Source organism: Streptomyces sp. NPDC045026 (assembly GCF_056432625.1).
The window spans coordinates 1-57,413 of record NZ_JBWKIS010000040.1 but is presented as its reverse complement, the minus strand read 5'-3'; the positions used below and the strand labels follow the sequence as shown (position 1 = coordinate 57,413).

The 57,413-nt window shown below is 69.7% G+C and carries 49 protein-coding genes and 1 pseudogene; 25 read left to right on the top strand and 25 right to left on the bottom strand.

The annotated features are described in order from the left end of the window. The first annotated feature begins 106 nt into the window (after positions 1-106). Both AC07EJ_RS42730 and AC07EJ_RS42725 read left to right on the top strand, forming a co-directional pair. Positions 107-1,711, top strand: coding sequence for a PucR family transcriptional regulator (locus tag AC07EJ_RS42730; RefSeq protein WP_478886259.1), 1,605 nt, complete (start codon positions 107-109; stop codon positions 1,709-1,711). 208 nt (positions 1,712-1,919) lie between these two features. After that, entirely contained in the window at positions 1,920-2,912 is a 993-nt protein-coding gene (locus tag AC07EJ_RS42725) for a phosphotriesterase family protein (protein WP_478886258.1), read from the top strand. Between the two features lie 581 nt (positions 2,913-3,493). Here the strand turns inward: AC07EJ_RS42725 and AC07EJ_RS42720 are convergent. The 4 genes from AC07EJ_RS42720 to AC07EJ_RS42705 all read right to left on the bottom strand — a co-directional run bounded on the left by AC07EJ_RS42720 (position 3,494) and on the right by AC07EJ_RS42705 (position 8,912). Further along, a complete protein-coding gene (locus tag AC07EJ_RS42720) occupies positions 3,494-3,790 on the bottom strand; it encodes a hypothetical protein (RefSeq protein ID WP_478886257.1) in 297 nt (98 codons plus the stop codon). 18 nt (positions 3,791-3,808) lie between these two features. Then, the gene (locus AC07EJ_RS42715; protein ID WP_478886256.1) at positions 3,809-4,321 is read right to left on the bottom strand and encodes a DinB family protein; all 513 of its coding nucleotides are present in this window, start codon (positions 4,319-4,321) and stop codon (positions 3,809-3,811) included. Positions 4,322-4,790: 469 nt separating this feature from the next. Further along, the gene (locus AC07EJ_RS42710; RefSeq protein ID WP_389486584.1) at positions 4,791-5,348 is read right to left on the bottom strand and encodes a DinB family protein; all 558 of its coding nucleotides are present in this window, start codon (positions 5,346-5,348) and stop codon (positions 4,791-4,793) included. Positions 5,349-5,537: 189 nt separating this feature from the next. After that, positions 5,538-8,912 (bottom strand): pyruvate carboxylase, encoded by a 3,375-nt coding sequence (locus AC07EJ_RS42705; RefSeq protein ID WP_389486582.1) that lies wholly within the window; start codon positions 8,910-8,912, stop codon positions 5,538-5,540. Positions 8,913-9,440: 528 nt separating this feature from the next. Here AC07EJ_RS42705 and AC07EJ_RS42700 point away from each other — a divergent pair. Together AC07EJ_RS42700 and AC07EJ_RS42695 are read left to right on the top strand one after the other, a co-directional pair. Continuing rightward, positions 9,441-9,806: a hypothetical protein gene (locus AC07EJ_RS42700; RefSeq protein WP_478886255.1), complete on the top strand. Its 366-nt coding sequence runs from the start codon at positions 9,441-9,443 to the stop codon at positions 9,804-9,806. Between the two features lie 50 nt (positions 9,807-9,856). Further along, entirely contained in the window at positions 9,857-10,066 is a 210-nt protein-coding gene (locus tag AC07EJ_RS42695; RefSeq protein WP_389486578.1) for a hypothetical protein, read from the top strand. Between the two features lie 38 nt (positions 10,067-10,104). Here AC07EJ_RS42695 and AC07EJ_RS42690 read toward each other — a convergent pair whose 3' ends face one another. Continuing rightward, entirely contained in the window at positions 10,105-10,833 is a 729-nt protein-coding gene (locus AC07EJ_RS42690) for a hypothetical protein (RefSeq protein ID WP_478886254.1), read from the bottom strand. A gap of 83 nt (positions 10,834-10,916) precedes the next feature. Beyond that, positions 10,917-12,128, bottom strand: coding sequence for an MFS transporter (locus tag AC07EJ_RS42685; protein ID WP_389486574.1), 1,212 nt, complete (start codon positions 12,126-12,128; stop codon positions 10,917-10,919). A 250-nt stretch (positions 12,129-12,378) separates the two neighbouring features. Here AC07EJ_RS42685 and AC07EJ_RS42680 point away from each other — a divergent pair, with 250 nt between their 5' ends. The 6 genes from AC07EJ_RS42680 to AC07EJ_RS42655 all read left to right on the top strand — a co-directional run bounded on the left by AC07EJ_RS42680 (position 12,379) and on the right by AC07EJ_RS42655 (position 18,618). Then, on the top strand, positions 12,379-12,987 hold the full coding sequence (locus AC07EJ_RS42680) for a TetR/AcrR family transcriptional regulator (RefSeq protein ID WP_478886253.1): 609 nt from the start codon (positions 12,379-12,381) through the stop codon (positions 12,985-12,987). 28 nt (positions 12,988-13,015) lie between these two features. Continuing rightward, positions 13,016-14,656 (top strand): acyl-CoA dehydrogenase family protein, encoded by a 1,641-nt coding sequence (locus AC07EJ_RS42675; protein WP_478886252.1) that lies wholly within the window; start codon positions 13,016-13,018, stop codon positions 14,654-14,656. Positions 14,657-14,836: 180 nt separating this feature from the next. Next, positions 14,837-15,235: an SHOCT domain-containing protein gene (locus AC07EJ_RS42670; protein ID WP_389486618.1), complete on the top strand. Its 399-nt coding sequence runs from the start codon at positions 14,837-14,839 to the stop codon at positions 15,233-15,235. 210 nt (positions 15,236-15,445) lie between these two features. Further along, positions 15,446-16,492: an iron-siderophore ABC transporter substrate-binding protein gene (locus AC07EJ_RS42665; protein WP_478886251.1), complete on the top strand. Its 1,047-nt coding sequence runs from the start codon at positions 15,446-15,448 to the stop codon at positions 16,490-16,492. Between the two features lie 9 nt (positions 16,493-16,501). Then, positions 16,502-17,515, top strand: coding sequence for a FecCD family ABC transporter permease (locus tag AC07EJ_RS42660; RefSeq protein ID WP_393585245.1), 1,014 nt, complete (start codon positions 16,502-16,504; stop codon positions 17,513-17,515). 2 nt (positions 17,516-17,517) lie between these two features. Beyond that, entirely contained in the window at positions 17,518-18,618 is a 1,101-nt protein-coding gene (locus AC07EJ_RS42655) for a FecCD family ABC transporter permease (protein WP_478886250.1), read from the top strand. A gap of 55 nt (positions 18,619-18,673) precedes the next feature. On the opposite strand, the gene AC07EJ_RS42650 is transcribed toward AC07EJ_RS42655, so the two are convergent. Next, positions 18,674-19,558 carry a LysR family transcriptional regulator gene (locus tag AC07EJ_RS42650; protein WP_478886249.1) on the bottom strand — a complete coding sequence of 295 codons (885 nt, stop codon included), beginning with the start codon at positions 19,556-19,558 and terminating at the stop codon, positions 18,674-18,676. A 68-nt stretch (positions 19,559-19,626) separates the two neighbouring features. Between AC07EJ_RS42650 and AC07EJ_RS42645 the strand changes: the two genes are divergently transcribed. Both AC07EJ_RS42645 and AC07EJ_RS42640 read left to right on the top strand, forming a co-directional pair. Beyond that, positions 19,627-20,547 carry an EamA family transporter gene (locus AC07EJ_RS42645; protein WP_389486560.1) on the top strand — a complete coding sequence of 307 codons (921 nt, stop codon included), beginning with the start codon at positions 19,627-19,629 and terminating at the stop codon, positions 20,545-20,547. Between the two features lie 13 nt (positions 20,548-20,560). Then, a complete protein-coding gene (locus AC07EJ_RS42640) occupies positions 20,561-21,511 on the top strand; it encodes a LysR family transcriptional regulator (RefSeq protein ID WP_389486558.1) in 951 nt (316 codons plus the stop codon). Positions 21,512-21,535: 24 nt separating this feature from the next. On the opposite strand, the gene purU is transcribed toward AC07EJ_RS42640, so the two are convergent. The 7 genes from purU to glyA are packed head-to-tail and all read right to left on the bottom strand — an operon-like array spanning position 21,536 to position 29,075. Then, a complete protein-coding gene (gene purU, locus AC07EJ_RS42635; RefSeq protein WP_389486556.1) occupies positions 21,536-22,465 on the bottom strand; it encodes a formyltetrahydrofolate deformylase in 930 nt (309 codons plus the stop codon). Next, entirely contained in the window at positions 22,462-22,677 is a 216-nt protein-coding gene (locus tag AC07EJ_RS42630; protein ID WP_389486554.1) for a hypothetical protein, read from the bottom strand. Before AC07EJ_RS42630 ends, purU begins: the two co-directional genes overlap by 4 nt. 19 nt (positions 22,678-22,696) lie before the next feature. Continuing rightward, positions 22,697-23,326: a sarcosine oxidase subunit gamma gene (locus tag AC07EJ_RS42625; protein WP_389486552.1), complete on the bottom strand. Its 630-nt coding sequence runs from the start codon at positions 23,324-23,326 to the stop codon at positions 22,697-22,699. After that, the gene (locus tag AC07EJ_RS42620) at positions 23,319-26,189 is read right to left on the bottom strand and encodes a sarcosine oxidase subunit alpha family protein (protein WP_478886248.1); all 2,871 of its coding nucleotides are present in this window, start codon (positions 26,187-26,189) and stop codon (positions 23,319-23,321) included. The genes AC07EJ_RS42625 and AC07EJ_RS42620 overlap by 8 nt, the downstream gene beginning before the upstream one ends. Next, complete coding sequence (locus AC07EJ_RS42615) at positions 26,186-26,491, bottom strand: sarcosine oxidase subunit delta (RefSeq protein ID WP_389486548.1); 306 nt, start codon at positions 26,489-26,491, stop codon at positions 26,186-26,188. The genes AC07EJ_RS42620 and AC07EJ_RS42615 overlap by 4 nt, the downstream gene beginning before the upstream one ends. A gap of 14 nt (positions 26,492-26,505) precedes the next feature. Next, a complete protein-coding gene (locus AC07EJ_RS42610; protein ID WP_389486546.1) occupies positions 26,506-27,726 on the bottom strand; it encodes a sarcosine oxidase subunit beta family protein in 1,221 nt (406 codons plus the stop codon). Next, complete coding sequence (glyA, locus tag AC07EJ_RS42605) at positions 27,723-29,075, bottom strand: serine hydroxymethyltransferase (protein ID WP_389486544.1); 1,353 nt, start codon at positions 29,073-29,075, stop codon at positions 27,723-27,725. The genes AC07EJ_RS42610 and glyA overlap by 4 nt, the downstream gene beginning before the upstream one ends. Positions 29,076-29,169: 94 nt before the next feature. Here glyA and AC07EJ_RS42600 point away from each other — a divergent pair, with 94 nt between their 5' ends. Beyond that, positions 29,170-29,841 (top strand): GntR family transcriptional regulator, encoded by a 672-nt coding sequence (locus AC07EJ_RS42600; RefSeq protein ID WP_389486542.1) that lies wholly within the window; start codon positions 29,170-29,172, stop codon positions 29,839-29,841. A gap of 77 nt (positions 29,842-29,918) precedes the next feature. Here the strand turns inward: AC07EJ_RS42600 and AC07EJ_RS42595 are convergent, their stop codons facing one another. Further along, positions 29,919-30,302, bottom strand: a complete 384-nt coding sequence (locus AC07EJ_RS42595) for a PaaI family thioesterase (protein ID WP_478886267.1) — start codon at positions 30,300-30,302, stop codon at positions 29,919-29,921. Positions 30,303-30,448: 146 nt separating this feature from the next. Beyond that, complete coding sequence (locus tag AC07EJ_RS42590) at positions 30,449-32,002, bottom strand: acetolactate synthase large subunit (RefSeq protein WP_389486541.1); 1,554 nt, start codon at positions 32,000-32,002, stop codon at positions 30,449-30,451. 249 nt (positions 32,003-32,251) lie between these two features. Between AC07EJ_RS42590 and AC07EJ_RS42585 the strand changes: the two genes are divergently transcribed. Then, entirely contained in the window at positions 32,252-33,052 is an 801-nt protein-coding gene (locus AC07EJ_RS42585) for an IclR family transcriptional regulator (protein ID WP_478886247.1), read from the top strand. A 92-nt stretch (positions 33,053-33,144) separates the two neighbouring features. Here AC07EJ_RS42585 and hutH read toward each other — a convergent pair whose 3' ends face one another. After that, on the bottom strand, positions 33,145-34,683 hold the full coding sequence (gene hutH / locus AC07EJ_RS42580; protein WP_389486537.1) for a histidine ammonia-lyase: 1,539 nt from the start codon (positions 34,681-34,683) through the stop codon (positions 33,145-33,147). Between the two features lie 303 nt (positions 34,684-34,986). On the opposite strand from hutH, the gene AC07EJ_RS42575 reads away from it, so the two are divergent. Next, on the top strand, positions 34,987-35,868 hold the full coding sequence (locus tag AC07EJ_RS42575) for an alpha/beta fold hydrolase (protein ID WP_478886246.1): 882 nt from the start codon (positions 34,987-34,989) through the stop codon (positions 35,866-35,868). Between the two features lie 113 nt (positions 35,869-35,981). Beyond that, complete coding sequence (locus tag AC07EJ_RS42570; RefSeq protein WP_393585266.1) at positions 35,982-36,347, top strand: iron chaperone; 366 nt, start codon at positions 35,982-35,984, stop codon at positions 36,345-36,347. 135 nt (positions 36,348-36,482) lie between these two features. Here the strand turns inward: AC07EJ_RS42570 and AC07EJ_RS42565 are convergent, their stop codons facing one another. Further along, positions 36,483-37,061: a TetR/AcrR family transcriptional regulator gene (locus AC07EJ_RS42565; protein ID WP_393585267.1), complete on the bottom strand. Its 579-nt coding sequence runs from the start codon at positions 37,059-37,061 to the stop codon at positions 36,483-36,485. Positions 37,062-37,119: 58 nt separating this feature from the next. On the opposite strand from AC07EJ_RS42565, the gene AC07EJ_RS42560 reads away from it, so the two are divergent. Then, positions 37,120-37,611: a GNAT family N-acetyltransferase gene (locus tag AC07EJ_RS42560; RefSeq protein WP_389486529.1), complete on the top strand. Its 492-nt coding sequence runs from the start codon at positions 37,120-37,122 to the stop codon at positions 37,609-37,611. A 72-nt stretch (positions 37,612-37,683) separates the two neighbouring features. On the opposite strand, the gene AC07EJ_RS42555 is transcribed toward AC07EJ_RS42560, so the two are convergent. Both AC07EJ_RS42555 and gdhA read right to left on the bottom strand, forming a co-directional pair. Next, positions 37,684-38,127 (bottom strand): alpha/beta fold hydrolase, encoded by a 444-nt coding sequence (locus AC07EJ_RS42555; RefSeq protein ID WP_389486527.1) that lies wholly within the window; start codon positions 38,125-38,127, stop codon positions 37,684-37,686. Positions 38,128-38,284: 157 nt separating this feature from the next. Beyond that, the gene (gene gdhA, locus AC07EJ_RS42550) at positions 38,285-39,649 is read right to left on the bottom strand and encodes an NADP-specific glutamate dehydrogenase (RefSeq protein WP_389486525.1); all 1,365 of its coding nucleotides are present in this window, start codon (positions 39,647-39,649) and stop codon (positions 38,285-38,287) included. Positions 39,650-40,192: 543 nt separating this feature from the next. Here gdhA and AC07EJ_RS42545 point away from each other — a divergent pair. Further along, positions 40,193-41,064, top strand: a pseudogene (locus tag AC07EJ_RS42545) (GNAT family N-acetyltransferase). A 2-nt stretch (positions 41,065-41,066) separates the two neighbouring features. Here the strand turns inward: AC07EJ_RS42545 and AC07EJ_RS42540 are convergent. From AC07EJ_RS42540 to AC07EJ_RS42530, 3 genes are all read right to left on the bottom strand, one after another. Continuing rightward, on the bottom strand, positions 41,067-42,155 hold the full coding sequence (locus AC07EJ_RS42540) for an acyltransferase family protein (protein WP_389486615.1): 1,089 nt from the start codon (positions 42,153-42,155) through the stop codon (positions 41,067-41,069). A 92-nt stretch (positions 42,156-42,247) separates the two neighbouring features. Beyond that, positions 42,248-44,605 (bottom strand): bifunctional polysaccharide deacetylase/glycosyltransferase family 2 protein, encoded by a 2,358-nt coding sequence (locus AC07EJ_RS42535; protein ID WP_478886245.1) that lies wholly within the window; start codon positions 44,603-44,605, stop codon positions 42,248-42,250. Positions 44,606-44,624: 19 nt separating this feature from the next. Continuing rightward, positions 44,625-45,044, bottom strand: a complete 420-nt coding sequence (locus tag AC07EJ_RS42530) for a hypothetical protein (RefSeq protein ID WP_478886244.1) — start codon at positions 45,042-45,044, stop codon at positions 44,625-44,627. A 160-nt stretch (positions 45,045-45,204) separates the two neighbouring features. Between AC07EJ_RS42530 and AC07EJ_RS42525 the strand changes: the two genes are divergently transcribed. From AC07EJ_RS42525 to AC07EJ_RS42505, 5 genes are all read left to right on the top strand, one after another. Then, positions 45,205-46,236, top strand: coding sequence for a chitinase (locus tag AC07EJ_RS42525; protein ID WP_389486520.1), 1,032 nt, complete (start codon positions 45,205-45,207; stop codon positions 46,234-46,236). 156 nt (positions 46,237-46,392) lie between these two features. Then, positions 46,393-47,676: a low temperature requirement protein A gene (locus AC07EJ_RS42520; RefSeq protein WP_478886243.1), complete on the top strand. Its 1,284-nt coding sequence runs from the start codon at positions 46,393-46,395 to the stop codon at positions 47,674-47,676. A 117-nt stretch (positions 47,677-47,793) separates the two neighbouring features. Then, the gene (locus tag AC07EJ_RS42515) at positions 47,794-48,291 is read left to right on the top strand and encodes a GNAT family N-acetyltransferase (protein WP_389486516.1); all 498 of its coding nucleotides are present in this window, start codon (positions 47,794-47,796) and stop codon (positions 48,289-48,291) included. 93 nt (positions 48,292-48,384) lie between these two features. Beyond that, positions 48,385-49,497 carry an ABC transporter substrate-binding protein gene (locus AC07EJ_RS42510; RefSeq protein ID WP_478886242.1) on the top strand — a complete coding sequence of 371 codons (1,113 nt, stop codon included), beginning with the start codon at positions 48,385-48,387 and terminating at the stop codon, positions 49,495-49,497. 118 nt (positions 49,498-49,615) lie between these two features. Then, the gene (locus AC07EJ_RS42505; RefSeq protein ID WP_478886241.1) at positions 49,616-50,296 is read left to right on the top strand and encodes a class I SAM-dependent methyltransferase; all 681 of its coding nucleotides are present in this window, start codon (positions 49,616-49,618) and stop codon (positions 50,294-50,296) included. 112 nt (positions 50,297-50,408) lie between these two features. On the opposite strand, the gene AC07EJ_RS42500 is transcribed toward AC07EJ_RS42505, so the two are convergent. Both AC07EJ_RS42500 and AC07EJ_RS42495 read right to left on the bottom strand, forming a co-directional pair. Next, complete coding sequence (locus AC07EJ_RS42500; RefSeq protein ID WP_389486510.1) at positions 50,409-51,626, bottom strand: metallophosphoesterase; 1,218 nt, start codon at positions 51,624-51,626, stop codon at positions 50,409-50,411. A 167-nt stretch (positions 51,627-51,793) separates the two neighbouring features. After that, positions 51,794-52,858 carry an ROK family protein gene (locus AC07EJ_RS42495; protein ID WP_389486508.1) on the bottom strand — a complete coding sequence of 355 codons (1,065 nt, stop codon included), beginning with the start codon at positions 52,856-52,858 and terminating at the stop codon, positions 51,794-51,796. 562 nt (positions 52,859-53,420) lie between these two features. Here AC07EJ_RS42495 and AC07EJ_RS42490 point away from each other — a divergent pair. Then, positions 53,421-54,746, top strand: coding sequence for a Gfo/Idh/MocA family protein (locus tag AC07EJ_RS42490; RefSeq protein ID WP_389486506.1), 1,326 nt, complete (start codon positions 53,421-53,423; stop codon positions 54,744-54,746). 68 nt (positions 54,747-54,814) lie between these two features. After that, on the top strand, positions 54,815-57,202 hold the full coding sequence (locus tag AC07EJ_RS42485) for an Ig domain-containing protein (protein WP_389486504.1): 2,388 nt from the start codon (positions 54,815-54,817) through the stop codon (positions 57,200-57,202). The last annotated feature ends 211 nt before the right edge of the window (positions 57,203-57,413 follow it).

The following is a 57,413-nucleotide window of genomic DNA, read 5'->3' as shown; positions in this document are numbered from 1 at the left end:
GCCCAGGAGCTATGGAACTGATTCCAAGCTTCACGCCGTCCAGTAGTGCCCAGCTCCAAACAGCGTCATAGAGTGCCGTGCCATGAGAAGTGCTTCGTCCACGAAGGTGGACCCACGCGGACCGGCGCTGTCTGAACTCATCGAGCGCGCCGGTGACGACGCGTGGCTGGTGCACCGCGCCCAGGATGAGCGTGTGCAATCGATTGTGTTGCGTGAGCCGGGTCAGCTTGAAGAGCGGATCCCGCCGCAGGCCGTGCTCCTCGCCGTGGGATACCGCAAGGGCGATCCGTCCTTCGGCGAACTCGTCGCGCGAGCAGGCAAGGCGCGTGCGGCGGGGGTCATCGCCAAGCCTGCGGGCATCGGCGCCGGTGAGTTCAGTGCGCTGGGTCGCCTGCACGACGTCACCACGGTGCTTGCGCGCGATTCCTGCGACTGGCTGCAGCTGGCGTCACTCCTCAAGAGCGCAGCCGCGCTCTCGGCCACGGATTCCATCGCCGGAGCAAGGCTGGGGGATCTCTTCACCTTCGCGAACGCCGTTGCCTCCATGACCGGCGGTGCAACCAGCATCGTGGACCCCACCGGCCGCGTCCTCGGCTTCTCCAACCTGCCCGGGCAGCCCATCGACCAGCAACGCCGCGACGCCACCCTGCTGATGAGTGAGATCGACTCGCCGGCGGCCGATCCCGACTACCGGACGGTCTACGCACGCGCCGGGTGCCTGTACGTGCCGGGCGGGGCCGGTGTGTTCGGGCGAGTGGCAGCTGCCGTGCGCAGCGATGGGGAAATCCTGGGCACGATCTGGGTCATCGCCGACACCAAGGACGCTCGGGCCAAGGCAACCGCCATCCTGCCGGGACTGCTGGACACGGCCGCGCTGCATCTCCACCACGCGCGCGCCGAGCAGGACCTGCGGCGCACGAGGCAGGCGAATCTGCTCGCCGCCCTGGTCCGGGCGCCCAACGAGTCCCTCGCGGCCGCGCTTCCGTTCGACGTCTCACAACGGCGCTGGTTCGTCCTGGCCATGCTGGCACCCACGTCTCACGACTCTGCGAGTGCGCCCTCGGACCGGCTCGTCCGGCGTCTTTCGGCGTGGCTCCACATCATTCATCCAAGTGCGCTCCTCGCCGAAGTCGACGCCCGGCTCGTCATGCTCTTCAGCGGCAGCGTCGAGCACGACTGGGTCCAGACGGAGCGAAGCCTCGAAGACTTCCTCCAAGGCACGCACCCGAATGTGGCATCCATGACGGTCATCGCCGGATCCCGACTCGGCGACGTGGGCGATATCCACGCCGAGTTCAAGCAGATGCAGACACTGGCCGGGCTGTTGCGGGCACAGGTGGTCACGCCCCGACCCGGTGCGTACGTCGTCCATCTGGCACACCATCACCATCACGTCGACCTCGCGGAAATGGCCGGCCTCAAACGCAGTGCGGACCCCCAACAGCCAGTAGTCCTACGTCAGATGGAAGAGCTGGACAAGCAGTCGGGAACGGACTACTTCCGAACGCTCCACGTCTACGTGGACAACAACCGCAACATCGCAGCGACTGCCGCGGCACTGGGCGTCCACCCCAACACCGCCCGATACCGGGTGGAAAGGATCCAGGCGACGTTCGGCCTCGACCTGGCCGACCTCGACACGTTCACCTGGCTTGTCCTCCACTGTCGCTACCGTTCGCGCTCGACCGTAGGGGCGAAGCAGGTGAACTGACGGCCACGGGGCGGGCGTTGGCCGCCGTGACCGGCGGCGGCCAGGGCCAGGAGCGTACGGTCGCTGCCGGGCCGCCCTTCCGCGCCCGTGCGCAATCCCTTGACCCCCTACCGACCGGACGGTATGTCTAGGGCCACTGTTACGGCCCCAGGAGCTGATGGGAACGGATGGGGCCCACCGGGATGATCCTCAAGAAGGAGCTGCGCTGATGGCCATGGTGGAGACCGTGCGGGGGCCGGTGGATTCGGCCGCGTTGGAGCGCACCTACATGCACGAGCACATATTCGTGCTGAGCCCGGACGTGCAGCAGAACTACCCCGGGGAGTGGGGCGACGAGGACACCCGGGTCGCCGACGCGGTGGACAAGCTCGGCGCGCTCAGCGCCCAGGGCGTCCGCACCGTCGTCGACCCCACGGTGATCGGCCTGGGCCGCTACATTCCACGGATCCAGCGCGTCGCCGAGCAGCTGCCCGACCTCAACATCGTTGTTGCGACGGGCTGTTACACGTACGAAGACGTGCCGTTCTTCTTCCATCACCGCGGTCCGGCGTTGAACGAAGCCGCGGGAATGGACGTGCCCGACCCGATGGTGGACATGTTCGTCGGCGACATCGAGGACGGCATCGCCGGCACCGGCGTCAAGGCCGGCCTGCTCAAGTGCGCCATCGACCGGCCGGGTCTCACACCGGGTGTGGAGCGGGTGATGCGTGCGGTGGCCAAGGCGCATCTGCGCACCGGCACCCCGATCACCGTGCACACCCATCCAGGAACGCGCACGGGGCTGGAGGTCAAGCGTGTGCTGTGCGACGAGGAGGGTGTGGACCCGAGCCGCATCGTGCTTGGGCACAGCGGTGACACGACCGACGTGGACCACCTGAGCGAACTGGCCGAAGCCGGGTTCGTGCTCGGGATGGACCGGTTCGGGATCAATCTCGAGACCACCTTCGAGGCCCGGGGCGAGACGGTGGTGGAGATGTGCCGACGGGGGTACGCCGAACGGATGGTGCTCTCGCAGGACGCCTCCTGCTACATCGACTGGATCGACCCCGCCGTCATGCCGCTGCTGCCCCAGTGGAATTACCTGCACATCCAGGACGAGGTGCTGCCCTACCTCGCGCGGCGCGGGGTCACCGAGGAGCAGATCGACACCATGCTCGTCGACGTACCCCGCCGCTACTTCGAGGCCGACGCGAAGGGGTAGTAGGGGCTGAGTGTTCCTTCCGCTGAAGAACCACTGCTGGCTTCGGCGCTCGCGAAGCTCCCGCTACTGGTCAGCAGCACGAGCTCAACGGCAGGGCCGTCCTCATGGACGTCCCCGCCGTTGGCACTCGGCACAGGTCAGTTGGACTACCCGTGGTCGTGGCGCTCACAGCGCTCGTCGTGCTTGTGGCGCTTGATCTTGGTGAGGTCGGTGGCGGTGCGGGTAGTGGTGTCACCGCCACCGATGGCGGTGTTCGTCACCCGGGCGTGGGCCCGGCAGGAGACGTCGACCCTCAGGGTGATGGGAGGGTAGCTGCTCCCGGCAGGGGGGGGCGTCGCTAGAGCCCGCTCCGGTGCCGCCGGAGGCACCGCCGCCCCCGGCGACCATCAGCAAGGAACCGCCTGTGCTGATGCTGGAGGCCCCGCCCCCACCCGGACCTTCAAAATAAAATCCGATGAGCGGAAAACTCCCACCTGGGGCGCCGCCGTTGAACCCGCCGGCACCCGGCGTCCCGGTGCCGTTGCAGCCTGACGAACCAGGTGTGGGCGTGGGGAATTGAGGCGGCAGACTGTTACCTGGTCTCACCCGGTGGAGCCGGGGGGCATCCCGCCGACGGACGGAATGTCGTACAGCACGAAGTGGACCGGTCCGGCGGAGGAGTCGGGGCGGACCTCTCGGGAGCGGATCAGATGGATGACCGCGGTGCGGACGGCGTCGTACACGGTGGTGTCGATGGCCGAACGGTCCGCCCCGACCGACGTCTCCCGGCGGAAGACGTCGGCCTGCTGCCGGGAGACGTCGGTCTGGGCCCGGTTGACCGCGCGCCGGGCGGTGTCGTCGGACGACTGACGCCTACGCGCCGTCGTCGACAGGGTCAACGCTGCTTAAATCGGGCGCTATACGCCGGTGGTGCCGTCGATGCGTTCCCGGAGCAGGTCCGCGTGGCCGTTGTGGCGGGCGTACTCCTCGATCATGTGGACGTAGATCCAGCGGAGGTTGACGTCCTGCTCCATGAAGCGGCCCGTATCGGTCAGAGCACGGTCGGCGCAGTGCTCGCGGGCGCGGGCGATCTCCGAGTGCCAGGTGGCGAGTGCGTCGCGCAGGGTGGTGCCCTCGGCCAGTTCGAAGCCGCCGTCGGGGGCATCCGGGTCGGCCTGCGGGGCGTAGATGGGCGGGGCCTGTTCTCCGGCGAACACGCGACGGAACCAGTTCCGCTCCACCTCCGCCATGTGCTGGACCAGGCCGGTCAACGTGAAGCCGGACGGTGGCACGGACGCGACGGCGGCCTGCTCAGTGTCCAAGCCCTCGCACTTCATGGCGAGTGTGGTGCGGTGAAAGTCAAGCCAGCATTCGAGCGTGGTGCGCTCGTCGGCGTTCAGGGGCGGCATAGGGCGTTCGATGGCGCTCATCGGTCGATTATCGTCAACAGTCGAAGCCGTCGACAGGCAGGGCCTCGCAACAGGGCGAACGTTGCCTGATACGGCACTAGTTCGACGCCGAAGCGCTTATCCGGGCGCTTGGACGAACGCTTCCTTCCGCGCCGCCCAGGCCCTCCGCCGGCACCGCGGCGAGCAGTACGCCGCGTTGCTGCGGTGGTCCATCCCGGCCACCCAGACGGACCCGCACAGGGGCACACCCGCCGACCCTCGTCCCGCTCGAGCGCGGCCGTCCGCAGCCTGACCCGCCGCAGACGACGCCGTTGCCTGGAACGACACACCCCCGAGCAGAACTCCGCCCGGGGCCCGGCATCCGGCCAGTCACCGCAGCTCGGACAACACCGGTCGCGTACAGGCCCGTTGATCCCGGCCACCCAACCGGATCAGACTCGCCCAAAGATCCAGAAGAGCGGTTCAGGAACGGGCGCTGAAGGTGCAGCCGTCAGCCCATCGTCCTGGCCCCGTCGAGGGACTCGCGGATGATGTCGGCGTGGCCGCAGTGCTGAGCGGTCTCGGCGGCGATGTGCATCAGTACCCGTCGGGCAGACCACCGCCCGCCCGGCTCGGACCACGGGGCCTCCGGCAGCGGCCACGTGACGTCCAGGTCGGGCACAGTGGCGACCACATCGTCGGTCCGGCGGGCCTCCTCGGCGTAGGCCGTCAGTACACCGTCCAGGGTCTCACCGGGCAGCATCCGGAACCCCTCGGCCCGACGGGCCCAGTCGGCCTCGGTCATGGCCATGAAGTCGACCGTGTGGGAAGGGCCGTTGAGGATGAAATCCACCCAGGTCCGCTCGACCTCGGTGACGTGCTTGATGAGACCGCCCACGCACAGCTCGCTCGCGGTGGTCCGCATCCCGGCCTGCTCGTCGGTGAGGTCACGGGCCGTGAAGCGCAGGAAGTTCCGCTGTTTGTCCAGGGTGTCCAGCCACTCGGCGCGCTCGCCGGTGACGGCCGGGGCCTGTGCCTGGTCCTGGGTGTCCAGCTTGTTGACAGCCATGGTCTACGCCTCCACGTGGTTCTGTTCCGTCGTGCAAAAGCCACGCTATGCGGCATCGAGGTCAGAACCCGTCCTAGATGCGCCCATGGTGGGTAGAAACCACGCCGAAACCCCTCGACCCAGTGACGCGTAAGCCCCGGGCGGCCGCAGTGCGACCGGCCCGGGGCATAAGGCTTCAGACGTCAGGCTTCAGGCGAGCTCCACCAGCAGGTCGCCGCCCTCCACCTGCTGGATCGCGTTGATGGCGAGCCGGGACACGGTGCCACCCTTCGGAGCAGTGATGGACGCCTCCATCTTCATCGCCTCGATCGTGGCCACCGTCGCACCGGCTTCCACGGTGTCGCCCTCGGCCACCGCCAGCGTGACCACACCGGCGAACGGCGCCGCGACATGGTTCGAGTTGGCCTTGTCCGCCTTCTCGGTCACCGGGATATCGGACGCCACGGAGTGGTCCCGCACCTGGATCGGCCGCAGTTGACCGTTCAGGGTGGCCATCACGGTGCGTACACCGCGCTCGTCCGCCTCGCCGATGGCCTCCAGCTCGATGAGCAGCCGGACACCGGGTTCCAGGTCCACGGCGTACTCACGCCCGGGGCTGATGCCGTAGAAGAAGTCCTTGCTCGCCAGCACGCTGGTGTCGCCGTACGCCTGCCGGTGGCTCTCGAAGTCCTTGGTCGGGCCGGGGAACAGCAACTGGTTCAGCGTCGCCCGCCGGTCCTTCGCAAGCCCGGAGCGCTCCTCGGCGGACAGCTCACGCATCGGCTCGGGGCCGGCGCGTCCCTGCAGCGCCTTGGTGCGGAACGGCTCCGGCCACCCGCCGGGCGGCAGACCGAGCTCGCCGTGCAGGAATCCGATGACCGAGGCCGGGAGGTCGAAGGTGTTCGGCTCGGCCTCGAAGTCCTCCGGCGACACCCCGGCCCCCACCAGATGCAGGGCCAGGTCACCGACCACCTTGGAGGAGGGCGTGACCTTCACGAGGTGGCCGAGGATCCGGTCGGCGGCCGCGTACATCGCCTCGATGTCCTCGAAGCGGTCGCCGAGTCCGAGCGCGATGGCCTGCGTCCGGAGATTGGAGAGCTGGCCGCCCGGGATCTCGTGGTGGTACACGCGACCGGTCGGTGAGGACAGGCCCGCCTCGAACGGCGCGTAGATCTTGCGCACGCTCTCCCAGTACGGCTCCAGATCGCAGACGGCCTGAAGATCGAGGCCGGTCGGCCGTTCCGAGTGGTTGGTGGCGGCGACGATCGCCGAAAGGGACGGCTGCGAGGTGGTGCCCGCCATCGAGGCCACCGCCCCGTCCACCGCGTCCGCGCCGGCCTGGATCGCAGCGAGATAAGTGGCCAGCTGACCGCCCGCGGTGTCGTGCGTGTGGATGTGTACGGGGAGATCGAACTCCCTGCGCAGCGCGGAGACCAGCTTCGCCGCCGCGGGAGCGCGCAGCAGCCCCGCCATGTCCTTGACCGCGAGCACATGGGCGCCCGCGTCCACGATCTGCTCGGCGAGACGCAGGTAGTAGTCGAGGGTGTAGAGCTTCTCCGCCGGGTCGGACAGATCGGAGGTGTAGCAGAGGGCGACCTCCGCGACCGCCGAGCCGGTCTCGCGTACGGCGTCGATCGCGGGCCGCATCTGGTTGACGTCGTTGAGCGCGTCGAAGATCCGGAAGATGTCGATACCGGTCGCGGCGGCCTCTTCCACGAAGGCGTGGGTCACCTCCGTGGGGTACGGCGTGTAGCCGACCGTGTTACGGCCGCGCAGCAGCATCTGCAGACAGATGTTGGGTACGGCCGCGCGGAGTTCGGCGAGCCGGTCCCACGGGTCCTCGGCGAGGAAGCGCAGTGCGACGTCGTAGGTCGCGCCGCCCCAGCACTCCAGCGAAAGGAGTTCCGGCACCGTCTGCGCGACGGCCGGTGCCGCCGCGAGGAGGTCCTTGGTACGGACCCGGGTGGCGAGCAGCGACTGATGCGCGTCGCGGAACGTGGTGTCGGTGACGCCGATGGTGGGCGAGGCGCGCAGCCACCGGGCGAAGCCCTCGGGGCCGAGCTCGGTCAGCTTCTGCTTGGAGCCGGCCGGCGGTTCGCCTTCGGGCAGTCGCGGCAGCTTGGTGGCGGCATCGATCAGAGGAGGCCGCTCACCGTGGGGCTTGTTGACCGTGACGTCGGCGAGGTAGGTGAGCAACTTCGAGCCGCGGTCGGCCGAGTGGCGTGCCGTCAGCAGATGCGGTCGCTTCTCGATGAACGAGGTGGTGACGCGTCCGGCGGCGAAGTCGGGATCGTCCAGAACTGCCTGGAGGAAGGGGATGTTCGTCGACACACCGCGGATCCGGAACTCAGCCACGGCGCGCCGGGCCCGGCCGACCGCGGTCTCGAAGTCCCGTCCCCGGCAGGTCAGTTTGACCAGCATCGAGTCGAAGTGGGCGCTGATCTCCGTACCGGCATGGGTGGTGCCGCCGTCCAGCCGGATGCCGGAGCCGCCCGGTGAACGGTAGGCGCTGATCTTTCCGGTGTCGGGGCGGAAGCCGTTGGCCGGGTCCTCCGTGGTGATCCGGCACTGCAGTGCGGCACCGTGGAGACGGACGGTGTCCTGGGACAGACCGAGGTCTTCCAGCGTCTCGCCCGCGGCGATCCGCAGCTGGGCCTGGACGAGGTCCACATCGGTGACCTCCTCGGTCACCGTGTGCTCGACCTGGATCCGCGGGTTCATCTCGATGAACACATGCTGTCCGGCGGGGTCGAGGAGGAACTCCACGGTGCCCGCGTTGCGGTAGCCGATCTGCCGGGCGAACTTCACGGCGTCGGCGCAGATCCGCTCACGCACCTCGGGGTCGAGATTCGGCGCGGGGGCCAGCTCGATCACCTTCTGGTGGCGGCGCTGCAAGGAGCAGTCGCGCTCGAAGAGATGGATGACCCGGCCCTCGCCGTCGGCGAGGATCTGCACCTCGATGTGCCGGGGCTCGACGACGGCCTTCTCCAGGAACACGGTCGGGTCGCCGAACGCCGACTCGGCCTCGCGCGCTGCTGCCTCGATCGACTCCCGCAGCGTCGCCGCGTCCTCGACGCGCCGCATGCCGCGCCCGCCGCCCCCGGCGACGGCCTTGACGAAGACCGGGAAACCGAGGTCATCGGCCGCACGCACCAGCTCGTCGACGTCGGTGGAGGGCTGCGAGGAACCAAGGACGGGGACGCCGGCCGCGCGGGCCGCGGCCACGGCGCGCGCCTTGTTCCCCGTCAGTTCGAGCGTTTCGGCGCTCGGCCCGATGAACGTGATGCCGGAACGCTCGCACGCGAGCGCCAGCTCGGGGTTCTCGGAGAGGAAGCCGTACCCGGGATAGATGGCATCAGCGCCCGCCTTGCGCGCCGCACGGATGATTTCCTCGACGGAGAGATAGGCCCGCACGGGGTGCCCGGCCTCGCCGATCTCGTAGGCTTCGTCGGCCTTCATCCGGTGCAGCGAGTTGCGGTCCTCGTGTGGGAACACCGCGACGGTCCGAGCCCCTAGCTCAAAGCCGGCGCGGAACGCCCGGATCGCGATCTCTCCGCGGTTGGCGACGAGCACCTTACGGAACATGCGCATGTCCTTCCGTCGCCCGGAATGGGCGAACTGTCGGGTTGCGGGGCGTCACGTTCCCGGATCATGCCATCTCTGCACTCCCGGCATCCAGGTGCACTACGTCACACGCCGTAGTGCCGGGTGACGACAACGTCAGGACCGGTCGATGCGGAAACGGTCGGTTCTGCCCACGAGTTGGCCCTGGAGGGGATCATCGATATTTTCCGTCCGCCGAGATATGAACGGTAGGTGAGCTGTTCACATGAAGACATCACGAAGGGCGCACGAAATGGGCACACGGGTGTGAGGTGTTCGACAGTGAAATGGATCCCACGCTCGAGCATTTAGGCACGTTGCCGATTACCTGGCCATATTTGGGATATTGCGAGGGCCGTGTAACGCGACGGCTGTTGTTTGGCGCAGAGTTGTACGGGCCCGCGCGACGCCTTGTGCGCGTGGTGCGGCAGGCGATTGCCCTGAGAGAGATTCAGGGGCATTGTTCGCCCCTGCCCCGGCCTGCAGAGCGACGCGTCAGATTGGATTCCCGTGAGCAATACCGACCCGATGGCCGGACCCCACCCCTACGACCAGTACCAGCAGCCCCCGCAGCCTCCGCGGCGCCCTGAGCGGCGCGAGGGCGGTGCTCGACGGGTGGGTCTGGTAGTCCACACCATCGCGGACATAGCCGCCGCATTCCTTGGTCTGTGGATTCTGCTCTACCTACTCGAAGCCAACCAGGGCAACGTCTTCGTCGAGTTCGTGCACGGAACGGCCGACTGGCTGGCCTGGTGGTCACAGGATGTTTTCACCATGGACACAGAAGGCCTTCGCGTTCTCCTCAATTACGGTCTGCCGGCAGTGATTTACCTGCTGATCGGGCATGGGATCGCCGCTCGTCTCAACCGCGTGTGACCGCGATCGGGCTCCGTGAAGTACGACAGATACCGAGAAGGACCAGTCCTGTGAATCTCAACTCAACCGGAAACGACCATCTGCCGGTCTACGAGAGCCTGGTACGCGAACGCGGTGACGTCGTGGCGGAGGCGCGCTCGGTGGCGGAAAAGGCGCTGTACCAGGCGGCCTACGCACTCAACGGTCACGGTGGGGCCCGGCCGGCGGCCGGGCCGGCCGAACGCCCTGCCGGGGCGGAGGGGCGCGCCGGTGGTGCCTGAGCCGTGAAAATATCGGCGCGCCCCTGACTCGGCTCAGGTCAACTCACGAACTCCCTGTCTCCATAGCGCACTTGGGCCGTGTCCCAGTCGACACCGAGCTTCGCTGCGAACTCCCGGGCCAGTGGCAGGTCGGCGAGCGGGGCGATGAGGATGAGCCGGCCGTCGACGGTGACCGAGCCGCCGCCGAGTTTGTCGCGGGCCACCGGGTCCGCGACCAGCTCGTCATGGAGTCGGCTCGCGCTGACGCCGGGCGCCTCGATTTCGAGCGCGTCGGTTTCCGGCGATGTCCGCGGCAGGCAGCGGAAGGTGAGCACGGACTCCTGGTGGTACGTCTTGGCGATGACGCCGGCCATGTGGTTCAGCCCGTCACGACTGACCCTGTTGATGTCGAACTCGCGTGAGCGCTCGTACGTGGCCTGCCTGAGATCGCCGGACCAGAAGACGCCCTGCAAGAGCTTCGAGGCGACGGGCGTGGACCCGTGGGCACGGATGATTCCGCGTACTTCGTGGTCGAAGCGTGTCAGGTGGGTGCGGAGCCCGGGGTCGGCCGGGTCGGTGATGACCGCGGTGTTGTTGGTGGCGAAGAGCTCCGCCGTCGGACAATCGGCCACGGCGGAGGCCACGGCGGAGGCCACGGCGGAGGCCGCGGCGGAGATCGTGTCGGAGGCCGCGGCCGGCGAGCTTGCGGCGCCGGTAAGCCCCAGTGCCAGGGCGGCGACGGTTGCAGCCACGAGGCGCAGCTGCCGCCGCGCGATGGTGATCTTCATGGGTTGATCAACGACGTGCGCCGGGCTTCGTTGCGGCGGCTGCCCGATCACGCCGGCTGCCCGATCACGCCGGGTCGCAGACTCTACGGCGCGGGACGTGCCTGTTCAGCTGCCGTACGACGTAGCCGCCGGACCAGGTAGACACCCGCGGTCGAGACCAGGACCGCCATGACCGCGATGAACACCTGCCCGGCACCTTCCAGGCCGATCGGGCCCGTCAGGACTCCGACACCGATGACCGGTACGGAGATGCCCGCGTACGCCACCACGAACAGCGTCGAGATCACTGACGCGCGACGGTCCGGGGGAGACGCCTCGGCCACCGCGGCAAGCGCGGCACGGAACGCCAGCCCTTGCCCCGTGCCGCCGACGAGCGCGCTCAGCACCACCAGGAGCAGCAGGTCCCAGCGCAGCGCGCCCGCGAGCAACGCCAGACCGGCGAGGAGCATGGCGCAGCCCAGCGGCAGGGATCGCGCCATCCCGACCCGGGTGACCGCCAGTTGGCCCGCGGTCGAGGCGAAGAAGGCGAGTGCCACGACCAGACCGCTCACGGCGTGGTTGTCCACGCCCAGGGACTCGGCGAGGAACGCCGGACTGACCGCGGTGAACACCCCGAACAGCGCGAAACCCACGAATGACGCGATGGCGGCGGGCCCGAACACCGGCCTCACCTGAGGGGGAAGGCTGGGCCGCTGAGGCCGTACGGCGCTCAGCGGCCGCCGCTCGCCCACGGTCTCCGGCAGCCACAGCAGGATGCCGGCCGACCCGGCCACCAGCACGAGGTGTACGGCGAAGGGCAGGTACAGCGGCCAGTCGGCGTACTGGGCGAGCAATCCGGCGAGCAGCGGACCGCACCCCAGCCCGCCCATGTTGGCGGCGGTCGCTACGAAGGTGGCCCGGGAGGCACCGCCGTGCGGTGCCAACTCGATCACGTACACGGTGGCGGCCCCCGTGAACAGCCCGGCGGCAAACCCCGAGAGCAGCCGACCGGCATACAGCCAGCCCAGCCCTGTGGCACTCAGGAAGCAGGCGGCGCTGGCCGCCGCGAACCCCAGGCCCCACAGCAGGACGGGCCGTCGGCCCACGGCGTCCGATGCGTTGCCGGCCAGCAGCAGCACACCGATGACCCCGAAGGCGTACACGGCATACACGACGGTCACCGTCAGTTCGGAGAACCCGAACTTGTTCTGATAGAGCCCGTAAAGGGGTGTCGGCAGGGTGGTGCCGGCCATGCACACGGCAAACACCGCGCCGGCGAGAGAACACTTACGCCATGCTCGGCGATCACCGTCCATGGCGTCGACAGTAGTTCCGCCTGCCCGCCCGGCATCGGTACGGCGTGGCCGACGCGCCGCTGGCAGGTCCGGCATGCCGGCTTGGTGAAAGGGACTCTCTTCGGCCCGGTCAGCCGTACATCACCACGTGGTACGGCGTCGCCTGCGCGTCGTCGATGGGATGGGGCTGCGGCCGCGGTGAACATGCAGAGGTTGGAGGTCGGTGCAACCGACCATGGCGGGAAACTCTGAATAGTGGTTCACTTCTTTCATGGCCTACCGCAAGACCCCAGCCGAAATCAGCCGGCTCGAAGCCGCAAGAGAGCGCCTCATTTCCTGCGCCACCTCGGTCGTGGCGGAAGTGGGCTGGTCACAGGCGTCCGTGACCGCCGTCGCCGACTCGGCGGGCATCGCGGCTGGCTCCGTGTATCAGCACTTCCCGTCCAAGGCGGCCCTCGCCGTGGAGGTGTTCCGGCGCGCCGCGGGACGCGAGGTCGACGTCCTGGACGAGGTGCTGCACGGTCCGGGCGACCCCGTCGAACGGCTCCGCCGCGGCGTCGAGGTCTTTGCCCGCCGCGCACTGGAGAACCGCGGCCTCGCCTATGCCCTGCTCGCGGCGCCCGCCGAACCCGCGGTCGGCGCCGAGCGGCTCGACTTCCGCCGCCGCTACCGCGCGCTGTGGTCCGAGGTGGTGCGCGAGGGTGCGGCGAAGGGCCAACTGCCGCCGCAGAACGCCGAGATCACCGCGGCCGCCCTGACCGGAGCCATCGGTGAAGTGCTCGTCGACCCGCTCGGCACCCCCGACGAGAACGCCACCGAGGAACTCCTCGCCGACCTCACCGTCGCGGCGCTGCGCTGCGCGGGCGCCCCGACCGCCTGATTCGACCCGCACTCCACAGGAGGCAGCAATGCCCAGCAACCCGACCGCCGTGACGCACGAAGTGACCAACCAGGCACCGCCGTTGACCGGCCATGACGTCGCCGACGACGCGGTCCTCATCGAGGGCGTGCGCCGCGAGGGCGCCGCCTGGTCCCTCGACGACCTCCACCGGATCGGCCGCCGTGCGGGCAGCGAAGAGGTGCAGCGCTGGGCCGACGAGGCCAACCGCCACGAGCCGGTGCTGCGCACCCACGACCGCTACGGCAACCGCATCGACGAGGTCGACTTCCACCCCTCGTACCACGCCCTCATGGACGTGGCGGTCGGCGAGGGCCTGGCGGGCAGCGCCTGGGCGGACGAACGGCCAGGCGCCCATGTGGCGCGTGCCGCCGCCTTCATGGTGTGGAGCAGCACCGAGGCGGGGCACGGCTGCCCCGTCTCCATGACGTACGCCGTGGTCCCCGCCCTGCGCCACGCCCCCGACCTGGCCAAGATCTACGAACCCCTGCTCACCAGCCGTGTCTACGAACCCGGTCTGCACACCCCGGGCGAGAAGCGGGGTCTGCTCGCCGGCATGGGGATGACGGAGAAGCAGGGCGGCACCGACGTGCGCGCCAACACCACCTCCGCCACCGAACAGGCCGACGGGACCTGGCGGTTGCGCGGGCACAAGTGGTTCACCAGTGCTCCGATGAACGACCTTTTCCTGGTGCTTGCGCAGGCGCCCGGCGGGCTGTCCTGCTTCCTGGTCCCTCGCGTCCTGCCCGACGGCAGCCGCAACACCTTCCGCATTCAGCGGCTCAAGGACAAGCTCGGCAACCGCTCCAACGCGTCCAGCGAGCCTGAGTTCGACGACACCGTGGCCTGGCTCGTCGGGGCCGAGGGCAAGGGCGTTCGCACCATCATCGACATGGTGACGATGACCCGGCTCGACTGCGTCCTGGGCTCCGCCGCCGGCACCCGCGCCGCTCTCGCCCAGGCCGCCCATCACGCCCGCCACCGCTCGGTGTTCGGCGCCAAGCTCATCGACCAGCCACTGATGCGCAACGTACTCGCGGATCTGAGCATCGAGTCCGAGGCTGCCACGACCCTGGCCCTGCGCCTGGCCGGCGCCGCCGACCGTGCTCAGCGCGGCGACGACGGGGAGCGCGCCTTCCTGCGCCTGGCGACGGCGGTCGGGAAGTATTGGGTGTGCAAGCGCCAGCCCGTCGCCGTGGCCGAGGCCCTGGAATGCCTCGGCGGCAACGGTTATGACGAGACGTCAGGCATGCCGCGACTGTACCGCGATGCCCCGCTCAACGGCATCTGGGAGGGCTCCGGCAACGTCAACGCCCTGGACATGCTGCGGGCGTTGGCCCGTGAGCCCGAGTCCCTGGCGGCATTCCGCACGGAGATCGAGGCGGCGGCGGGTGGCGACCGGCGACTCGACGCGGCCTGGCAGGAGTTGCAGGGCGAACTCGTCCTGACCGAGGACGCCCCGCTGCGGGCCCGCCGGGTCATCGAACGTGCGGCCCTCGTGCTGCAGGGTTCGCTCCTGGTCAGGCATGCGCCGGCCGCCGTCGCGGACGCGTTCTGCGCGTCGCGGCTCGCCGGGGACCGTGGCCTCGCCTTCGGGACCCTGCCGCCGAGGACCGACTTCGCGGCGTTGCTGGAGCGACTGCCTGCGTGACCGTCGCCGTCAGCTGAACCCCGACTCGCCCCCGTGAGTGACCCCGGTCGGGGGGTTGCGCCGGCGAGCCCTGCTCGGGTGCCGGGAGAAGGCATTCGAGGTGTCCATCCTGGAATGCGTGCGTCGGAGTGGAAGGAGATACTTGACAGTACGGACCGAACCATGCCGGAAAGGGAAGTCATGGACGACTATCCGCTTCTCGACCTCTTCCTCACGATGCTGTACTTCTTCCTGTGGATCCTGTGGCTCTTCCTGCTCTTCAGGGTCGTCATGGACATCTTCCGGGATGACGAACTGAGCGGTTGGGGCAAGGCGGGCTGGCTGATCTTCTGCATCGTTCTCCCCTATGTCGGCGTGCTCGTCTACGTCATCGCACGTGGTCGCGGCATGGGCCGTCGCGATGTCAAACAGGCGAAGCAGACGGAGGCGGCGTTCCAGGACTACATTCGCAAGACGGCCGCCGAGGGGAAGACAGGCGCCGGAGGAGCGGACGAACTCGCCCGGCTCGCCGAACTGCACAAGTCCGGCTCTCTCACCGACGACGAATTCAACCGGGCCAAGACGAAACTGCTCGCCTGAATTCCCGGAGTTCGAGCGGAGGGCGCATCCCGAAAAGGCATGGCCCGAGAAGCGAAGCGACCGGCTGACGCGTCCGGCGCGGCGCGGTTGCCGCACCCCTCGCCCCGCACGCGCCTCCGCGCCCTCCGGCCCGATGGAAGCACCCCTTCCCCATACGGCTAAGGTAAGCCTTGCCTAATTAGTCATGGGGAGAGCTGGAGGTGTGCCGTCGTGCGCGCTGGTGGTGTGAAGGTCGTGCTGGCCGCGGCGGTCGTCGGAGGGCTCCTGGCGGGTTGTTCCTCGTCCGGAGGCGGGAGCGAGGCGGCGGAGAAGGGTGACGCGGGGCGCAACGCCGTCGCGGGTGCCGCGGACGGGAAGGGGCCCGCCGCCGCCCCTAGTGCCCTGCCCGCCGGCATCGCGAGCGACGCGAAGGACGGCGCCTTTCCGCGCACCGTCAGTCACTACAAGGGCAAGTCCGAGCTGAAGCGCGCTCCGCAGCGCATCGCCGTACTGTCCACCGGGCAGCTCGACGACCTGCTCACCCTCGGGACCGTGCCGATCGCAGCCACGCGCGCCGACAACGCGGGACTCGTACCCGACTACCTCGCAGGCGCCTTCCCGAAGGACAAGAAGAAGCTCGGGGCCATGACCGACGCGGGAACGCGGACCGCGCCCAACCTGGAGTCCCTGGCCCGCGCGAAGCCGGACCTGATCCTGGTCAACTCCTCGCTCGGCGACCTGTATCCCAAGCTCTCCGCCATCGCCCCCACCGTCGTCACCAAGGGGCAGGGGATCAACTGGAAGAGCGACCTCCTGCTCGTGGGCGCCGCCATCGGCAAGCAGGAGAAGGCGCAGCAGCTGCTCGACGGCTTCGCCGCCGACACCAAGGATCAGGGTGCCAAGGCCAAGGGCGCCGAGGTGTCCATGGTGCGATTCTCGCCGGGGCGTACGCGGATGTTCGGGGTGTCGTCCTTCACCGGTTCCATCGCCGTCGACATGGGGCTCGCCCGCCCCGAGGCCCAGCAGTTCCGGGCCATTTCGCAGGACATCGGGGCCGAGCGCATCGACACGGCGGACGGGGACTGGATCTTCTACTCGGTGCAGGGCAAGACGGCCAAGACCGATGCGGCGAACGTGCTCTCCGGGCCGCTGTGGAAGTCGATGCGGGGTGTCAAGGCCAAGCAGGCCGTGCAGGTCGACGACGACCCCTGGTACCTGAACGCCGGCCCCACCGCCGCCCGGCTCGTCCTCGGCGAGCTCACCGAGCACCTCGGCTGAGACGTGCCCGTGCTCGATTCCGCCCCCACCGTACGACGCCTGGCCTGGCCCGTGCTCGCGCTCGCCGCCACCTTCGCCGTGGTCGCGCTCAGCCTGGCCGTCGGGTCGCGCCCCATACCGCTGAGCACCGTCGTCGACGCGCTGGTGCACTCGGCGACCGGTCCCGACGCCCTTGTCGTACGTTCCCTGCGCGTGCCCCGCACGGCCGTCGGCCTCGCCGCGGGCGCCGGGCTCGGCCTCGCGGGCGCGGCGCTGCAAGGGGTGACGCGCAACCCGCTCGCCGATCCCGGCATCCTCGGGCTCAGCCAAGGAGCGGCGGCCGGCGTGGTGCTGGCACTCGCGACCGGGCGGGCGGACGGCTTCTCCGGGTACGTGTGGTGGGCGTTCGGCGGTGCGGTCGTCGCCGCGTTCCTCATCTACGTGATCGCCGCGCGCGGCCGGGGCGGGGCGAGCCCCGTCAAACTGGCGCTGGCCGGTACGGCGTTCTCGGCGATGATCGCCGGCGGTACGACGGTGGCGCTGACGTCGAGTTCGGCGACGCTCGACCAGTTCCGGTTCTGGCAGGTCGGCGCGATCGACGGGCGGGATGCGGACACCGTCGTGCAGATGCTGCCGTTCCTCGCCGTGGGAGCGCTGCTCGTCCTGTGCTGCGCGCGTGGCCTCGACGGGCTTGCCCTCGGTGACGAGACAGCCCGCGCGCTCGGGCACCGGGTCCACCGGGTGCGGATCGCGGCGGCGCTCGGCGCCACGCTCCTGACGGCCGCCGCGGTGGCCGCGTCCGGACCCATCGCGTTCGTCGGCCTCGCCGTCCCCCACCTGGCCCGGCGGCTGGTGAACGGCGGGCATCGCTGGACGCTTCCGCTGTCGGCGCTGCTGGGTGCCTGTCTGCTGGTCGGTGCCGATGTGGCGGGGCGTGTGGTGCGGCCGCCGGGGGAGGTGCCGGCCGGAGTGATGACGGCACTCGTCGGAGTGCCGGTGCTGATCTGGCTGGTGCGGGGCCGCCGGACAGTGGGGGAGGAGTGAGCGTGGAAACGTCGACCTGGGCCGCAGATACGCCGCCCGCGCGTCCCGGGCCTTGCGGACCGTGCTCTTCCTATCCCCGGTCCGCGGGGCTGCACGTTCTGCGCGCACGCGGCAACTCCCTTCTCTGGCACCGGCGTTCCGCAGTCGTCGCGGCAGGGCTGTGCCTCCTGCTCGCCGTGGTGATGACCCTCGCCGCCTGCGCCGGGCAGGGTTGGGTCTCCCCGGCGGAAGTGCTCCACATCCTGCGTGGTGGCAAGGGGGCCGACGCCCTCGTCGTACGTGAACTGCGCGTACCGCGGATCGTCCTCGGGGCGCTCGTGGGGCTCGCGCTCGGGGCGGCCGGGGCGCTGGTGCAGTCCGTGACCCGCAATCCGCTGGCCTCACCCGATGTCATCGGGGTCGGTCACGGGGCTGCCGCCGCCACGGTCCTTGCACTCGTGACGGGGATCGTCTCGTCCCCGGGTGCGCTGCCGGTCGTCTCCGTCGCGGGCGGGATCGCCGCCGCCGCCCTCGTGTGGGCGGTCGCGTGGCGTGGCGGGATGAGGTCGAGCCGGTTCGTGCTGACGGGAGTCGGTGTAGGGGTCGCACTCTCCGCCGTGGTCCAGCTCTACCTCACCGACAGCGAGCTGGAGCAGGCCGAGATCGTCAAACTGTGGCTGACCGGCAGCCTGAACGGGCGCGGCTGGGACCAGGCAGGACCGCTCGGACTCGTCCTCCTGCTCAGCCTGCCGGCCCTGGTGTGGGCGAGTCGCGCCCTGCGCCCCCTCGGGCTCGGCCCGGACCTGGCCGCCGCGCTCGGCTTCCGGGTGCGCCGGGCCCAGCTCGGCCTCACCGCGATCGGCGTGGTCCTCGCGGCGAGCGCGACCGGCGCCGCGGGTCCCATCGGGTTCGTCGCCCTGACCGCACCACAGCTCGCGCGCCTCCTGACCCGCACACCCCAACTTCCGCTCGCCTGCTCGGCGTTGGCCGGGGCCGTGACGCTGACGGCGGCCGACCTCGCCGCCCGCCTGATCCTCGTACCGCTCGAAGTGCCGGTGGGTGCGCTGACCGCGCTGGTCGGGGCGCCGTATCTGCTGTGGCTGCTGGTCAGGTCGCACCGCTAGACCACGAATCTTCCGCTGCGTCACGGGAGTTGGTCCACGGATCCAGCGTTCTGCGTCACGTCCTCGGGGCTTGCGTGTCGTCCCGGTAGAGGTCGGCCAGCAGGGCGATGGCGGCGTGAGTGGCGGGATGCGGGCTCTGCTGGGGCCAGATGAGGTGGACCGGGACGGGTTCGGTGTCGCGTACAAGGCGATAGGCGATGCCGTCGCGACGGTACTGCGTGGCCGTGGACTGCGGAGTGACGCCGACGCAGCGGCCGGTGGCGATGGCGGCGAGCCAGTCGTCGACGTCCTGGGTGTACTCCACGTCGGGGCGGGCCCCGTCGGGCCACAGGTCCAGAGTGGTGGTTCCGGTGCGGCGGTCCACCACGACGGTACGCTCGCGGATCTCCGACAGGCGGATGCTGCGGCGCCTGGCCCACGGGTCGTCGGAGGCGAGGGCGAGGTAGCGGCGCTCGTGCCCGACCAGGGCGTGAGCGTAGCTCCGGGAGTCGATGGCGGTACGGATGACGGCCATGTCGCACAGGCCCTCGGCGAGCCCGCCGGTGGGGGTGTTGTGGCGGATCAGGTGGAGCTCCACGTCCGGGTAGCGGTCGCGCCAGCGGCGCTGGAACTCGGCGGTGTGCCGCCCCATCGCGGACCAGGCGTGTCCGATGCGCAGGCGGGTGTGACCGGTGGTGGCCCGCCGGACCAGCTCGTCGGCCTCGGCGAGCATGTGACGGGCGCCGGCCAGGACCTCCACGCCGGCGGTGGTGGGGGTGACCGTACGGCTGGTGCGGTGCAGGAGTCGTACGCCGAGGATCCGCTCCAGGGCCAGCAGGGTGCGGGAGACCGACGCCTGGGAGAGGCCCAGTTCGATAGCGGCGTCGGTGAAGCTGCCGGTGTCGACGATCGCGACCAGACAACGCAGGTGCCGTAGCTCCAGATCCGGAAAACCACTCATACGTCCAGCGTATAGGTACGCCATCGGATGCATTTTGCGTATGCGCCCGGGAGGCGGATGGTCGCGTCATGGAGACCGACGCTCGCGCGGAGCCGACCGTGACCACCGCACCGCAGGCGGCCCCACCTCGCTGGTCCGGGGTGGCCCTGATGCTGGGCAGTGGCCTTTCCAACCAGCTCGGAGCGTCCGTCGCCGCACTCGCCTTCCCGGTTCTGGGGCCGGTGGGTGTGGTCGCGGTGCGCCAGTGGGTGGCAGCCGGCGTGTTGTTGAGCGTCGGGCGGCCGAATCTGCGGACGTTCACCGCCGCGCAGTGGCGGCCGGTGGTGGGACTCGCGGTGGTGTTCGCGACCATGAACCTGACGCTGTACATGGCGATCGACCGGGTCGGCCTCGGCCTGGCGGTCACCCTGGAGTTCCTCGGGCCGCTCACCGTCGCCCTGGCGGGCTCCCGCCGTCGCGTCGACCTGGTCTGCGCCCTCGTCGCCGGCGCGGCAGTACTGGTCCTCACCCGGCCTCAGCCCAGCACGGACTACCTCGGCATCGCGCTGGCTCTGCTGGCCGCCGTGTGCTGGGGCTGCTACATCCTGCTCAACCGCACCGTGGGGCAGCGCCTGCCCGGGATCGAGGGATCGGCGGCCGCCGCACTGGTCTCCGGCGCGCTCTATGTGCCGGTCGGCATCACCGTGCTGTGCCTGCACCGGCCCACCGCGGCCTCGCTCCTGTGCGCCCTGGCAGCCGGCGTGCTGTCCTCCGGGGTGCCCTTCCTCACCGACTTGCTCGCACTGCGACGTGTCCCCGCCCAATTCTTCGGGATCTTCATGAGCGTCAACCCGGTGTGCGCCGCGCTGGTGGGCCTCCTGGTACTCGGCCAGGACCTCGACCCGGCGTCCTGGACGGCCATCGCGGTGATCGTCGCCGCGAACGCCGCGGCCGTGGGCACGGCAGCGCACCACCCTCCGGCCCGTCGCGGCCACCCGGGCGCCGGGTGAATAGAGTGGGCGGGTGGATCTCAACGCTGTGCGCACCTTTGTCGCGGCTGCGGACGCCGGCCAGTTCCAAGAAGCCGCCGCAGCCCTGTCGATCACCCAGCAAGCCGTCTCCAAGCGCATCGCCGTGCTGGAGAAGGATCTGGGAGTGCGCCTGTTCACCCGCACACCGCGTGGCGCCGAGCTCACCATCGACGGCCAGGCGTTCCTGCCCCACGCCCGTGAACTCCTGAGGGCGGAGGACCGGGCCGACGCCTCCGTGCGCCCCGGCCGGCGCGCCCTGCGCGTCGACGTCATCAACCGGCGGATCTCTGCGGCCGTGCTCCTGCAGGACTTCTATCGCACGCGTCCTGACATCGAGCTCGACGTCGTGACCCTGAACGCCGACGTCGACACGGCGATCGCCGCTGTCGTGGCCGGGACGATCGATGCCACGTTCCACGCGATCACCGTCCCCGAGCATCAGCTGCCCGCCTCGATCAGGACCGCCCGGGTGGTCGACGACGCCCACGAGCTTCTCGTCGGACCCTCCCACGCCCTGGCCGACGCCGACAGCGTCACGCCCGCACAGCTCGCCGGACACCGCATCTGGATGCCCGGCATGGCACCCGGCACCGAGTGGGCCGACTACTACGACGAATTCGCCGCCGCGTTCGGGCTCACGATCGACGTCGTCGGTCCCGTCTTCGGGAACGAGGCGCTGCTGGACGAGATCGCCGACTCCGCCGACCTGGCGACCCTCGTGGGTGAAAGGTCCCGCTATCTCTGGCCCGACAGCTACGACCTGCGGCGGATTCCGGTGCGGAACCCGACGCCCGTCTACCCGATGTCACTGATCTGGCGCGGCGACAATCGGCATCCGGCGCTCGACGCGTTCCGCGCCCACCTGGACGCGACGCGAGCGAAGACCCCGGACGCCGACGTCTGGGAACCGACTTGGAGAATGCGGACAGCCAGAAGGTCGTGAGACCCGAGGCAGGTGTCCGCCCCCTCAGCGGAGTACCACCGTCCGCCTTCCCTTGACGAAGACGCGGCCTTCGCAGTGCCAGCGGACGGCGCGGGCCAGGGCTGCCGATTCCGCGTCGCGGCCGATGGCGGCCAGGTCCTCGGGGGTGTGGCTGTGGTCGGCGCTGATGACCTCCTGGGCGATGATCGGGCCTTCGTCCAGGTCGGCTGTGACGTAGTGGGCCGTCGCGCCGACGAGCTTGACGCCGCGGTCGTGAGCCTGGTGGTAGGGCTTGGCACCCTTGAAGCTCGGCAGGAACGAGTGGTGGATGTTGATCAGCCGGCCGGGCAGCTGCGCGCACAGGCCGTCGGAGAGCACCTGCATGTAGCGCGCGAGTACGACCAGGTCGACGTCGAACGAGTCGATCAGTTCAAGGAGTCGGGCCTCGGCCCGGGGCTTCGTCGAGGCGGTCACCGGCACGTGGAAGAACGGGATGCCGTGCCAGGCGACGAGTGCCTCGTGGTCGCGGTGGTTGGAGACGACGGCGACGACGTCGATGGGGAGGTCGCCGCTGCGGGTGCGGAAGAGCAGGTCGTTGAGGCAGTGGTCGTAGCGGGACACCATGATCAGCACGCGTCGGCGGGTGCTGACCGGTTCGATGTGCCACTGCATCGCGAAGGGCGCGGCCACGGCGGCGAAGCCGTCGCGCATCGTCTGCGTGGTGTTCTCGCCGTCGGCGGCGGCGAAGCGCACCCGCATGAAGAAGTGGCCGTCCCGGCGGTCGCCGAACTGCTGGTTGTCGATGATGTCGCTGCCGTGCTCGACGAGGAATCGCGAGACGGCGTGCACGATGCCGGGCGCCTCGGGGCAGTCGAGGGTGAGGACGTGCTCGACCGTTGCCGTGGCGGGACTCGTCGGCGAGGGGCCGGTCGGCGAGGGGGCGGGGGACGCGGCGGAAGCCGGGGAATCAGTCATGGTGTCAGCATTCGGTGACGTTGACGGCGAGGCCGCCACGGGCGGCCTCCTGATATGTGGCCTTCGTCCCGGCCGGTGTCGCGCGTGGTCGTGATGACCTTGGCGAGGCTGTCTGTGTACGTGGGGTGACTGGCCCGGCGACTGACGAAGCGCCGGGCCGCCCGCGTCGGCCCCACCGGGTGAGAGGAGGGGCCGACGCCGGCCGCGTACACGTCGAAGTACTCGACGCGATCAAGGCAGCTCGGGGCCGCGGTATTCGCTCATGGCGTCGATGAGCCAGCGCGCCAGGTAATCGGCGAAGGACGAACGCGGCAGCAGCCGGTACGTCGGCGCGTCGTCGACCTGCCGGAGCAGGACCGCGATCGGCCCCACCGTGGTCGACACCGCACGGCCGGGGCCGAAGACCCGAGGATGCAGGTCCAGCGGGCAGCCCTTCTCCAGCACCTGGCGGGCCGCCGGGCCGCTCAGTTCGAGAGTGGTGCGGTTCGCCGAGACATCGACGACCGAGCCCGGATCCGCCGCGAGCGCCTCCCTCAACTCGGCGGCCACAGAGGTCTCTTCCGCCTGGGACAGCACGAGCCACTCGTCGGGACCGAGCCAGCACGCCGTGTGGGTGCCGGATGACGTGGTCTCGCCGTACGCGCGGGGGAGTGGTGCCCCCAGCGTCTTCTCGATGCGGGAGGCCGCCGCGGAGGCGGGGCTGACGCGCACGTTCACCATGGTGGCGAAGGGACGTTCGGTGAGCGTGACGCCGCGGGCCCCGGTGACGGCGGCGTCGTTCATGCGCTGCGCCAGGTGCGCCAGCGGGCTCACACGCAGTGCCACCGGGCCGGTGCTCGCATCGTTGTGGGGCTCAGCCATCGCGCTTGGTCCCTTCGGGGTCGTAGAGCACGGAGTCGGTGACCTCGACGGGCACCAGGTCGTCGCCCACCGGGGCGAGCAGGGTCGAGCCGATCCTCGCCCGGCCCCCGGCGACGAGAGCGAGGGCGAAGGGACGGCCGAGGGCCGCGCTGTGGTAGCTGGAAGTGACGTGGCCGAGCATCGGGACCGGCCCGGCCTCGGGCGTCAACGGTGTGTCCTGCGCGATGAGTTGGGAACCCTCGGGCAGCCGCGTCGTACGGTCGGCCGGCAGCAGGCCGACCAGCTGCTTGCGGTCGGTGCGAGTGGTGTCGGCGCGGGAGTAGGACCGGTTTCCGATGAAGTCCTTGCGCTTGGAGACCACCCAGTCCATGTTCGCGTCCTGCGGGGTGACGGTGCCGTCGGTGTCCTGGCCGACGATGATGAACCCCTTCTCGGCCCGCAGGACGTGCATCGTCTCGGTGCCGTACGGAGTGATGTCGTACGGCTGTCCGGCCTCGTACACCTGCTCCCAGACGGCGCGGCCGTACCAGGACGAGACATTGATCTCGAAGGCGAGTTCGCCGGAGAAGGAGATCCGGCAGACGCGGGCCGGGATGCCGGAGGCCAGGGTGGTCTCGCGGAAGGCCATGAAGGGGAACGCCTCGGCACAGACGTCGAGTTCGGGGGCCAGTCGCGCGATGACGTCACGTGACTTCGGGCCGACGACGGCGACCGTCGCCCACTGTTCGGTCACCGACGTGCAGTGGACGTCGAGTTCGGGCCACTCGGTCTGCAGCCACTCCTCCAGCCAGTCCAGGACCCCGGCGGCGCCGCCGGTCGTGGTGGTCATGAAGTAGCGGCCCTCGTCCAGGCGCAGTGTCACGCCGTCGTCGAAGATCATGCCGTCCGGCTTGCACATCACGCCGTAGCGGGCCATGCCGGGCTTCAGCTTCTTGAACGCGTTGGTGTAGACGCGGTTGAGGAACTCGCCCGCGTCCGTGCCCCAGATCTCGATCTTGCCGAGGGTGGTGGCGTCCATGAACCCCACGCCCTCGCGGGCCGCACGGCACTCGCGGGCGACGGCCGCGTCCATGTCCTCGCCGGGCCGGGGGTAGTACCAGGGCCGCTTCCACTGCCCGACGTCCTCGAACTTGGCGCCGTGGGTGACGTGCCAGCCGTGGATGGAGGTGGTGCGCTCAGGGTCGAAGAGGTCACCGCGTTCGCGTCCGGCCAGGGCGGCGAAGGCCACGGGCGTGTACGGCGCCCGGTAGGCGGTGGTGCCGATCTCGCCGGGTGACGCGCCCGCGCCGAGGGCCTCGGCGATCACGCCGATCGCGTTGACGCCGGACGTCTTGCCCTGGTCGTTCGCCGTACCGAGGGAGGTGTAGCGCTTGACGTGCTCGACGCCGCGCATGCCGGCGCCGGTGGACCGCCAGACGTCGGCGACGGTGACGTCGCGCTGGAGGTCGACGAAGTGGGTGTCCCAGCCACAGGGTTCGCCGGCGGGGGAGGGCACCAGCCACAGGGCGCGGACATCGGGGCGTGCGTCCTGCGACGGCGCCTCGGGTGCCGGGACGGGGAACCCTGCCTCGGTCGCGGCCAGCGCGCCGGCCCGCGCGCCTTCGGCCAGAGCCGCGTCGAGACCGTACGTCCCGCGCGCCGCGCCGACGACCTGCTGGTCGCGTACCGTGCCGTCGGGGACGAAGGCGACCAGGACGTCGTCCCAGCGCAGCTTGCCCTGGCGCTGGCTGTGCAGGTGGACGACCGGGCTCCAGCCGCCCGAGACGGCGAGCAGGTCGCAGTCGAACTCCTCGGCCTCGCCGGTGAGTTGACTGTCGGCATCGAGGGCCTGGACGGTCACGCCGGTGAGCCGGGGCCGGCCCGTGGTGTCGACGACGGCGCTGCCCGTGAGCACCCGAACCCCGGTCGCCGCGACGGTCTCGGCGGCCCGCTGGGACAGTTCCGGGCGCGCGTCCACGACGGCGGCGATGTCGATCCCGGCGGCGCGCAGATCGGTGACCGTGTCGTACGCGCTGTCGTTGGTGGTGGCGACCACGGCTTGCCTGCCCGGGGCCACCCCGTACCGGTTGAGATAGGTGCGTACGGACGCGGCCAGCATCACGCCGGGGCGGTCGTTCCCGGCGAAGACCAGCGGGCGTTCGTGCGCGCCGGTCGCCAGGACGACCTGGCGGGCGCGGATGTGCCACAGCCGCTGGCGCGAGACGCCCGAGGACGGGTCGGGGGCGTCGGCTCCGAGGTGGTCGGTGCGCCGCTGGAGCGCGAGGACGTAGTTGTCGTCGTAGCTGCCGAACGCGGTGGTGCGCGTCAGGACGGTGACCTCGGGGGCGGCGTCGAGCGAGGCGCGGACGCCGGCGACCCATGTCAGTCGGGTGTGTCCCGACAGCAGTGCTCCACCGAGCTCGGGCTGGTCGTCCACCAGGATCACGCGCGCGCCGGAATCCGCGGCGGCAGCGGCGGCCGCGAGCCCGGCCGGTCCGGCTCCGACGACCAGGACGTCGGTGTGGACGTATTTCTTGTCGTAGACGGCGGAGTCGGGGGTCGGGTCGAGCCGCCCCATCCCGGACAGGGTCCGTGCGGACAGGCCGTCGTACAGCTCCACCGTCGTCGCGGGGAGCATGCCCTCCGAGTGCGAACCGTCCAGCTGCACCAGGGCGTTGGGCTCCTCGACGCCCGCGGAGACGATGCCGCGCGGGCGGCTGAGGTAGAGCGACGGGCCGGCTTCCACGATGCCGTTGGCCAGCATGGCGGAGGCGAGGGTGTCGCCGGGATGACCGGTCAACTCCCGTCCGTCGAGGGTGAAGTGGAGGAAGGTGGTGTGGTCGACGCGGCCTTCGTCGCTGAGCCGGAACTGCTGGTCGGTCATCGATTCTCTCCGGCCGGGTCGGTGAGGTGGGGTTCGGGACGCGGCTCGTCGAGCCGGTAGGTGGCGAGCACCTCGTAACTGACCGTGTCACGCAGCGCGTTGAACCAGCGGCGGCAGCCGTGACTGTGCATCCACCGCTCGGCGAAGGGGCCCTTCGGGTTGTCGCGGTAGAAGACGTACTCGGCCCACTGCCGGTCGTCGAGGTCGGCGGGGTTGTCGGGGTACGGGACGTGGGCCTGGCCCCCGTAGTGGTATTCGCTCTCGTTGTGCGGACCGCACCATGGGCAGGTGATCAGCAGCATCGCGGTGCCTCCTCTCAGTGGGCCACGGCCGCGGCGCCGTGTTCGTCGATCAGTGCGCCCGTCGTGAAGCGGTCGAGGGCGAAGGGGGCGTTGAGCGGGTGCGCCTCACCCGTGGCGATGGTGTGCGCGAAGGTCCAGCCGGCCGCCGGGGTGGCCTTGAAACCCCCGGTGCCCCAGCCGCAGTTGACGAAGAGATTCTCCACGGGAGTGGCGCTGATGATCGGCGAGGCGTCCGGAGTGACGTCGACGATGCCGCCCCAGGTCCGCAGCACATGCGCCCGGGCGAAGACGGGGAACAGCTCGACGGCGGCCGCCATCTGCTCCTCGATCACGTGGAAGGAACCCCGCTGGCCGTAGCCGTTGTACGAGTCGACTCCCGCGCCCATGACCAGCTCGCCCTTGTGCGCCTGGGAGACGTAGACGTGGACGTGGTTCGACATGACGACGGTGGGGTGCACCGGCTCGTGGAGCTCGGACACCAGCGCCTGGAGGGGGTGGGACTGGACGGGGAGGCGGATCCCGGCCCGTTCGGCGAGCACGCTGCTGTGCCCGGCGGCCGCGAGGCCGACCCGGCCGGCGAGGATACGGCCGCGGTTGGTCTCGACGCCCACGACCTTCTCGCCGTCCTTGAGGAAGCCGGTGACCTCGCAGCCCTGGATCAGGTCGACGCCCATCTCGTCGGCGCGGCGGGCGAGCGCCCAGGCGACGTGGTCGTGCTTGGCGATGCCCGCGCGCGGTTGGAAGGTGCCGCCGAGCACCGGATACCGGGTGTTCGGGGAGACGTTGAGGATGGGGCAGACCTCGGCGACCTGGTCCGGGTCGAGCCACTCGGCGTCGACTCCGTTGAGCCGGTTGGCGTTGGCGCGGCGCATGCCTTCGCGCACGTCCTGGAGGGTGTGCGCGAGGTTGAGCACCCCGCGCTGGCTGAACAGGAAGTCGTAGTCCAGCTCCTGCGGGAGCCCCTCCCACAGCTTGAGCGCGTGCTCGTAGATCGCCGCGCTCTCGTCCCACAGGTAGTTGGAGCGGATGATGGTGGTGTTGCGCGCCATGTTGCCGCCGGCCAGCCAGCCCTTCTCCAGAACGGCGACATTGGTGATGCCGTGTTCCTTCGCGAGGTAGTAGGCGGTGGCGAGGCCGTGACCGCCCGCGCCGACGATGATGACGTCGTACGAGGAGCGCGGATCGGGATTGCGCCAGAGGAAATCCGGATGCTCCGGGAGCGGCTCGGCGGTCATGCCATGTCTCCGTTCGGGCGGGACAGGTGGGACAGGCTGGGCAGGCGGGGGTAGAGGGGGAACGCACCGGCGAGCTTCTCGACCCGGTCGCGCAGCAGACCCGCGTGCTCCTCGCTCAGCCGCTCGGGCTTGAGCGCCCCGGCGATGATGTCGGCGACCTCACGGAACTCCTCGGCGCCGAAGCCGCGCGTGGCGAGTGCCGGGGTGCCGATGCGCAGGCCGGACGAGACCATCGGCGGGCGCGGGTCGAACGGCACCGCGTTGCGGTTGACGGTGATGCCGACGCGGTGCAGGCGGTCCTCGGCCTGCTGCCCGTCGAGCGCGGAGTCGCGCAGGTCGACGAGGACCAGGTGGACCTCGGTGCCGCCGGTGAGCACGGTGATCCCGGCCTCGGCCACGTCGTCGCTGAGCAGACGTCCGGCCAGGATGCGGGCGCCGTCCAGGGTGCGCTGCTGGCGCTCCTTGAACGCTTCGCCCGCCGCCACCTTGAAGGCCACCGCCTTCGCCGCGATGACGTGCTGGAGGGGGCCGCCCTGCTGCCCGGGGAAGACCGCGGAGTTGATCTTCTTGGCCAGAGCGGCCCGGCTGAGGATCACCCCGCCGCGCGGGCCGCCGAGAGTCTTGTGGGTGGTGGTCGTGACAACGTCCGCGTACGGAACGGGACTTGGGTGCAATCCGGCCGCGACGAGCCCGGCGAAGTGAGCCATGTCCACCATCAGGTACGCGCCCACCTCGTCGGCGATCCGCCGGAACGCGGCGAAGTCGAGGCGGCGGGGGTAGGCCGACCAGCCGGCGACGATCAGCTTGGGCCGGTGCTCGCGTGCGAGCCGCTCGACCTCGTCCATGTCGATACGAAGGTCGGACTCGCTCACGTGGTAGGGCACGACGTTGTAGAGCTTGCCGGAGAAGTTGATGCGCATGCCGTGGGTCAGGTGACCGCCGTGCGCCAGGTCGAGGCCGAGGATCGTGTCGCCCGGACTGAGGAGTGCGAACATCGCGGCGGCGTTGGCCTGGGCGCCCGAATGCGGCTGCACGTTCGCGGCCTCGGCGCCGAACAGGTCCTTGACCCGATCGATGGCCAACTGCTCGATGACGTCGACGTGTTCACAGCCGCCGTAGTAGCGGCGGCCGGGGTAGCCCTCGGCGTACTTGTTGGTCAGGACCGAGCCCTGGGCCTCCATGACGGCGACCGGGGCGAAGTTCTCCGACGCGATCATTTCCAGTGTCGACTGCTGGCGGTGCAGCTCGGCGTCGATCGCGGCGGCGACGTCCGGGTCGAGCTCGCCGAGCGGGGCGTGGAGTGAAGCGGGAATCGTAGGAGTGGTGACCGACCGGGCGTCCGTTGCCATCTGCGCACCATTCTGTGAGCCAACTAATGAGCAACTGATATATCAGTCTGTGCGGTAAGGTATGGGACCTCGACGGACGGGTCAAGGGGGCCTCATGCAGCACGTGGCGACCGAGCCGGCGGTCGGTGGAGAGGAACTGTCCCTCGCCGAGCGCGCCTACCGCGCCATCCGCGACCAGCTCGTGATGCTCGACATCCGCCCGGGCGCGCCCATCAACGAGGACCAGCTGGCGCAGTCCCTCGGCGTCGGCCGCACGCCGGTGCGCGAGGCCCTCAAGCGGCTCCAGTACGAGCGCCTCGTCACGACCTACCCGCGACGCGGCACCTTCGCCACCGACGTCAACATCACCGACCTGGCCCATATCTCCGAAGTCCGCCTGGAGCTGGAGCCGCTGGCCGCCGCACGGGCGGCGCGGCGGGCCACGGCCGAGGACCGTGCGGCCCTGACGGCCGTCCGGCGGGAGCTGGAAAGTGTGGATCCCCGGCGGGGCGACGCCGCCGGGCTGATGCACCTGGACCTCAAGGTCCACCGTGCCGTCTACGCCGCCACGCACAACCCGTACCTGGAAGACACCCTGATCCGCCACGACAATCTGGCCACGCGCATCTGGTGCCTGTTCATCGACAGGCTCGCCGACATGGCCGGTCACGTCGAGGAGCACGGACCGCTGATCGACGCGATCGTCGCCGGTGAGGCGGATGCGGCGGCCCAGATCGCCCGTGCGCATGTCGAGGGGTTCGAACGGGCTGTGCGCGACGCCATCTGACCAGGGGTTCGTTCCGCCCTGAGTGGCCCCACTCGCTGAACGTCGGTCGCGGAGGGGGCGCTACGGTCCTTGCGTGCTCACTGCTCGGTTCCGCTCACCCGGATCAGTGTCTGCTGCCCGTTGGCCACGAGCTTCCGTGTGGCGTCCTCTTGGACGGCGAAGACCTCCAGCTGACACACGGTCAGGATGCGTCCGGCCTTGAGGACGGTTCCGACGGCCTCAAGGTGATCGCCGACGGCGGGTGCGACCAGGTTGATCTTGTATTCGACGGTGAGCACTTCGGTGTTCTCAGGCTCAGGGAACAGGGTGAAGGCCGCGTAGCCGCCGGCGCTGTCAGCGATGGCGCTGGTGGCACCGGCGTGGAAGTAGCCGTGCTGCTGGGTGACTTCAGGCCGGGCCGGAAGCGCGATGTGCACGGCGCCCGGCGCGATGCGGGTGAGCCGTGCACCGAGGTGGGCCATGAGCCCCTGCCGGTCGAAACTGGCCCGGATGCGCTCCTGCACCTCGGTGCTCGCCTGTTCCTGCAGCTCATGGCCTTTCACATGCTCTCCTTCATCGGATATGCGGTTCTGTCTGTGAGCGCTGTGAGCCCATATGGAGCAGCACACTACAAGTGAGGCGGGACCACGGCGTCGATCAGATGGGGGCCCGGTTTTGCGAGTGCGTGGCGGAGCTGCTCGGCGAGTTCCTCGCAGGTCGTCGCCCGCGATGACGGGACGCCCATGCCTTCAGCGATCCTGGCGAAGTTCAGGTCGGGGGAGGAGAGGTCGAGCAGCGTCTTCGCGGCAGGGCCCGAGAGGTCGGCGCCGACCCGCAGCATTTCGAGGCGCAGTACGGCATAGGCGCTGTTGTTCAGGATGACGGTGGTGACGTCGAGGTTCTCGCGTGCCTGGGTCCACAGGGCCGAGATCGTGTACATCGCGCTGCCGTCGGCCTCCAGGTTGATGACCGGCCGGTCCGGGGCCGCGATCGCCGCCCCGGTGGCGACCGGGATGCCCTGCCCGATCGCGCCGCCGGTCAGCGTGAGGACGTCGTGCCGGGGCGCTCCGGCCGTCGCCGCGGGCAATGCCGCGCCGGACGTGTTCGCCTCGTCCGAGACGATCGCGCCGGCGGGGAGCAGCGAGCCGATGACTTCCGCCCAGTTGTTCGCGGTGAGGGGGCCGCTCGGCAGCGGCGGGCGGGCCGGCTCGGCCAGGGTCGGCAAGGTGTCCGCCGCCACCTCGTCGGCCAGTGCTTCCAGCACGGCGACGACGTCCTGGGACGGATCGGCGAGGGTGTGCACCTGGGCGCCCTCCGGTACCAGGTCGCTCGGCTTGCCGGGGTAGGCGAAGAACGACACGGGGGAGCGCGTGCCCGCCACGATCAGGTGCTTGACGCCGTCGAGTTGGCGGACGGCCTGCTCGGCGAGGTAGCGGAGGCGCTCGATGGCGGGCAGGCCCGCGCCGCGCTCCAGCCGCGCGGGGAAGGTTTCCACCAGCGCGCGCACGCCGGTGGCGTTCGCGATGCGGCTGGTCGCGAGGAGCCCGGGAGCACGGCAGGCCTCGCCGCCGATCAGCAGCACGGCGGGTTCGCCGCCGCGCAGGATGTCGGCGATGGACGACACCGCCTGCGGGTCGGGAGCCGAAGGCGTACGCGGGGACACCGGTTCGGCGACCAGGCCGCCCTCGTCCCAGGACGCGTCGGCAGGCAGGATCAGCGTCGCGATCTGTCCCGGTGCCTCCATCGACGCCGCTACGGCGGCCGCAGCGTCGGCCCCGACCTCGGCGACCCGGTCGCTGCGCCGTACCCAGCCACTGACCGAACCGGCCACCGGCTCGATGTCGGACTCCAGAGGGGCGTCGTACTTCTTGTGGTGGGTGGCGTGGTCGCCCACGACGTTCACGATGGGGGTGTGGGCCCGGCGCGCGTTGTGGAGATTGGCCAGCCCGTTGCCGAGGCCGGGGCCGAGGTGGAGCAGGGTGGCGGCCGGTTTCCCCGCGATACGGGCGTATCCGTCGGCGGCCCCGGTGACGGCACCCTCGAACAGGCCGAGCACGCCCCGCATTTCGGGCACGGAGTCGAGCGCGGCGACGAAGTGCATCTCCGATGTGCCGGGATTGGCGAAGCACACTTCGACACCGGCGCGGACAAGAGTACGGATCAGCGACTGCGCGCCGTTCATGGGCGGCCTCTCCGTCGTGACCGTCCGTGCTGATTGCCAGGGCTGACGGCCGGCGACTGTCTCTCGGGGGGTGCGCGAAGGGTTGTGTGCGCTGCCTGCGGATACTAAGCGGTCGGTAATCTTGTGTCGAGGTATTGACCTTGGTCCCGCACTTGTATCGGTCTCGTCGAAGCGCGACAAGGGTCTCGTATCCCAGACTTCGAACGGGTGGTCCGCGGCGGGGCCGGCCTGCGGACGTAACCTCCTGGTATGGCTCCCGTTCCCGCCGCCGCCCAGGTGCTGGCCATCCTCCGCTATCTCGCAGGCCAGGCAGGGCCCGTACCCGCCGCGGCGATCAGCCGTGACGTCGGGCTTCCCCGCTCGACGACGTACCACCTGCTCGACACCCTGGCGTGCGAAGGCTTCGTCGTGCACCTGCAGGAGGAGCGACGCTACGGACTGGGCGTCAGCGCCTTCGAGCTCGCCTCCGGATACAGCAGGCAGGCCCCCTTCCAGCGCCTGGCGCGGGTACCGCTGGCGAAGCTCGCCGACAGCACGGGCCACAACGCGCACCTCGCCGTACTCCACGGCCGCGAGGTCATCTACGTGATCGAGGAACGGGCACCGGGACGTTCGCCCCTGGTGACCGAGGTCGGCGTCCGGCTGCCGGCGCACCTCACCGCAAGCGGCCGGGCGGTCCTGGCCCGTCTGCCGCAGGCACAGGTGCGGGCCCTGTTCCCCGACGCGTCGGCCTTCGTCCTGCGCAACGAGTTCGGTCCCGGCTCGCTGACCGCGCTCCGCCAACTCCTTGTGGAGGCACGCCGACGCGGGTACGCCACTGAGGACGGCGAGGTGACACCGGGTTTCGCGTCCGTGGCGGCCGCGGTCCTCGACCACAGCGCCCACCCCGTCGCCGGTGTGGCGGTCACCTTTCCCGGCGACGAGGTCGGTGCGGAGCAACAGCGTCGGATCGCCGCGCAGGTGGCCCGGACCGCGAACGAACTGAGCCGGCGCATCGGCGGGGTGGCCGACGCAACCGCTCGTACGCAGGTCGCAGGACACCGCACGTAGAAACCGAACTCCCGCCGCCGGACGGGCCGGCGGCGGGAGTCCGGTCTACTGGGACCAGGTCGAAACGGTCACAGGAAGCAGGCCCGAACGGTTCAGCTCAGCGGACCGGTCACCGACTCGGCGGCCGCGAGGGCGCCGCCGGTGGCCACGAACTGCACGGCGGCCTCGATCTCGGGAGCGAGGTAGCGGTCGGTGCCAGGGCCCTCGACATCGCGGCGCAGTCCGGCCAGGACTGCCGCCGTGGCGGGCGCGGGGGCCAGGGGGCCACGAAGGTCGAGCGCGCGGGCCGCGGTGAGGATCTCCACGGCCACCACGCGGGTCAGGCCGTCGATGGCGCGGCGCAGCTTGCGGGCCGCGGCCCACCCCATGGAGACATGGTCCTCCTGCATGGCGCTGGAGGGGATGGAGTCCACCGAGGCGGGCGCGGCGAGGCGCTTGAGCTCGGAGACGATGCCCGCCTGGGTGTACTGGGCGATCATGTGGCCGGAGTCCACGCCCGGGTCGTCGGCGAGGAACGCGTTCAGGCCGTGGTTGCGCGCGACGTCGAGGAAGCGGTCGGTACGGCGTTCGCTGACCGAGGCGACGTCGGCGACGGAGATGGCCAGGAAGTCCAGGACGCAGGCCACGGGCGCGCCGTGGAAGTTGCCGTTGGACTCGACGCGCCCGTCGGGCGTGACGACGGGGTTGTCGATGGCGCTGGCCAGCTCACGCCCGGCGACCGTCTCGGCGTGCGCCAGCGTGTCGCGGGCGGCGCCGTGGACCTGCGGGGTGCAGCGCAGCGAGTACGCGTCCTGGACCCGGGTGCACTCGGGACCGCGGTGGCTCGCCACGATCTCCGAACCCTTCAGAAGGGCGGTGAGGTTGGCGGCGCTCGAACCCTGGCCCGGGTGCGGCCGCAGGGCCTGGAGGTCGGCGGCGAACACGGCGTCGGTGCCGAGCTGTCCCTCGACGCTCATGGCGGCGGCGATGTCGGCGGTGCGCAGCAGCATCTGCAGGTCGTGTGCGGCCATGACGAGTTGGCCGAGCATGCCGTCGGTGCCGTTGATGAGGGCCAGGCCCTCCTTCTCGTGCAGCGTGACGGGGGAGAGACCGGCGGCGGCGAGGGCGTCCGCGGCAGGCATCAGGTCGCCCTTCGCGTCACGCACCTGGCCTTCGCCCATGACGGCGAGGGCGCAGTGGGCGAGCGGAGCGAGGTCGCCGGAACAGCCGAGCGAGCCGTACTCGTGGACGACCGGGGTGATGCCGGCGTTGAGCAGGTCGGCGTAGGCCTGGGCGGTGTCGGGGCGCACACCGGTGCGGCCGGTGGCGAGCGTCGACAGGCGCAGCAGCATGAGGGCGCGGACGACCTCGCGCTCGACCTCGGCGCCGGACCCGGCGGCGTGCGAGCGCACCAGGCTGCGCTGGAGCTGGGCGCGCAGCTCCAGCGGGATGTGACGGGTGGCGAGGGCGCCGAAGCCGGTGGAGACGCCGTAGTGGGGCACGACGTCGTTGGCGAGGTTCTCGACCACCTTGCGGCTCTGGGCTATCTCTCCCAGGGCTTCGTGGGTGAGGGTCACGCGGGCCCCGTGCCGGGCGACGGACACGACATCGGCGACGGAGAGGGGGCCGACCCCTACGAAGGTTTCGTTCATGACTCCATCAAGCCCGAAAGCGGAAGGTCTTCGTCAGTGGCTGCGGAGGGTTACTGTCCGGGATCCCAGACAGTTGGCCGCAGCACCGGGGTTCCGTGCAGATCGCGAGTGTGCGGACTGTTTGTGCGGGGCTCCCGGCTCTCCTCGTACGAGACCTGCGGCGGGGGCGTCGACCGCTGCCGCCCGCCGGTCACGCAGAGGTCGACCACCCGCTCGGCCAACATCCGGCGGTCGATATTCCAGTCGACATTCCGGTCGATATTCCATATGCGCCGCGACAGCCGATGCTGAGAAGATCCGGGCATGCCGATTGCCGAAATCTCGCCCGGAATGTCCCTCGCGTACGAGACGTTCGGTGATCCTTCCGACCCACCCGTCCTGCTGGTGATGGGGTTCGGTGCCCAGATGATCGCCTGGCACGAGGACTTCTGCCGTGCACTGGCCGACCGTGGTCGCCACGTGATCCGATACGACAACCGCGACTGCGGCCTGTCCACCAAGTTCGACGACCACCCCGTCGACATGGGCCGGTTCATCGCCGCCGTGAGCTCGGGAGACATTGCCTCCGCCCTCGCCATGGTGCCGTACACGTTGACGGACATGGCGGCCGACGGCCTCAACCTGCTCACCGCGCTCGGCATGGAACGCGCTCACGTGGTCGGGACCTCGATGGGCGGCATGATTGCCCAGAAGATGGCCATCGCCCGGCCCGCCCGGGTGCTGACCCTGACCTCGATGATGTCCTCGACCGGCGAACCCGAATACGGCCAGGCCGCTCCCGAGGCCCAAGCGGTACTCCTGAGTCCGAAGCCGGCAGACCGCGAGGGATACATCGCGGCGGCGGATCGGGAACTGGTGTGGGCCTCCCGGCGATATGGCGACCCCGCACTCCTTCGTGAACTTGCTGCCGGCAGCTACGACCGCGCGTACTACCCGGCAGGCGTCGGGCGCCAACTCGGAGCGATGATCCTCGACGGCTCGCGAGCGGAGGTTCTTCGGACCCTTCGGCTTCCGACTCTGGTGATCCACGGCCTGGACGACACGCTGATCACCCCGAGCGGAGGGGAACGCACCGCGGAACTCGTACCCGGAGCGAAGCTCGTGCTGATGCCGGACATGGGCCACGACCGGCCGCGCGAGCTCTGGCCCGAGATCATCGACGCGGTGCAGGCGCACACCGCCTGAGCGCACGGTCGGGGCGGGGTGGTGTGCCGTGTGGGCGTGCTGCACAGGACGCGCCGCCCCGCGGCCGGTGGCGGTCGCCCTCGTGCATCGCCGGGCGGGAATACGCTCGCTGCATGGTGCAGAGCAGCGCGGAAGACGTCGACGGGTACCTGGCCGAGGTGGCGGAGGAGCGCAGGGATGCCCTGACAAGGCTGCGGCAGCTGTGCCGTACGGAGCTCAAGGGGTTCGACGAGGTGATGGCGTACGGCATGCCCGCGTACGAGCGGGACGGCGCCGCCGAGATCGCCTTCGCGAGCCAGAAACAGTACATCTCGTTCTACCTCATGCGCACTGACGTCCGGGAGGCGTTCGCGGGGCGGCTGGCCGAGCAGGACATGGGGAAGGGCTGTCTGCGTTTCCGTAAACCGGAGAGCGTCGACTTCGACCTGGTACGGGACCTGCTGAGGGCTACCGCGCCCGCGCCGGGCAAGATCTGCTGACGGCAGGGAGCGCGCGTACCGGGCAAGATCTGCTGACGGCAGGGAGCGCGCGTACCGGGCAAGATCTGGTGATGGCAGGAGCGCGCGCAGCGACCGCGCCGCGTGCAGGCGTCAGCTCGCGGCCGGCCGGCCGTGTCACCCCAACGCGTCCAGTTGTTGGTGCACCGCCGAGGTCGTGCGCGCGGTCTCGCCGGTGGCGAGCAGGTCCAGCATCGCGCCCCTCAGGACCGCGAGTACGAGGGTGCGCTGGGCGAGAGCGGCCTCCGTGTCACGCAGCGCGGCGGACTGGCTGGAGGCGAGCAGCGCCAGCCAGTCGCCGACCGTGTCGCGGGCGAAGCAGGCCCAAGGCCCCTCGGGTTCGATGAGGGAACGGGCGTAGCTCTCGACCCACAACGTCAGAAGCCCGCGGTGAGCCTCGTCGGAAAGCCATCGCCACAGCTCCCGAGCGACCGGCTGAAGCCCCTGCGACCCGTCCTGTGACGCGTGGACCTGCTGGATGTGTGCGAGTTCGTCGGCTCTGGCCCGCGCGAGCAGGGCGCGGATCAGGCCGTCCTTGCTGCCGAACAGGTAGAGCAGTACGCGCGGGCTGGAGTGGATCTCCTCGGCCAGCGGACGCAGGGACAGCTCGCCCAGGCCGCTGCGCAGGGCATAGGCGTACGCCGCTTCCAGCAGTTCCTGCCGTCGCGGTGAGGGGGTTGGGTCGGATCGGCTCACCGCGTTAGTCTACTGAAACAGTCGTTTCAGTGAAACGGAGACGGGAGGCGAGGGTGAAATGGCGGAGCGCGAGGTGGTTGTCCGGCCACTGGGCCGGCCCGGCGACCTGGGCTGGGTGGTGATGGCGCACGGTGAGTTCTACGACCGGGAATTCGGCTGGGACACCGGCTTCGAGACATTGGTCAGCCGGATCGTCGCCGACTACGCCGAGGAGAAGGACCCCGGTCCGCAGTCGGCCTGGGTCGCCGAGGTCGACGGAGCGCGGGCCGGCTGCATCTTCTGCGTCCGCCATGACGACCGGACGGCGAAGCTGCGCCTGCTGCTCGTCGACCCGCACGCACGCGGCTTGGGCCTGGGAGCCCGCCTGGTCGAGGAATGTCTGACGTTCGCGCGGGATGCCGGGTACGAGGTGATCACCCTGTGGACCAACGACGTGCTTGGTTCGGCTCGGCGGATCTACCAGAAGCACGGCTTCGAGCTCGTCGACGAAGAGCCCCACCACAGCTTCGGCCACGACCTCGTCGGCCAGACCTGGCAGCGCATTCTGTAGGGGGCCGCCGTCAGGGGTTGGGGGCGGGATGGGCCTGGGTTTGGTCTTCACGTTCGGGTGCTCTCGCAGGCGTCAGTGGTGTGCCGTCATGTGGGCGAGGGTCTGTTCGGCGGAGTCGGGGGCGAAGGCGCTGTCGAGTCCGTCGGCGGCTCCTTCCGCAGCTTCGGTGGAGCGGGGCAGCATCACGTTCTCGTAGGCAGTGATGGCGTCGTCGATCGTGGGCCGGACGGAGAGGGCGTGCGCGAGGTCGGAGCCGTCGAGCATGGCGAGGTTGGCGGCGTGCCTGGCCGCGAACTCCTGCACCTTCCGGCCCGCCTCCTCCATGTGCTCGGGCCCGGTGACCGGAGCACCCTCGTACAACACGACACCGGCCAGCTGGTCGGGGTGATTGAGGGCGTGGTGCGCAGCGACGAACGCGCCGTGCGAATGCCCCAGCAGGTGCACTTGGGGGACGCCGAGCCGGGCGATCAGGACGCGCGGGAGGTCCGAAAGTTCGATGACAGTCGCATGAGCCACGTCACGCCCGTGAAGGGGCAAGCCCGCGAATGGCCATGCCCGCGAATGGCCATGCCCGTGAAGTACCGCCCGGGCGCCGCCCCACGGCACGTCGCCGTCTCACGTGAAGACGGCGACGTGCTCAGTGGTCGTACGGAGTCGTACGGAGTCGTGCGGATCAGACGATGCCCTGAGCGAGCATCGCGTCGGCGACGCGGATGAATCCCGCGATGGCCGCTCCGGCGACGTAGTCGTCCGGGTCACCGGTGTACGCGGAGGCAGTTGCGCGACTGTGGGAGTGGATGTCGCTCATGATGCTCTCGAGCCGGCCTGTCACCTCGTCCCGGCTCCACGCCGCCCGCGCGGCGTTCTGGCTCATCTCCAGGGCCGAGGTCGCGACCCCGCCCGCGTTCGCGGCCTTGCCGGGGCCGAACAGCACCCCGGCCGCACGGAAGCGGGCCACCGCGCCAGGTGTGCAGGGCATGTTGGCGCCCTCCGCGACCGCCAGCACGCCGTGGCGGATCAGCGCGGCGGCGTGGTCCTCGCCCAACTCGTTCTGCGTGGCGCAGGGGAGCACCACATCGCAGGGCACGTCGAAGACCGATCCGAAGGCGTGGTGTTCGGCGGACGGCCGCTCGGCGGCGTAGGCGCTCAGCCGTTCCCGCCGCACTTCCTTGATCTCACGCAGGAGGGCGACGTCGATGCCGTCCGGATCGACGACATGGCCGGCGGAGTCCGAGCACGCGACGACCTTCGCGCCGAGGCGGTGGGCCTGCTCGATCGCGTAGATCGCCACATTGCCCGAACCGGACACCACGACGGTGCGGCCTGAAAGGTCCTGCCCGCGGGTGGCGAGCATGTCCCGGGCGAAGAACACGGTGCCGTACCCGGTCGCTTCGGTGCGGCCCTGCGAGCCGCCCCATCCGACACCCTTCCCGGTCAGGACCCCCGCCTCGTGGCGGTTCACGATCCGCTTGTACTGGCCGAACATGTAGCCGATCTCACGGCCACCCACGCCGATGTCACCGGCCGGCACATCCGTGTGCTCTCCCAGATGCCGGTAGAGCTCGGTGATGAACGACTGGCAGAAGCGCATGACTTCGGCGTCACTGCGGCCGGCGGGGTCGAAGTCCGCGCCGCCCTTGCCCGCCCCGATGCCCTGGCCGGTGAGCGCGTTCTTGAAGATCTGCTCGAAGCCGAGGAACTTGATGACCGACAGGTCGACGGTCGGGTGGAAGCGCAGGCCGCCCTTGTAGGGGCCGAGCGCGCTGGAGAATTCCACGCGGTAGCCGCGGTTGACCTGGGTCCGGCCGCGGTCGTCGACCCAGGGCACGCGGAACATGATTTGCCGTTCGGGCTCGCAGAGGCGCTCCAGAATGTGCGCGTCGGCGTACTCGGGATGACGGTCGAGAACCGGTCCGAGCGTGTGCAGGACCTCTTCGACGGCCTGTTGAAACACGACTTCGCCTGCGCTGCGACGTCGGACTGCGTCGAGGACGTGGTCCAGATGAGAGGGAAGTGCTGAGGGCGAAACGGTGGTCATCATCTTCCTCTGGCGGGGAGCGGACTTGGTAGGGGAGGAATAGGACGGCACGGTCACGTTGCGTCTGGTCGAGAGGGAGTCGACGGGTGCGTTATTGGCGTTGATCCTTGTCGACACTACGGCAATGGTGCTGCACGGCGCTGAGCTTGGGCGGCGATGCTCAAGGGGTGAAACGCCACTCTTGCCACCAGCGGTTCGGTGTATGTGACGAAGTTCGGCCACGGGATGCGGACACGTCAGTACAACGTGTTGACAGACCACGGTGGCGGTTCCTAAGTGCGCATCGCATCCCGCCCGGCAGTTCCGGAGTTCCCAACTCCATTACCACTCCTGGCTGTTGGGCTCTCGTCGGCCTGGCCCCCGCGCCCTGGAGTACGAGCCGTCACGTGGCCGACTCACGCTGCCGAGTCCAGGGCGAGCCCTCGTCGAGCGCACCGCAGCGCACCGCCTACTCCCGCACGAGGTGAACCCATGCACCACAGAAGACCCCGACGGTCCTCCCTCTAGCTCGGTGGCGTCGTTTCGATGGTGTGTGATCGGGTTATGGCGACTGTGTTGCGCAAGCCGGGAGTTGACGGGCTGAGCGAGGCTGTGGAGGTGCTGCGCCAGTGGCAGTACGACGGGGCGCCGATGCAGCTGCATCCGGGGGACCTGGGCTGGTTCTGGCGGTTCGGTGCGGAGGCGACGGCCGCGGCGGTCCGGACATGGTGCCGGGACGGACAGATCCTCGCCGTCGGGCTGCTGGACGGGCCCGAGCTGCTGCGGCTGACGATCGCGCCGGACGCACAGCAGGACGAGGAGCCGGCACAGCAGCTGGTCGAGGATGTGACCGGGCCGGAGCGCGGCGTATTCATCAAGGGGAAGGCGTCCATCGAAGCGCCGGGGGGCGCACTGATCCAAGATCTGCTGTTCGAGCACGGCCGGCACGTCGCCGACCTGTGGACGCCGCTGCGCCGCGACCTCACACAGCCGGTGGCCGACCCAGGCGTGCGGATCGAGGTGATCGGGCCGGATCAGGTGCACGTGCGGGCCGCCGTATCGGGCAGTGTTCGCAAGCCCGAGGTTCACGGACGAGCGCCGGCGCGCGATGGCGGCCGGATCGCCGTACGCCGACGCCCGGTGCCTGGTCGCGTACGACGACCTGGACAACGCGGTGGCGGCGGTGACGGTGTGGTCGGCCGGTCCGGGGAAGCCCGGCTTGCTCGAGCCGATGGGCGTGCACCCGGACCACCGCGGCCACGGATACGGCAAGGCCGTCACCGTCGCCGCGGCGGCCGCACTCCAGGAGCTGGGTTCGTCGAGCGCGATCGTGTGCACCCCGAGCCTCAACGTCGCCGCCGTCGCCCGCCTACAGATCAGCCGGCTTCGGGCAACTCCCCGAGGTCCGGGACCGATGCCGGGACGTCCAGGCCTGAGCTCAGGGCAGCAGCCTGGGCCGTCGCTTCGCAGCCACGTCCTCCACCCACCCCACCAGCGGGATCGCCACGGCGATCAGCACCCAGCCGACGCCGAACATGAACCACTGGCTTTCCAGCGGCAGATACTTCGCGAACGCGGGCACGTTCCAGAACTGGTCGATCAGCGGCACCGCGAGGATCAGCGCGATCTCGTGCCAGAGGTAGATCGTCATCGCTCGCGCGTTGAAGACCGACACGATCCGGTCGAGCCGTTCGAAGCGGGCCAGCCAAGCGAAGTCGACCGTGAAGTACGCCTTCGAGTACATCAGCAGCGTCACGAACCCGGCCGACCAGAAAGTCTGCGCCAGCGGGATGTCGTCCAGGTCGTAACTCCCGTACTCCGCCTGGTGGGTGAGCGCGAACCAAGCACCGAAGACCAGGGCGGCGAGAGACAGTACGACGACGGGTCCCGGGCGCAGCCGGGCCAGGACGCCCTCACGGTGCGCGATGCCGACGAGCCAGCAGAACAGGAACGTGGCGAAGTCGAGAAGACAGCTGCCGAACCGGTTGTCCGGCGGCTGCCACACGAACTGGAGCACCACGATCGGCGCGAGCGAAGCGAGAAGCACCGCCACCGGCGCCCACCGGAACACCTTGAGGAGCAGTGGCGACAGGAGCACGAACCACAGGTAGGCTCGCAGATACCAGAGGATCTCCCAGGCCTGCATGCCCCAGCTGTTACCCGGCGGGTCGCCGAGTGGGACCACCCAGTACACGACCTGCCACCCCGGCATCCAGCCGTGCAGCAGCATCGCGAGGACGACGAAGAGTCCCCAGAGCCAGAAGGGCGGCAGCAGCCGTCGTATGCGGCTTCTGATCACCGAAAGGGCGGGACGCTCAAGGGACTTGGCCATCAGTGAGCCGGCGAGCGCGAACATGACGCCCATGGAGGGGAAGACGAGGCCCGCCCACACCCAGCCGAAGGTGTGGTAGGCCACGACGCGCACCAGCGCGAGGGCGCGAAGCGTGTCGAAGTACCGGTCGCGTCCGCCCGTACGGGCGGTTGGCCGCGAGGGAACGGGGTCCCGGTCCGGCTCGATCACCCGCAGAGGCGCGGTGTCCTGATCCAGGCCCTGCGTTCTCTCGGGGGTTCCGTGCGTTCGCCGAGCGGCTCTGTGGCGATTCCCCTGTGCCGGCGAGTTCACCGTCCCACCCCCGTCGGCGTCCCGACCTCGCCGGTGCGCTTGAGTTTCTGCCAGCGCAGCCGGCCACCTGTGAGAGCGGTGATGGAGGAGTGGATGAGGACCAGGTACATCATCTGGCGGTACGCGATCTGCTGGAGCGGGAGCATCCACAGGTAGCGGTACTTCTCTCCGTCGAGGCGGAACGCGTAGGCGGCGCACACGAGTTGGATGCCGAGGACGGCCAGCCATGCGAGCAGGGACGCCTTGAAATCCACGAAGATCATCGAGTAGACGGTGAAGAGGTCGATCAGCGGTGCGAAGACCGGCGTGACGATCTGGAAGAGCACCACGAGCGGCATGCCCACCCGCCCGAAGCGGCCCGAAGGCCCCTTGTCCACCAGGGACTTGCGATGTTTCCACAGCGCCTGCATGGTGCCGTACGACCATCGGTAGCGCTGGCTCCACAGCTGCTTGAGCGAGGCCGGCGCCTCCGTCCAGGCCCGTGCATGCTCCTGGTACACCACGCGCCATCCGGCGCGGTGCATCGCGACGGTGATGTCGGTGTCCTCGGCGAGGGTGTCCTCGCTCATGCCGCCGACCTCGAGGACTGCCTGGCGCCGGAACGCGCCGATCGCTCCCGGGATGGTGGGCATGCAGCGCAGCAGGTCGTACATGCGGCGGTCCAGGTTGAAGCCCATCACGTACTCGATGTGCTGCCAGGCGCCGATGACGGTGTTGCGGTTGCCGACCTTGGCGTTGCCCGCGACCGCGCCGATGTCCGGGGCGGCGAAGGGCTGCACGAGCTGCCGGACGGTGTCAGGCTCGAAGACCGTGTCGCCGTCCATCATCACGACGATGTCGTAACTGGCGTTGCGTACACCGTTGTTGAGGGCTGCGGGCTTGCCCGCGTTCTCCTGCCGGATCACCCGCACGTTGGGCAGGCCGAGGGACTCGGCGATCTCCTTGGTCCCGTCCGTGGAGCCGTCGTCCACGACGATGATCTCGATGGGATGCGTGCTCTGCGCGAGGGAGTTGAGGGTGTTGGCGATGCACTCCTTCTCGTTGTACGCGGGCACGATCACGCTCACGGGTCCGGTGACGGGCGGCCCCCAGCCGAACCGGCGCTTGTTGCGCTGCCGGTAGTGGCGCCGTGCGAGGACCAGCATCATCGCGAATCGCGCCATGACCGCGACTCCGACGACCGCCAGGAAGACGGCCAGTGCTGGCACGGTCCACTCGGCGATGGCGACCGCCGCGATGAGCGCCTTCCCTTCGTAGAGGGTGGTGCCGGTGGCCTCGGCGTGGGCGGCCTGGTCGACGTTCTGGGCGCTGCCCGGAGGGTTCGTGCCGGAAGAAGGAGGGATACCCGTGCCCCGCTGGGCCGCGCCGCCCGGGACCTGACCGGACCCCTGCGTCGCGCCGGCCTGCGCGGAGTCGGCTCGCGCGGAACCGGTTTGCGCGGAGTCGGTTTGCGCGGAACCGGCTCGCGCCGCAGTCTTGGCCATGGCGCCGCTGACCGTCGTGAAGGTGTACCCCTTCGCCTTCATCTTCTTGATGTACTTCGGCAGCGCCTTGAGCGTCTGGTCACGGTTGCCGCCGGCGTCGTGGAAGAGCACCGACGCGCCCTTGTTCTTCTTCGGCGTCGCCCACTGGACGATCTTCGAGACGCCCGGCTGCTTCCAGTCGTCGCTGTCGGTGTCGACGAAGACGCTGGTGTAGCCCATGGCGCCGAGCTTCTTGTAGACCGGCCAGCTGTAGTTGTCGATCGCGGCGGCCTCGGACGAGTAGGGCGCGCGCACCAGCTTCGTGGTGATGCCGGCCGCTCCTGCCAACGCCAGTTGGGTCTGAGTGAGTTCGCGCTTCACACGGGCGTCGCTCTGGTAGGAGAGGTCGACGTGGGTGAAGGTGTGCAGGCCGACCTCGTTCCCCTGGGCGACCATGTCCTTCACGATGCCGGGGTGCCGGGAGATCATGGAACCCACGAGGAAGAACGTGCCGTGCACGTCATTGTCCGCGAGAATCTTGAGGACCTTCTCGGTGTACGTGGCGTCGGGACCGTCGTCGAAGGTGAGCACGATGGTCTTCTTCGGAACGGACTGCGTCCGCATGGAGCCGTTCGGCGAGGTCAGAATCGGGCCACCGTCGAGAATGCGCTGCGGCACCTTGTCGTAGGACGCGTCGGTGCGGACGCGGTGGTCGCCCAGAACCTCGGACCGCAGATATCCGTCGAGCATCATCACACTGACGAGTCCAAGGACGAGAACGAGCGCGAGGACGACGCGTGGCCGCTGCAGAGCGGCGGCTCGGCGCCCGGCGCGCTCGAAGCGGGAGGGAGCGGCGCGGCGACGGCGCCGCGCGGAGGTGTTGCGAGTCATGTTTTCCCTAACCTGCACGTCAGCGGGCGTCGGCGGTGGCTGACACCGAGGGGGCGGGCAGTGAAGGGCTGGGTGAGAGGGACGGGCTGGTGGTCGGAGGCGTTCCCTGCTTCTGACCGGCGCCGCCCGGGAAGCCGTACCCGGCTTCGGCCGGACCACGACCGACGCCGGCCCCGCCGCCCCCTCCACCGCCACCTCCGCCGCCGAAGGGCAGCAGGTCCGTCGTGCTCACGGACACACCCCACCCCATGAACGACAGGCCGAGGACGACTGCGTAGCCCACACAGGCGACGACCACGACGAGGCCGAACCTGCGCAGCAGCTTGGCCCGGCGTCCGGAGCTGTCGACGAAGACGGGGCCCTCTTCGGCCTTCTTGCCACGCTTGCGGTGGCTTCCGCGCCCAGCGGCACGGTTTTCGACGGAGGAATCGAAATGCATTCTCGGGACGCTAGAGGCTCTTCATGTGGCAACTCGCAGTGATTCCTGTGTGCCTCCTGAGAAGGCCCTCAATTCGCTGTGATGTGCCTGATGACACCTGGATCACAGGCTTCCGTGTTTCAGTACCGGGACAAGACCGAAAGAAATGAGTGCATGCGCGATGAGGAATCTTCTGGGGAGGCCGGCCGCCGCAATTGTGTCGCTGGTGGCGGCAGCGACCTGCGCGGGGTGCTCATCGGGGAGCTCGGTCTCGGACTCGGCCGACGCGTCACCGCACGGTGCGCCATCGCCGGCCGCGACCGCACCCTCCTCATCCAGCCCGTTCGCCCCCTACGTCAGCGCCACGACCGCCTCCGACCTGGACGTGGCCGGGACCCCCTCCGCGTACAACCTGGCCTTCGCCATCGCGGACGGCAGCTCCTGCACGCCCACGTGGAACGGCACGCACGCCATCGGCGACGCGAAGATGAAGAAGCGGATCTCGGCACTCAAGGCGTCCCGCGCGACCCTGCGCGTCTCCTTCGGTGGGGCATCCGGCAAGGAACTGGCCGAGACGTGCGGCAGCGCGTCCGCGCTGGCCGACGCCTACGCCGCCACGCTCGATGCCGCGGGCGCCACCGAGGCCGACTTCGACATCGAGGGCGACGCGCTCAAGGACTCCGACTCGGTGACTTTGCGCTCAGAGGCGATCGCCCTGTTGCAGAAGAAGCGCACCGATCTCAAGGTGTCCTTCACTCTTCCCGTGATGCCCTCGGGCCTGGACGCGGACAGCGTGGCGCTCCTCGAGTCGGCCAACGACCAGGGTGTGAAGGTGTCCAGCGTCAACATCATGACGATGAACTACGGAACGTCCTACACCGGCGACATGGGCGATTACGCCATCACGTCGGCCAAGGCGGCCCACGCCCAACTCGCGGACATCTTCGGGCTGTCGGACAGGAACGCCTGGCGCGGACTCGCCGTGACGCCGATGCTCGGCACGAACGACATCGACAACGAGACGTTCACCCTTTCCGACGCCGCCCAACTGCGTGCCTTCGCGGAGAAGGAGGGCCTTGCGTGGGTCTCCATGTGGTCCACGTTCCGTGACCAGGAGTGCTCCTCTGCCGATACTTCGTCGGACGACGCGCTCACCAACTGCAGTGGTGTGCAGCAGAGTTCGGGAGCCTTCGGCAAGGCTCTGGCCGGGTGAGGTGACGCGTCGGGTACCGGGGTGACGCAGACGCCGACGCCGACCCAGACGCCCACGTCGCGGTCGAGACTGTGACCGCGACCGAGGTCGACGCACCTCGGGCACCCGTTCCGTATCGCTCAGCTCGACGCGCACCCATGCGGCATCATGCTCAGCATGAGCGACGCCCCCCACACGCACGGTGCCGGCGGCAGCCTGGCACACAGCCGGGTGCCGATGACCGGCCGCGATCCGGAAGAACGCGGTCGGGTCTCCTCACCGCTGGAGCTGCTGTTCGACCTGACGTTCGTGGTCGCGGTAGGAACCGCCGCCTCCGACTTCGCCGAGCTGGTCGCCGAGGGGCATCCCGGGCAGGCGGTCACCGCGTTCGTGCTGGCGATGTTCGCGATCAGTGTCGCGTGGATCAGCTTCAGCTGGTTCGCCTCGGCGTTCGGTACGGACGACTGGCTCTACCGGGCGCTGACGATGGTCCAGATGATCGGCGTCGTCGTGTTCTCGCTCGGCCTGCCCGCGATGTTCCACTCGGTCGACGAGGGCGAACACCTCGAACTGAGGGTGATGGTGCTCGGGTATGTCGTGATGCGGATCGCGATGGTGCTGCAATGGTGGCGCGCGGCCCGGGAGTCCCCTGAATTCCGGGACGTCGGAAGGGCGAACATCCGCTGGACGGTGATCGTCCAGGTCGGTTGGGTCGTGGTCGCGTTCACGCATCTGCCGCTCACCGCGGTGTTCGTCGCCTTCATCGTGCTCGGTGCCCTCGAACTCGCACTGCCTGTCCTCACCCAGGGAGACGCAGGCGGCACCCCTTGGCACCCTCACCATGTCGCGGAGCGGTACAGTCTGTTCGCCATCATCGTCCTCGGGGAGGGCGTCGTCGGTACCGTCGCGTCCTCGGGCGCGCTGCTGGGCGGTGCGGACGGGACACAGTGGAGCGGCAACGCGATCGCCGTGGTCGTCGCCGGCGTCGGACTCACCTTCGGCATGTGGTGGGTGTACTTCGCCACCCCCTTCGGCGACATCCTCGTGCACCGCCGCAGCCGTGGATACCTCTTCGGCTACGGGCACATCCCGCTCTTCATCGGGGTGGCCGGTGCAGGAGCCGGTCTGCACGTGGCCGGCCTGCAACTGGAACACCACTCGGAGATCAGTGATGTCGCCGTGGTCCTCTCCCTGGCCGTCCCCGTCGGCCTCTTCCTCCTGATGGTGTATCTCCTCCACGCGCTGCTGCTGTCCGCGACCGAGGCCTTCCAGGTGCTGCTGATCTCACTCACGCTGGCGGTACTCCTCGCAGCAGTACTCCTGTCCGCGGCCGGCGTCGCCATCGCCGCGTGCCTCCTCATCGTGATGCTGGCCCCCTTGATCACCGTGGTCGGCTACGAGACGATCGGCCACCGCCGCCAGCGACAGATGCTGGAAGGACTCGCCTCGCGGAACAACTGACAAGCGGTGCCTCGATGGCAGGCGTCCCGGTGGAGGACCTCGTTGCAGCTGTCGGCCGGGAGGGGCGCACCTACGCCGCGTGGACCACCCCGCACCAGCGGGTTGTAGCCTCGCCCCATGAGCTGGCTGCCGGATGACTTCGTCCACCCCGTCCACGTGCCCGTGCCCCACACCGCGCTCCACCTGCGGCCGATCCGCGAGGCGGACACCCCGCTCGACTACCCCGCCGTGATGGGCTCCCAGGAGCGCCTGTGGGAGATCTTCGGCCCGGCCTGGTCATGGCCCATGGAGACGATGACCTATGAAGAGGACCGCCTCGACCTGCTGCGCCACGAGAAGGAGATAGCCGCGCACCAGTCCTTCAACTACGCGCTGCTGGACGCGGAGGAGACGGCGATCCTCGGCTGCGTCTACATCGACCCGCCCGAGCGCACCGGCTCCGACGGCGAGATTTCCTGGTGGGTCGTCGACGACCTTGTCGACAGCGAGGCGGAGCGCGCGCTCGACGTGCTGGTGCCTGAGTGGATCACGGTCAACTGGCCCTTCCGGCAGCCTCGTTACTTGGGCCGTGACATCACCTGGCAGCACTGGCTGTCGCTGCCGCCCGTCACCTGACCATGCCCAGGGCGGCACCCGGACGGTGTCCTTGAAGGGCTGCCCGAACGAGCAACTGCACCAACCGAATCGCCACTCGGGAGACACCAACGCATGAGCACGCCACCATCGCCGGCTGGAACGGGCCGGACCGACGAATCAGCCGTGCGGATCGGTGCTCTCGTTCCGCTCACTCGGCCTGGCTGGGTCGGGGCAGGCCAACACTTGCTCGCTGGACTTGAGTTGGCCGTCCGCGAGGTCAATGACGCCGGCGGGATCGCCGGACGACCACTCGAGCTGGTGGTCCGGGACACCGCGGCTGATCCACAGAGGGCCGTGGCGGCTGTAGATGAACTGGCTCGTCTGGGCGTGGCTGCCTTGGCGGGGGAGTATCACAGCGTCGTCGCTCGCTCCGCTGCTGCCAGAGCCGATGCTCTCGGACTGCCGTTCCTCTGCTCGTCAGCGGTGCTCGATGCGCTCACTGAACAGCCGACGGAATGGGTCGCGCGCCTCGCGCCGCCGCAGTCCCGCGGCTGGCAGACCTACGCGGACTTCCTCCTCGGCGCAGGCCACCGCCGAATCGCCGTAGCAGTCCAGCCGAGTGTCTACTGGGCATCCGGGACCCGCGTTCTGCGGGACTACCTCGCTCCACGCGGTGGCACCGTCGTCGAACTCGACACGCAAGAGCTCGACCTGGCGGCGGTGTGCGACGAACTCGTCGGACATCGCGCGACAGCCCTCCTTCTCCTGGTCGGCCATCCGGAGCCGGCAGTGTCGATCGTCAAGTCCGTCCGCCACGACCAGCGCCTCGCCGAGCTGCTGATCGGTGCTCCGGCAGGGCAACCGGAGCTCGCCGAATGGGCGGCGCTGCTGGGCGACGACGGCGCTGGGGTCCCGTTCTTGCGCTACCTGCCCGAGCGGCTGAGCCCTCTCGGCGCACGAGTCGAGACGGCCCTTCGTGAGCATCTGGGCGAAGCGCCCTCCTTCGTCGCCTTCGAGGGCTACGACACGGTCGCCGTTCTCGCCGATCTGCTGCGTGATCACGGCGCGGACCGGGCGCGCATTGCCGAATCCTGGCCGCGCGTTGCAGTCGAGGGCACCCGCGGACAGATCCAGTTCTCCCGCACGCCAGGCATCAGCGTGTGGCAGTGGACTTGCCCGCCCATTCAAGTAGTTGATCGAGATCCGGCGGAACCCGATCGCTTTCGGATCCTCCACGCCGGCTGAGAGGGCACGGAGGTGGTCCTTGGAACGAGGAGTGATCGGGCAGGGAGTTGGGCGTAAGGAGTTTCCGTCCCCCAACTCAGGCTCGGCGTCCGGCCGCTGCCGGCTAGCGTCGTCGACCATGACTGATACGAGCTACCTGCAAGCCACTCGGGCGGCCTACGACGCCGTTGCCGTCGACTGCGAGAAGCTCCTTCGTGACGAGCTGAGCGCCAAACCGCTGGACCGAGCGATGCTCGCCGCGTTCGCCGAACTCGTAGAGGATCCAGGCACCGGGCCGGTCGCCGACCTCGGCTGTGGCCCCGGCCGCATCACGGCCCACCTTCACTCACTTGGGGTGGACGTATTCGGCATCGACCTCTCGCCCGAGATGGTCGCTGTCGCCTCTCGGACGCACCCTGGTCTTCGATTCGAAGAGGGATCGATGACCGCTCTTGACCTGGCGGGCAGCAGTCTCGGCGGCATCGTCGCCTGGTACTCGACCGTCCACACCCCACCGGAGCTTCTGCCGACCGTCTTCAACGAGTGTCACCGGGTGCTGGCCCCGGGCGGCCACATGCTTCTGGCGTTCAAGGCGGGGGACCGGCGACGGCACTTGGACCAGGCGTACGGCCACGAGTTGTCGCTCGATGTCTACTGGATGTCTCCTGAACACGTCAATGGACTGATGAGCGAGGCCGGCCTCGTCATGGATGCCCAGATGATCCGTGAACCCGACGAGAGCGAGAAGCCCCGGCAAGGCCGGCAAGCCTTCTTCTTCGCCCACAAGCCCAAGGGGTCGGGAGAGGAAGCCTCGGGTTGAGCGCGACGCACGACCGGCCGGCATGGTCGGGCCATCAGATCGGGCTCGTGCACGCCCTCCCGCACCCCGGAAGCTCGCCCGGGGTGCGGTGGCCATGGCGAGCCTGGGGAGCTCAGCGGGCCGCCGTCAAGGCGGACGTGGTGGTGAAGGTGTGGGCCAGGTTCGACGCCGACGTCGTCGCGTCCACGGTGTAGGCGTCGACCGTGAGGCTCTTCGCTGATGCCTTGAGGACCATGAAGCCGTTGTGCGAGAAGTCCTGCCAGCGTGCCGGGTGCGTGCCGTGGGCCTTGCCGTCGCCCGACTTGCCGGCCGTGCCGCACACGATCTGGCGGGTTCCGCGGCTGCGCGCGGTCGGCTCCAGGATCTGCTGGGTGTGGTCGTGGCCGGAGAGGATCAGGTCGGCTCGACCGCAGACCACCTCCTCGTACAGCTCCTTGAGGTGGATGCCGCTGGTGTAGTTGCCGATGACGAAGCCGTCGTAGGAACCGGCGCTGCCGTGCTTGCCGTTGTTCAGGTACGGGTGGTGGCCGATCACGATCTTCCACGTGGCGCGCGAGGCGGAGAGCGCGGAGTCCAGCCAGCGGCGCTGCTCGCGCATGTACGGACCGTTCCAGTAGAAGTACGGGTCCAGTTGGGCCACGGTCGAGGCGACCGGGTTGGTGTCGATGGCGAAGAACTCGACCAACGGGACGTCCGAGCCCGCGGCCGACGGCAGCGCGGCGGAGTAGTAGCGGGCCGGCATGTGCCAGCGCCGCGAGGTCGTGGCGTAGGCGACCTCGCGGTCGCCTCGCGAGGGGTCGCCGCCGCTGCCGGGGATGAGGCCCGAGCAGTCGTGGTTGCCGAGAACCATCAGCCACGGGACGTCGATGCCGTCGTTGGGCTGCTCGAACTTGGTCGCGAACTCGTCGTCGTGCGCGGACTCCGGGCCGTTCTCGTAGAGGTTGTCGCCGAGACCGACAGCGAGCGAGACGCCTTCGGTGCGGCATATCGCCTTGGCGGCCGCGGCCACGGCGTACTGGGCGTCGTCTCCGGTGCCCGCGTCCCCGGTCAGCAGTACGGCGTACTCGCCGTCGGGACCAGGCCGGTCAGGGAAGGGGAACTTGGCCACCGGGACGTCGGCGGCGGTGCTGGATCTCGGCGCGGCGGCTGCGGCCTGCGGCAGCACGGCCAGGGCTACGGCGCCGCCCAGCACGGTGCGCCGGCCGAGCAGTCCGGACGGGGCGCCGGCGGCAGGTACCGGGCGGCCCGTGGTGGTGATGGTCGTGTCCAGGTCCAGCCACTGGGACTCGGTGAGGTCGGGCCGCGGGGGGATGTACTCGTCATCGCACATCCTATGTTTCTCGCAGGTAACTTCGCCCACTCGGTGAACGGTCGGAGAATCTTGCGTGGAGGTCCGACGTAGGCAGCAAGCGCCCGCCGGCGGGGCGGGCCTGAGGAGCGTCCCCGTGCTGGCCCTGCCGAAGATGGTCTCAGTGCTCAATGCTCAGTGCTCGATGCTCAACGCTCGATGGCGAACAGGCGGTTCTCCACTCCGTCGAGGGCGAGCCGGAGCGCTCCGTGGGCCACTGCCTCGTCGCCGAGTTGGGAGGCGACCACGGTCACGGGGAAGAGGCAGAGCTCGGCGAGGCGGCTGCGCAGGGGAGCGAGCAGGAGTTCGCCGGCGCGCGAGAGACCGCCGCCGATGACGACCGCCTCCGGGTCGACGGTGAGGACCACGGCGGCGACGCCCTGGACGAGGTCGGCGGCGAAGTCGTCCAGGGCCTTGATCGCCGCGGGGTCGTCGGAGCGTGCCGCGTCGAAGAGCCGCTCGGGCGTGCCCCACCGGTCCAGGAGTCGCCGATGCGCGGTGTACCAGCCGGAGCTGGGCAGCATGCCGATCTCGCCGGCCGCGCCGTGCCGGCCGTGCAGCACGGTGCCGTCGAGCAGGATGCCGGCCGAGATGCGGCGTCCCACATGGACGTAGACGACGTCGCGGGCGTCGGTGGCGCCGCCGCGCCAGCGCTCGCCGAGCGCCGCCAGCTTGGAGTCGTTTCCGGCGACGACGGGTGCGCCGAAGGTCGTCTCGAACGCGGACGCGAGGTTCGTGCCCTGCCACTCGGGCAGCACGGAGCTGATCGTGACGGTGTGTTCGGCGTCGACGATCCCGGTGGTGCCGACGCCCACGGCCCGTACGGCGTCGGTCTGCAGGCCGGCGCCGCGCAGCGTCCGGTGGCCCAACGCCCGTGCGGAGGCGATGCGTTGGTCCGGGGACAGGTCGGGCCCCAAGGCGGTGCGGCGCACCCCGAGCACGGTGCCGGCCAGGTCGCAGACGAGGGCGAGTGCCTTGTGGACGCCTATGTCGAGGCCGAGGACGAAGCCGGACTCGGCGCGGAACCGGTAGCGCTTGGCGGGGCGGCCCAGGAGTCGGGGCGCGTCGGGGTCGGGGGTGACCTCCGCGGCCAGGCCCTGCTCGACGAGACCGGCCAGCGCGTTCTCGACGGTGGCGCGGGCGACTTCGGTGGCCTTGACCAGCTCGGTGAGGGTCAGCCCGCTGTCCGCGGCGGCGTGCAGGGCGCGTAGCACGGCGGCCTGGTTGAACCGGCGCAGCAGCGAGGAATCGGCCCCCGATGTGGCAGCGATGTGAATCGACCCCCTTGACGTGGTGGCGGTCCGGGTGGACTATCGAGCCGCTTTATTTCAGAAGGTAGCAGAAATAAAACCGCCCGGGTGGCAGCGCGTTTCCGTCCGCCGCGGCCGTCGGCTTCCGCCCGAAACGAGTGTGATCCGTGCACCGTATCGCCCGAACCACCCTGCCCTTGCCGCTTCTTGGCCTTGTTGCCGATGCATGCACCCCGTCGGGCACGACGTCCGCCGACGACGGGGACGGCCGAGCCGCCCGTGTGGATCCGGAACGACTTCCTCAACCCGCTGATCATCCTCGGCCCGGCCGGCGGCACCATCACCATCACCATCACCGTCATCGTCATCGTCACCATCGGCGTCCACCGCACCCCCGGCGAGCACCAGGCCGACTACGACCAGGTCTTCGGCCTGCTGTTCCGCGCCGCGCTGCCCGTCCTGATCTTCTACCTCGCCCTCCAGAGAGGCACCTCGTCAGGGGCCTCACCGGAGGAGCCGTCAAGGGATGACGTACGTGACCCAACTGCCCTCCCAGACCGCCCCGTTCGCCAATCTGCACGCTCATCACGGCCACCCCCTCGACCGCCCGCTGACCCTCGCCGTCGCCGGAGCCGGCGCACGCGGCGCCGGATATCTGGAGCTCGCCGAGCGCGCGGAGACGCCCGTGCGCATCACGGCGATCGCGGAACCGCGGGCCGCGCGCCGCACCGCCCTGGCCCTGCGGCACGGCGTCCCGGACGACGCCCGGTTCGCCGACTGGCGCGAACTGGCCGCCCGGCCACGCCTCGCCGACGCCGTCGTCATCGCCGTACAGGACGCCCAACACCTGGAAGCCGCCCAGGCGTTCGCGGCGCTCGGCTACGACCTGCTGCTCGAGAAGCCGATGGCGCTGAGCACCGAGGACGTCGACGGGATCACCGCCGCCGCACACGAGGCCGGGGTCTCGCTGACCGTCTGCCACGTGATGCGGTACGCGCCCTACACGCGCCGCCTCAAGGAGTTCCTCGACGCGGGACGCATCGGCGACATCGTCTCCGTCCAGCACCTTGAACCCATCGGCTACTGGCACTTCGCCCACTCCTTCGTCCGAGGCAACTGGCGCCGCACGGACGAGTCGACGTTCACGCTGCTGTCCAAGTCCTGCCACGACATCGACTGGCTCAGCCACCTCGTCGGACGGCCCGTGCGCGCCGTCTCCTCGTTCGGTTCGCTGCGCCACTTCCGGCCGGAGAACGCGCCCGCCGACTCGACCGAGCGCTGCCTCGACTGCCCACTGGCGCAGTGCAGTTGCCCGTATGCGGCACAGAAGCTGTACCAGGTGGGGCTGCGCGAGGGCGGCGTCAAGCGGTACTTCACCAGCATCGTGTCCGAGGAACTGACCGAGGAGGCGGTCCACCAGGCCCTGCGCACCGGACCGTACGGACGCTGCGTGTACCGCAGCGACAACGACGTCGTCGACCACCAGGTGGTGAACCTGGAATACGAGGGCGGGATCACCGCCGCGTTCACGCTGACCGCGTTCACCCCGCAGGAGAACCGCCACACCAAGATCTTCGGTACGCGCGGCCAGCTCACCGGCGACGGCCGGACCATCGAGATCTACGACTTCGCCACCGACGAACGCACCGTCGTCGACACGGACAACGGCGGTTCCTCCGCCGCCGAGGGCCACGGCGGCGGCGACGAAGGGCTGATGTCCGCGTTCCTGCGGGCCCTGCACCAAGGGCGCCCCGAACTGCTCCTGACCGGCGCCCGGGAGAGCCGCGACACCAACCGCATCGTCTTCGCCGCGGAACACGCGCGGCGTACGGGACAGGTCGTGCACCTGTAGCCCGTGCCACTCCGACCTGTGACCACCGTGGAACCACCGTGAAATCACCGTGGAAGAAGGAGAAAGCCATGAGCACGTACCCGTCCCGAAGAACGGTCCTCGGAGCCGGCGCACTGGCGCTGGGCCTGGGCGTCACCGCGACCGCACCCGCCGGCGCCGCCGGACGGTCAACTGCGGCCGTGCCCCTGGACACCAAGGGCACGCTCACCCTCACCGCAGGACACCTCGCCGTCGGCCTCGACGCGGCCGGCACCGTCGTCTCCCTGCTCGACACCCGCACCGGTCACGAGTACGCCGCCGACGGTAGATCGGCCTCGCTCGTCAGCCTCGTCGTCGACGGCAAGCAGGTCCGGCCGACCCGCGTCACCCGCGCCGGCCACTCCCTGCTGCGCTTCACCCACGACACCGCCGGAATGACCGTCGACGTGCAGGTGCGGGCGAAGAGCACCTACACCACGCTCGAAGCCGTACGGGTCCAGGGACCCCGCGGCGCGGACGTACAGACGCTGCTGTGGGGGCCGATCGCGACGAACGTGACGCAGACGGTCGGCGAGTGCGTCGGCGTCGTACGCGACGACGCGTTCGCGCTCGGGCTGCGCCCGCTCACCGACCGCACCGAGGGCGCCTGGCCCCAGGAGTACCAGGACCTCGGCTGGGAGAGCGAGGTCGCCGACAACCCGTCCGACCTCCAGGTCGCCCCGCACGAGGAGTGGAGCGTGGCCGGGAGCACTCCGTGGGGCTCCCTACTGCGTGCCTTCACCTTCGACTACACCAAGGAGCGCCCGCGCGGGACCCGCGCCGGATACCGCATCCCCGTCGGCCCGCTGCCCGGCGGCCAGGGGCGGGTGACCGGCTCGCGCATCGCCCTCTTCGGTGCCGCGCCGGACCTCACCCCGACCGTCCTGTCGGCCGTCGCCGCCGCCGAAGGACTGCCGTACCCCACCCAGAACGGCCAGTGGCAGAAGACGGCCCAGGCCAGCAGCGAGTCCTTCCTCGTGTTCCACGACCTGAAGACCGCGACCGTCCCGGACGCGGCCCGTCTCGCGCAGGCCGCGGGCGTCGGCTGCGTCTACTCCCTGCCCAACGCCGTGGGCCCCTGGCAGACCACCGGCCACTACCAGTTCGACTCCTCGCTCGGCGGCGACGACGCCGGTGCGACGGCGGCCGTGCGTGCCGCCGAGGCCGCCGGCGTCCACATCGGCGTGCACACCATCTCCGACTTCATCTCCACCGACGACGCCTACGTCACCGCTCCCGCCGACCCGCGCCTCGCCCTCGGCGGCCGCGCCCGACTCTCCCGCCCGCTCACCGCGACGGACACCACCCTCGCCCTCGATGCCGGCGCACTCCTCGGCAGCGGCCCGTACGGCCAGATGCTGCGCATCGGCGACGAGTTTGTGCAGTACGCCAGCGCCACGCAGTCAGGCGACACGTGGGAACTGACGGGAGTCAAACGCGCCCAATGGGGCTCGACCGCCGTCTCCCACGCCGGCGGCGACACCGCCGCGCGCGTCCTGCTCAACAGCTACAACAGCCCCATCGGCGGCATCGGCATCATCGACGAGATCGCCGACCGGCTCTCCACCGCCTGGAACACCACCGGCATCCGCGCCAACTCGTACGACGGTGTGGAGTCCGCGGGAGAGTCGGGCTGGGGCAGCTACGGCATGGCGCGCCTCATCAACGGCACCTACAGGAAGAACCGGCGCAAGGACGGCTTCGTCACCGAGACCAGCAGGATGTCGTCCAACACCTGGGACGCGCTGACCCGGGCGAGCTGGGGCGAGGTCGGCGTCACCTCCTGGAACCAGGTCCTCGTCAACAACGACTTCTATCGCGCCAACTTTCTTCCCGGAATGCTGGGTTGGATCAGCCTCAGGTCGTCCGAGACGCTCGTCAGCATCGAAGGCAAGCTGGCGCGCGCCGCGGGCCTGAACGCAGGCGTCGGCTTCCAGGGCGGCATCGCCGACCTGACCGCGGGCGGCGAGAAGGCACTGCGCATCCTCGACGCCATCAAGCAGTGGGAAGCGGCCCGCAACGTCGGTGCGTTCACCGAGGCGCAGCGCACGCGGCTGCGGGACCTGACCACGAACTGGCACCTCGACGTCGTCACCCCCGGCAAGGAATGGTCCCTCCAGCAGACCGATGCGGACGGCACCCCGACCGGCACGCCCGAACGCGTCCTCACCCCGACCCCCGCCCTGTCCGCCGACGCCCTGCCCACCGCACAGCACAACCGCCTGTACGGGGCCCGCGTCACCACCAACACCCCTGCGACGGTCCGCTACGCGATATCCGCGGGCGCCCTGCCCGACGGCCTGCACCTCAACCAGGACACCGGAGGCATCACGGGCACACCCACCGCGCGGGGCACAGCCCGCTTCACGATCACGGCACGCAGCACGGCGGGCCTCGCGGATGCCTCCCGGACGTACCGGCTGACCGTCGGGCGGTGAGCGAGCGACATGTGAACGGCACGGTCTCACTACTGTGGATCTAGGGTCTTTCGTTCGGATCAGGCCGGGTCAGGGAGTGGTGCCAGACCCCGTGAGCCCGGCATGGTCCAGACGAGAGGCCCTAGCTGTATTGAGCATGAGCGTTGTTGACACGCGCGGGCCTTGAAGAGGGCGAAGGCCTCCGTGTGTGGTGGAGGTGTCGAATCTTCAC

Bases quoted from the DNA above. Each gene is read 5' to 3' on its own strand.
- AC07EJ_RS42725 (WP_478886258.1), top strand. From the start codon at position 1,920: ATGGCCATGGTGGAGACCGTGCGGGGGCCGGTGGATTCGGCCGCGTTG.
- AC07EJ_RS42715 (WP_478886256.1), bottom strand. From the start codon at position 4,321: ATGAGCGCCATCGAACGCCCTATGCCGCCCCTGAACGCCGACGAGCGC.
- AC07EJ_RS42710 (WP_389486584.1), bottom strand. From the start codon at position 5,348: ATGGCTGTCAACAAGCTGGACACCCAGGACCAGGCACAGGCCCCGGCC.
- AC07EJ_RS42705 (WP_389486582.1), bottom strand. From the start codon at position 8,912: ATGTTCCGTAAGGTGCTCGTCGCCAACCGCGGAGAGATCGCGATCCGG.
- AC07EJ_RS42690 (WP_478886254.1), bottom strand. From the start codon at position 10,833: ATGAAGATCACCATCGCGCGGCGGCAGCTGCGCCTCGTGGCTGCAACC.
- AC07EJ_RS42685 (WP_389486574.1), bottom strand. From the start codon at position 12,128: ATGGACGGTGATCGCCGAGCATGGCGTAAGTGTTCTCTCGCCGGCGCG.
- AC07EJ_RS42680 (WP_478886253.1), top strand. From the start codon at position 12,379: ATGGCCTACCGCAAGACCCCAGCCGAAATCAGCCGGCTCGAAGCCGCA.
- AC07EJ_RS42675 (WP_478886252.1), top strand. From the start codon at position 13,016: ATGCCCAGCAACCCGACCGCCGTGACGCACGAAGTGACCAACCAGGCA.
- AC07EJ_RS42670 (WP_389486618.1), top strand. From the start codon at position 14,837: ATGGACGACTATCCGCTTCTCGACCTCTTCCTCACGATGCTGTACTTC.
- AC07EJ_RS42650 (WP_478886249.1), bottom strand. From the start codon at position 19,558: ATGAGTGGTTTTCCGGATCTGGAGCTACGGCACCTGCGTTGTCTGGTC.
- AC07EJ_RS42645 (WP_389486560.1), top strand. From the start codon at position 19,627: ATGGAGACCGACGCTCGCGCGGAGCCGACCGTGACCACCGCACCGCAG.
- purU (WP_389486556.1), bottom strand. From the start codon at position 22,465: ATGACTGATTCCCCGGCTTCCGCCGCGTCCCCCGCCCCCTCGCCGACC.
- AC07EJ_RS42625 (WP_389486552.1), bottom strand. From the start codon at position 23,326: ATGGCTGAGCCCCACAACGATGCGAGCACCGGCCCGGTGGCACTGCGT.
- AC07EJ_RS42620 (WP_478886248.1), bottom strand. From the start codon at position 26,189: ATGACCGACCAGCAGTTCCGGCTCAGCGACGAAGGCCGCGTCGACCAC.
- AC07EJ_RS42615 (WP_389486548.1), bottom strand. From the start codon at position 26,491: ATGCTGCTGATCACCTGCCCATGGTGCGGTCCGCACAACGAGAGCGAA.
- AC07EJ_RS42610 (WP_389486546.1), bottom strand. From the start codon at position 27,726: ATGACCGCCGAGCCGCTCCCGGAGCATCCGGATTTCCTCTGGCGCAAT.
- glyA (WP_389486544.1), bottom strand. From the start codon at position 29,075: ATGGCAACGGACGCCCGGTCGGTCACCACTCCTACGATTCCCGCTTCA.
- AC07EJ_RS42600 (WP_389486542.1), top strand. From the start codon at position 29,170: ATGCAGCACGTGGCGACCGAGCCGGCGGTCGGTGGAGAGGAACTGTCC.
- AC07EJ_RS42595 (WP_478886267.1), bottom strand. From the start codon at position 30,302: ATGGCCCACCTCGGTGCACGGCTCACCCGCATCGCGCCGGGCGCCGTG.
- AC07EJ_RS42590 (WP_389486541.1), bottom strand. From the start codon at position 32,002: ATGAACGGCGCGCAGTCGCTGATCCGTACTCTTGTCCGCGCCGGTGTC.
- AC07EJ_RS42585 (WP_478886247.1), top strand. From the start codon at position 32,252: ATGGCTCCCGTTCCCGCCGCCGCCCAGGTGCTGGCCATCCTCCGCTAT.
- hutH (WP_389486537.1), bottom strand. From the start codon at position 34,683: ATGAACGAAACCTTCGTAGGGGTCGGCCCCCTCTCCGTCGCCGATGTC.
- AC07EJ_RS42575 (WP_478886246.1), top strand. From the start codon at position 34,987: ATGCCGATTGCCGAAATCTCGCCCGGAATGTCCCTCGCGTACGAGACG.
- AC07EJ_RS42570 (WP_393585266.1), top strand. From the start codon at position 35,982: ATGGTGCAGAGCAGCGCGGAAGACGTCGACGGGTACCTGGCCGAGGTG.
- AC07EJ_RS42560 (WP_389486529.1), top strand. From the start codon at position 37,120: ATGGCGGAGCGCGAGGTGGTTGTCCGGCCACTGGGCCGGCCCGGCGAC.
- gdhA (WP_389486525.1), bottom strand. From the start codon at position 39,649: ATGACCACCGTTTCGCCCTCAGCACTTCCCTCTCATCTGGACCACGTC.
- AC07EJ_RS42535 (WP_478886245.1), bottom strand. From the start codon at position 44,605: ATGACTCGCAACACCTCCGCGCGGCGCCGTCGCCGCGCCGCTCCCTCC.
- AC07EJ_RS42530 (WP_478886244.1), bottom strand. From the start codon at position 45,044: ATGCATTTCGATTCCTCCGTCGAAAACCGTGCCGCTGGGCGCGGAAGC.
- AC07EJ_RS42525 (WP_389486520.1), top strand. From the start codon at position 45,205: ATGAGGAATCTTCTGGGGAGGCCGGCCGCCGCAATTGTGTCGCTGGTG.
- AC07EJ_RS42520 (WP_478886243.1), top strand. From the start codon at position 46,393: ATGAGCGACGCCCCCCACACGCACGGTGCCGGCGGCAGCCTGGCACAC.
- AC07EJ_RS42515 (WP_389486516.1), top strand. From the start codon at position 47,794: ATGAGCTGGCTGCCGGATGACTTCGTCCACCCCGTCCACGTGCCCGTG.
- AC07EJ_RS42510 (WP_478886242.1), top strand. From the start codon at position 48,385: ATGAGCACGCCACCATCGCCGGCTGGAACGGGCCGGACCGACGAATCA.
- AC07EJ_RS42505 (WP_478886241.1), top strand. From the start codon at position 49,616: ATGACTGATACGAGCTACCTGCAAGCCACTCGGGCGGCCTACGACGCC.
- AC07EJ_RS42500 (WP_389486510.1), bottom strand. From the start codon at position 51,626: ATGTGCGATGACGAGTACATCCCCCCGCGGCCCGACCTCACCGAGTCC.
- AC07EJ_RS42490 (WP_389486506.1), top strand. From the start codon at position 53,421: ATGACGTACGTGACCCAACTGCCCTCCCAGACCGCCCCGTTCGCCAAT.
- AC07EJ_RS42485 (WP_389486504.1), top strand. From the start codon at position 54,815: ATGAGCACGTACCCGTCCCGAAGAACGGTCCTCGGAGCCGGCGCACTG.